At 70.8% G+C, this 46,052-nt stretch carries 39 protein-coding genes and 3 pseudogenes; 19 read left to right on the forward strand and 23 right to left on the reverse strand.

The features are described 5' to 3' along the window. The 4 genes and pseudogenes from ABZZ74_RS41885 to ABZZ74_RS41900 all read left to right on the forward strand — a co-directional run. A partial coding sequence (locus ABZZ74_RS41885) for a non-reducing end alpha-L-arabinofuranosidase family hydrolase (RefSeq protein WP_356949389.1) occupies positions 1–1,383 on the forward strand: 1,383 nt, incomplete at its 5' end. A gap of 47 nt (positions 1,384–1,430) precedes the next feature. Next, a pseudogene (locus tag ABZZ74_RS41890) lies at positions 1,431–2,483 on the forward strand (arabinofuranosidase catalytic domain-containing protein); the annotation flags it as partial. A gap of 140 nt (positions 2,484–2,623) precedes the next feature. Then, positions 2,624–3,454, forward strand: a complete 831-nt coding sequence (locus tag ABZZ74_RS41895) for an aldo/keto reductase (protein ID WP_356949390.1) — start codon at positions 2,624–2,626, stop codon at positions 3,452–3,454. A gap of 59 nt (positions 3,455–3,513) precedes the next feature. Further along, positions 3,514–4,131 carry a DNA polymerase ligase N-terminal domain-containing protein gene (locus ABZZ74_RS41900; protein ID WP_356949391.1) on the forward strand — a complete coding sequence of 206 codons (618 nt, stop codon included), beginning with the start codon at positions 3,514–3,516 and terminating at the stop codon, positions 4,129–4,131. 7 nt (positions 4,132–4,138) lie between these two features. Here the strand turns inward: ABZZ74_RS41900 and ABZZ74_RS41905 are convergent, their stop codons facing one another. Further along, positions 4,139–5,374, reverse strand: a complete 1,236-nt coding sequence (locus ABZZ74_RS41905; RefSeq protein ID WP_356949392.1) for an AI-2E family transporter — start codon at positions 5,372–5,374, stop codon at positions 4,139–4,141. Positions 5,375–5,598: 224 nt separating this feature from the next. Between ABZZ74_RS41905 and ABZZ74_RS41910 the strand changes: the two genes are divergently transcribed. After that, positions 5,599–6,036, forward strand: a complete 438-nt coding sequence (locus ABZZ74_RS41910; RefSeq protein WP_356949393.1) for a cupin domain-containing protein — start codon at positions 5,599–5,601, stop codon at positions 6,034–6,036. Here the strand turns inward: ABZZ74_RS41910 and ABZZ74_RS41915 are convergent, their stop codons facing one another. The 4 genes and pseudogenes from ABZZ74_RS41915 to ABZZ74_RS41930 form a co-directional block, all read right to left on the reverse strand. Continuing rightward, positions 6,037–8,382, reverse strand: a complete 2,346-nt coding sequence (locus ABZZ74_RS41915) for a SpoIIE family protein phosphatase (protein WP_356949394.1) — start codon at positions 8,380–8,382, stop codon at positions 6,037–6,039. A gap of 77 nt (positions 8,383–8,459) precedes the next feature. Then, a complete protein-coding gene (locus ABZZ74_RS41920; protein WP_356949395.1) occupies positions 8,460–8,927 on the reverse strand; it encodes a peroxiredoxin in 468 nt (155 codons plus the stop codon). Further along, complete coding sequence (locus ABZZ74_RS41925) at positions 8,924–9,304, reverse strand: MauE/DoxX family redox-associated membrane protein (RefSeq protein ID WP_208779725.1); 381 nt, start codon at positions 9,302–9,304, stop codon at positions 8,924–8,926. Before ABZZ74_RS41925 ends, ABZZ74_RS41920 begins: the two co-directional genes overlap by 4 nt. A gap of 32 nt (positions 9,305–9,336) precedes the next feature. Beyond that, a pseudogene (locus ABZZ74_RS41930) lies at positions 9,337–9,735 on the reverse strand (AraC family transcriptional regulator); the annotation flags it as partial. Here ABZZ74_RS41930 and ABZZ74_RS41935 point away from each other — a divergent pair. Continuing rightward, positions 9,667–9,912, forward strand: a complete 246-nt coding sequence (locus tag ABZZ74_RS41935) for a hypothetical protein (protein WP_356949424.1) — start codon at positions 9,667–9,669, stop codon at positions 9,910–9,912. The pseudogene ABZZ74_RS41930 and the gene ABZZ74_RS41935 sit on opposite strands and share 69 nt — an antisense overlap. 6 nt (positions 9,913–9,918) lie before the next feature. Here ABZZ74_RS41935 and ABZZ74_RS41940 read toward each other — a convergent pair whose 3' ends face one another. From ABZZ74_RS41940 to ABZZ74_RS41955, 4 genes are all read right to left on the reverse strand, one after another. Further along, positions 9,919–10,431, reverse strand: coding sequence for a MarR family transcriptional regulator (locus tag ABZZ74_RS41940; protein WP_356949396.1), 513 nt, complete (start codon positions 10,429–10,431; stop codon positions 9,919–9,921). A gap of 103 nt (positions 10,432–10,534) precedes the next feature. Then, positions 10,535–11,101, reverse strand: coding sequence for a hypothetical protein (locus ABZZ74_RS41945; protein WP_356949397.1), 567 nt, complete (start codon positions 11,099–11,101; stop codon positions 10,535–10,537). Beyond that, on the reverse strand, positions 11,098–12,534 hold the full coding sequence (locus ABZZ74_RS41950) for an ATP-binding protein (protein WP_356949425.1): 1,437 nt from the start codon (positions 12,532–12,534) through the stop codon (positions 11,098–11,100). Before ABZZ74_RS41950 ends, ABZZ74_RS41945 begins: the two co-directional genes overlap by 4 nt. Before the next feature lie 50 nt (positions 12,535–12,584). Next, positions 12,585–13,265 (reverse strand): response regulator transcription factor, encoded by a 681-nt coding sequence (locus tag ABZZ74_RS41955; protein WP_356949398.1) that lies wholly within the window; start codon positions 13,263–13,265, stop codon positions 12,585–12,587. Positions 13,266–13,405: 140 nt separating this feature from the next. Between ABZZ74_RS41955 and ABZZ74_RS41960 the strand changes: the two genes are divergently transcribed. Further along, positions 13,406–14,263 carry a DUF3152 domain-containing protein gene (locus ABZZ74_RS41960; protein ID WP_356949399.1) on the forward strand — a complete coding sequence of 286 codons (858 nt, stop codon included), beginning with the start codon at positions 13,406–13,408 and terminating at the stop codon, positions 14,261–14,263. A 26-nt stretch (positions 14,264–14,289) separates the two neighbouring features. Here ABZZ74_RS41960 and ABZZ74_RS41965 read toward each other — a convergent pair whose 3' ends face one another. From ABZZ74_RS41965 to ABZZ74_RS42010, 10 genes and pseudogenes are all read right to left on the reverse strand, one after another. Further along, positions 14,290–14,724 carry a hypothetical protein gene (locus ABZZ74_RS41965; protein WP_356949400.1) on the reverse strand — a complete coding sequence of 145 codons (435 nt, stop codon included), beginning with the start codon at positions 14,722–14,724 and terminating at the stop codon, positions 14,290–14,292. A 57-nt stretch (positions 14,725–14,781) separates the two neighbouring features. After that, positions 14,782–16,475 (reverse strand): annotated as a pseudogene (locus tag ABZZ74_RS41970) (cation:proton antiporter); the annotation flags it as partial. Between the two features lie 303 nt (positions 16,476–16,778). Beyond that, positions 16,779–17,615 carry an aldose 1-epimerase family protein gene (locus ABZZ74_RS41975; protein ID WP_356949401.1) on the reverse strand — a complete coding sequence of 279 codons (837 nt, stop codon included), beginning with the start codon at positions 17,613–17,615 and terminating at the stop codon, positions 16,779–16,781. 362 nt (positions 17,616–17,977) lie between these two features. Continuing rightward, complete coding sequence (gene araD / locus ABZZ74_RS41980) at positions 17,978–18,691, reverse strand: L-ribulose-5-phosphate 4-epimerase AraD (protein WP_356949402.1); 714 nt, start codon at positions 18,689–18,691, stop codon at positions 17,978–17,980. Beyond that, positions 18,691–20,208 carry an L-arabinose isomerase gene (gene araA, locus ABZZ74_RS41985; RefSeq protein WP_356949403.1) on the reverse strand — a complete coding sequence of 506 codons (1,518 nt, stop codon included), beginning with the start codon at positions 20,206–20,208 and terminating at the stop codon, positions 18,691–18,693. The genes araD and araA overlap by 1 nt, the downstream gene beginning before the upstream one ends. 24 nt (positions 20,209–20,232) lie before the next feature. After that, positions 20,233–21,912, reverse strand: coding sequence for a ribulokinase (gene araB / locus ABZZ74_RS41990; protein WP_356949426.1), 1,680 nt, complete (start codon positions 21,910–21,912; stop codon positions 20,233–20,235). A gap of 114 nt (positions 21,913–22,026) precedes the next feature. Further along, a complete protein-coding gene (locus ABZZ74_RS41995; protein ID WP_356949404.1) occupies positions 22,027–23,046 on the reverse strand; it encodes an ABC transporter permease in 1,020 nt (339 codons plus the stop codon). Next, positions 23,043–24,623 carry a sugar ABC transporter ATP-binding protein gene (locus tag ABZZ74_RS42000; RefSeq protein ID WP_356949405.1) on the reverse strand — a complete coding sequence of 527 codons (1,581 nt, stop codon included), beginning with the start codon at positions 24,621–24,623 and terminating at the stop codon, positions 23,043–23,045. The genes ABZZ74_RS41995 and ABZZ74_RS42000 overlap by 4 nt, the downstream gene beginning before the upstream one ends. Positions 24,624–24,625: 2 nt before the next feature. Continuing rightward, positions 24,626–25,747: a substrate-binding domain-containing protein gene (locus tag ABZZ74_RS42005; protein WP_356949406.1), complete on the reverse strand. Its 1,122-nt coding sequence runs from the start codon at positions 25,745–25,747 to the stop codon at positions 24,626–24,628. A gap of 333 nt (positions 25,748–26,080) precedes the next feature. After that, positions 26,081–27,112 carry a substrate-binding domain-containing protein gene (locus ABZZ74_RS42010; RefSeq protein WP_356949407.1) on the reverse strand — a complete coding sequence of 344 codons (1,032 nt, stop codon included), beginning with the start codon at positions 27,110–27,112 and terminating at the stop codon, positions 26,081–26,083. 484 nt (positions 27,113–27,596) lie between these two features. On the opposite strand from ABZZ74_RS42010, the gene ABZZ74_RS42015 reads away from it, so the two are divergent. From ABZZ74_RS42015 to ABZZ74_RS42025, 3 genes are all read left to right on the forward strand, one after another. Beyond that, positions 27,597–29,093, forward strand: coding sequence for an arabinofuranosidase catalytic domain-containing protein (locus ABZZ74_RS42015; RefSeq protein ID WP_356949408.1), 1,497 nt, complete (start codon positions 27,597–27,599; stop codon positions 29,091–29,093). Between the two features lie 127 nt (positions 29,094–29,220). Further along, positions 29,221–31,839 carry a LamG-like jellyroll fold domain-containing protein gene (locus ABZZ74_RS42020; RefSeq protein ID WP_356949409.1) on the forward strand — a complete coding sequence of 873 codons (2,619 nt, stop codon included), beginning with the start codon at positions 29,221–29,223 and terminating at the stop codon, positions 31,837–31,839. Positions 31,840–32,227: 388 nt separating this feature from the next. Beyond that, the gene (locus tag ABZZ74_RS42025; protein ID WP_356949410.1) at positions 32,228–33,154 is read left to right on the forward strand and encodes an SGNH/GDSL hydrolase family protein; all 927 of its coding nucleotides are present in this window, start codon (positions 32,228–32,230) and stop codon (positions 33,152–33,154) included. Between the two features lie 11 nt (positions 33,155–33,165). Here ABZZ74_RS42025 and ABZZ74_RS42030 read toward each other — a convergent pair whose 3' ends face one another. Beyond that, positions 33,166–33,816 carry a TetR family transcriptional regulator gene (locus ABZZ74_RS42030; RefSeq protein ID WP_356949411.1) on the reverse strand — a complete coding sequence of 217 codons (651 nt, stop codon included), beginning with the start codon at positions 33,814–33,816 and terminating at the stop codon, positions 33,166–33,168. A gap of 2 nt (positions 33,817–33,818) precedes the next feature. After that, complete coding sequence (locus ABZZ74_RS42035; protein WP_356949412.1) at positions 33,819–34,409, reverse strand: cytochrome P450; 591 nt, start codon at positions 34,407–34,409, stop codon at positions 33,819–33,821. A gap of 43 nt (positions 34,410–34,452) precedes the next feature. On the opposite strand from ABZZ74_RS42035, the gene ABZZ74_RS42040 reads away from it, so the two are divergent. After that, complete coding sequence (locus ABZZ74_RS42040; protein WP_356949413.1) at positions 34,453–34,902, forward strand: hypothetical protein; 450 nt, start codon at positions 34,453–34,455, stop codon at positions 34,900–34,902. Positions 34,903–35,013: 111 nt separating this feature from the next. Continuing rightward, on the forward strand, positions 35,014–36,504 hold the full coding sequence (locus tag ABZZ74_RS42045) for an MFS transporter (protein ID WP_356949414.1): 1,491 nt from the start codon (positions 35,014–35,016) through the stop codon (positions 36,502–36,504). A gap of 33 nt (positions 36,505–36,537) precedes the next feature. On the opposite strand, the gene ABZZ74_RS42050 is transcribed toward ABZZ74_RS42045, so the two are convergent. Beyond that, entirely contained in the window at positions 36,538–36,720 is a 183-nt protein-coding gene (locus ABZZ74_RS42050) for a hypothetical protein (protein WP_356949415.1), read from the reverse strand. Between the two features lie 361 nt (positions 36,721–37,081). Here ABZZ74_RS42050 and ABZZ74_RS42055 point away from each other — a divergent pair, with 361 nt between their 5' ends. Together ABZZ74_RS42055 and ABZZ74_RS42060 are read left to right on the forward strand one after the other, a co-directional pair. Further along, positions 37,082–38,263 carry a sensor histidine kinase gene (locus ABZZ74_RS42055; RefSeq protein ID WP_356949416.1) on the forward strand — a complete coding sequence of 394 codons (1,182 nt, stop codon included), beginning with the start codon at positions 37,082–37,084 and terminating at the stop codon, positions 38,261–38,263. A 35-nt stretch (positions 38,264–38,298) separates the two neighbouring features. Beyond that, complete coding sequence (locus ABZZ74_RS42060; RefSeq protein WP_356949417.1) at positions 38,299–38,982, forward strand: response regulator transcription factor; 684 nt, start codon at positions 38,299–38,301, stop codon at positions 38,980–38,982. Between the two features lie 352 nt (positions 38,983–39,334). Here the strand turns inward: ABZZ74_RS42060 and ABZZ74_RS42065 are convergent, their stop codons facing one another. Further along, entirely contained in the window at positions 39,335–40,036 is a 702-nt protein-coding gene (locus ABZZ74_RS42065) for a TetR/AcrR family transcriptional regulator (protein ID WP_356949418.1), read from the reverse strand. 113 nt (positions 40,037–40,149) lie between these two features. On the opposite strand from ABZZ74_RS42065, the gene ABZZ74_RS42070 reads away from it, so the two are divergent. The 5 genes from ABZZ74_RS42070 (at position 40,150) to ABZZ74_RS42090 (ending at position 45,910) form a co-directional block, all read left to right on the forward strand. After that, complete coding sequence (locus ABZZ74_RS42070) at positions 40,150–40,905, forward strand: SDR family oxidoreductase (RefSeq protein WP_356949419.1); 756 nt, start codon at positions 40,150–40,152, stop codon at positions 40,903–40,905. Positions 40,906–40,935: 30 nt separating this feature from the next. Next, the gene (locus ABZZ74_RS42075; protein WP_356949420.1) at positions 40,936–41,838 is read left to right on the forward strand and encodes an SDR family oxidoreductase; all 903 of its coding nucleotides are present in this window, start codon (positions 40,936–40,938) and stop codon (positions 41,836–41,838) included. Between the two features lie 273 nt (positions 41,839–42,111). Then, complete coding sequence (gene ligD, locus ABZZ74_RS42080; protein ID WP_356949421.1) at positions 42,112–43,092, forward strand: non-homologous end-joining DNA ligase; 981 nt, start codon at positions 42,112–42,114, stop codon at positions 43,090–43,092. A gap of 408 nt (positions 43,093–43,500) precedes the next feature. Beyond that, positions 43,501–44,277, forward strand: a complete 777-nt coding sequence (locus ABZZ74_RS42085; RefSeq protein ID WP_356949422.1) for an NPP1 family protein — start codon at positions 43,501–43,503, stop codon at positions 44,275–44,277. 79 nt (positions 44,278–44,356) lie between these two features. Then, on the forward strand, positions 44,357–45,910 hold the full coding sequence (locus tag ABZZ74_RS42090) for a glycosyl hydrolase family 65 protein (RefSeq protein ID WP_356949423.1): 1,554 nt from the start codon (positions 44,357–44,359) through the stop codon (positions 45,908–45,910). Positions 45,911–46,052 lie beyond the last annotated feature (142 nt).

Below are 46,052 nucleotides of genomic sequence, written 5' to 3' on the forward strand. Positions count from 1 at the left end.
TACAACATCGAGAACTGGACCGACGCCAAGACGCAGGGCGTCTACAACATGGTCCGCGACTTCAAGTCCCGCGGCGTGCCCATCGACTGCGTCGGCTTCCAGTCCCACTTCGGCACCGGCGGCCCGCCCGCCAGCTTCCAGACCACCCTCTCGAACTTCGCCGCGCTCGGCGTCGACGTACAGATCACCGAACTCGACATCGCCCAGGCACCCGCCACGGCCTACGCCAACACCGTCAAAGCGTGCATGAACGTGGCCCGCTGCAAGGGCATCACCGTGTGGGGCATCCGGGACAGCGACTCCTGGCGCACCGGCCAGAACCCACTGCTGTTCGACAACGGCGGCAACAAGAAGGCGGCGTACAACGCGGTACTGACCGCGCTCGGCGGCACACCCGCGACCACCGCCCGAGCCTCCTCCGCCGCCGCCCTCCCGTCGAGCTTCAGCTGGAGTTCGAGCGGCGCGATGATCGCGCCCAAGCCCGACTCGACACACAACATCGCAGGGATCAAGGACCCCTCGGTCGTGTACTACAACGGCAAGTACCACGTCTTCGCGAGCGTCGCGAGCTCCTCCGGCTACAGCCTGGTGTACCTCAGCTTCAGCGACTGGTCGCAGGCCGGCTCGGCCACGCACCACTACCTGGACCGCGGCGCGATCGGCAGCGGCTACCGGGCCGCCCCGCAGATCTTCTACTTCGCGCCGCAGAATCTCTGGTACCTCGTCTACCAGACCGGCAACGCCTCGTACTCCACCAACGCCGACATCAGCAACCCCAACGGCTGGAGCGCGCCCCGCAACTTCTACGCCTCGATGCCGGACATCATCAAGCAGAACATCGGCGGCGGCTACTGGGTCGACATGTGGGTGATCTGCGACAGCGCCACCTGTTACCTGTTCTCCTCCGACGACAACGGCCACCTGTACCGCTCGCAGACCAGCCTGTCCCAGTTCCCGAACGGCTTCACCAACACCGTCATCGCGGCCCAGGACTCCAACAAGTACGCCCTGTTCGAGGCGAGCAACGTCTACAAGGTGCAGGGCAGCAACCAGTACCTGCTGATCGTCGAGGCCATCGGCTCCGACGGGCGGCGCTACTTCCGCTCCTGGACCTCCGGCAGTATCGCGGGCTCGTGGACCCCGCTGGCCGCCACCGAGAGCAATCCCCTCGCCCGCGCCACGAACGTCAGCTTCCCGGCGGGCGCCTGGACGAAGGACATCAGCCACGGCGAGATGATCCGCGCCGGCTACGACCAGACGCTGACGATCCCCTCCTGCAGGCTCCAGTACCTCTACCAGGGCCTCAACCCCAACGCGAGCGGTGACTACAACAGCCTGCCCTGGCGCCTGGGCCTGCTCACCCAGACGAACTCCGCCTGCTGACCGCCGACCGCCCTCATCTCTCACCCGCACGAGCAGAGGAGCTTCCCGTGATCGTCCGACAGTCGTTACGTCCCTCCCGGCGCGCCCTTCTCGCCACCGGAGCGGCCGTCGCCCTCGGCGCCGGCATCCTCACCGGCACCGCCCCGTCCTCCCATGCCGCGGGATCACTGCCCTGCGACCTGTACGCCTCCGGCGGCACACCCTGTGTGGCCGCCCACAGCACGACCCGCGCCCTGTACTCCTCCTACAACGGCCCGCTGTACCAGGTGCGCCGCGCCTCCGACAACGCCACCCGCGACATCGGCGTCCTCAGCGCGGGAGGCGTCGCCAACGCGGCCGCCCAGGACTCCTTCTGCTCCGGCACGTCCTGCGTCATCACCGTCATCTACGACCAGTCCGGCCGGGGCAACCGCCTCACCCAGGCGCCCGGCGGCGGTGCCGCCGGCGGTCCGGACAACCTGGCCAACGCCACCGCCGCCCCCACCACGGTCGCCGGCCACAAGGCCTACGGCGTCTACGTCGCCCCCGGCACCGGCTACCGCAACAACAACACCAGCGGCGTGGCCAAGGGCGACCAGCCGGAGGGCCTGTACGCCGTCCTCGACGGCACCCACTACAACGGTGGCTGCTGCTTCGACTACGGCAACGCCGAGACCAACAGCCGCGACAACGGCAACGGCACCATGGAGGCCATCTGCTTCGGCAACATCAAGGTCTGGGGATACGGCAGCGGCAACGGCCCCTGGATCATGGCCGACCTCGAGAACGGCCTGTTCTCCGGCGTCAACCAGCACTACAACGCGAACGACCCCACCATCAACTACCGCTACACGACCGCCGTCATCAAGGGCGGGCCCAACAAATGGGCCATCCGCGGCGGCAACGCCCAGTCCGGCGCCCTGTCCACCTTCTACAACGGGGCCCGCCCCAACGTCGCCGGCTACAACCCGATGAAGAAGGAGGGAGCCATCATCCTCGGCATCGGCGGCGACAACAGCAAGGGCGCCCAAGGCACCTTCTACGAAGGCGTCATGACCACCGGCTATCCCTCGGACGCCACCGAGAACGCCGTACAGGCCAACATCACCGCCGCCGGCTACGGCAGGTGACAGCCCGGGCGGCCCGGGCCGACGCCCATCGGCCTCGGGTCGCCCTCCCACGTCCCCGACCACCGCGTTTGATCAGACCGCACCTCATCCGTGAGGCTGGAGGTCCGGCGCAGTCGAGGAAAGGTCCCGACGTGGTCAGCATCCCGACCTACACGCTCAACGACGGCACGACGATCCCCGCCATCGGCCTGGGCACCTGGCCGATGAGCGACGCGGAGGCGGAACGCGCCGTGGCCGGGGCTCTGGAGACGGGTTACCGCCTGGTCGACACGGCGACCAACTACCGCAACGAGTCGGGAGTCGGCCGCGGCATCGCCCGCAGCGGCATCCCGCGCGAGGAGGTCGTCGTCACGACGAAGGTGCCGGGCCGCCACCACGGCCTCGCGGAGACGCTGGCCTCCTTCGAGGAGTCCCGCAGTCGGCTGGGCCTCGAGTACGTGGACCTGTACCTGATCCACTGGCCGCTCCCCCGCGTCGACAAGTACGTCGACTCCTGGCGCGCCATGATCAAGCTCCGCGAGGACGGACTCGTCCGCTCCATCGGCGTCTCCAACTTCACCGCCGAACACATCGAACGGCTGGAGAAGGAGACCGGTGTGCTGCCCTCGGTGAACCAGATCGAGCTGCACCCGCTCTTCCCGCAGGAACAGCTGCGCGCCTTCCACAGCGCCAGGGGCATCGTCACCGAGAGCTGGAGCCCGCTCGGCCGTGGCAGCAGCCTCCTCGAGGACCCGGCCCTCGTCGCCATCGCCGAGGCCCACGGCGTGACACCCGGGCAGGTCGTCCTGCGGTGGCACACCCAGCTCGGCGCGCTGCCCATCCCGAAGTCCTCCGACCCCGAGCGGCAACGGCAGAACCTCGACATCTTCGGCTTCGAGCTCGACGCCACCCAGCTGGCAGCCGTCTCCGACCGCGCCCACCGCCGCCTGGGCGGCGACCCGACGGTGCACGAGGAGTTCTGAGCCACCGCGCGGGGTACTCGGGCGGCCGCGAGGAACAGGGCGGGCGGAAGGAGCCCAAGGTGGGTGAGCGGGACCGGCTGCGGGACTACCACGACAAGCGCGACTTCCAGCGGACCGGGGAGCCACGGGGGCAGTCGGCTGCCTCGGGGGACGAGCCGCGGTTCGTCGTGCAGATCCACGACGCCAGCACCCTGCACTTCGACTTCCGGCTGCAGGTCGGCGACGTACTCAAATCATGGTCCATCCCCAAGGGCCCCTCCGACGATCCGCACGACAAGCGGCTCGCCGTGCCCACCGAGGACCATCCCCTGGAGTACGAGGACTTCGAGGGCGTGATCCCGCGGGGCGAGTACGGCGGGGGCACGGTGATCGTGTGGGACCACGGCACCTACGAACCGCTCAGCCACGACCGCAAGGGGCGGCCCGTCGACTTCGAGGAGTCCCTGGAGGGCGGGCACGCCCGCTTCCGTCTCAAGGGCTCCAAACTGCAGGGCGAGTACGCCCTCACCCGGTTTCGCGGCGGCAAGGACGGCGACCGGGAAGAGGCCTGGCTGCTCGTGAGGACCGGTAGTGCGAAGGCCCCCGGGCACGGCACGCCGGATCCGCGCCGGGCGCGCTCGGTCAGCAGCGGCCGTACGCTCGCGCAGGTCGCCGCCGACGACGGCGGCCAGGAGTAGCGGGTCGCTAGGTGTCCGCTCGTCTCTGCCTCGGGTCGGCGGGGGCGCGCAGTTCGCGGTGGACCGCCCAGGCCACCGACACCATCGGCACGGCGACGACCGCGCCGATCACCCCGGCCAGGATGCTGCCGGCGATCACCGAGACCGCCACCACGACCGGATGCAGCCGCACCGCCCAGCTCATCACCAGCGGATGCAGTACATGGCCCTCGATCTGGCCGACGACGACGATCAGCGCGAGGACCACGATCGCGATGACCGGCCCGCGCGACGCCAGCGCGACCACCGTGGCCACGCCCAGCGCGATGGGCGATCCGACCAGGGGAATGAACGCGGCGAAGAACTCCAGCAACGTCAGCGGCAGGGCCAACGGCACCCGCAGCACGAACAGGGCGATGCCGACCAGCACCGCGTTGGTGGCCGCCACGATCACGATGCCCCGCGTGTACCCGGCGAAGGTCCGCCACGCCGCGCGACCCGCACGGTTCCAGGGGGCCCGGGCCGACTGCGGCAGCAACTCCTGGAACCAGCGCCAGAACCGGTCGCCGGAATGGATGAAGAACAAGGAGCAGAACAGCGCCAGCACCCCCGCGGTCAGCACCTCCACGAGCCGCCCGGCACCGCTCACCGCGCTGGTGATCAACGTGGAGCGGTGCTCCGACACGAAGGTGTTGACCTTGCCCTGAAGATCTGACGTCACCGTGGGACTCACATGGAACGGTGCTCCCTGCAGCCACCGCTCGATGCGTCCGATGCCTCCGCTGAACTCCCGCCCGAGCTGGTCCCACTCGCTCGCCACCAGCTCACCGACCAGCGCCAGCAGTCCCAGGAACAGCACCAGGCTTCCCACGACGCTCACCACCACCGCGAGCGACCTCGGCAGCCATCGTGCCAGCAGATCGGCGAGGGGACGCAGTACGGAGGTCACGACCAGGGCGAGGAACAACGCGACAGCGACCAGCTGCAGCCGTCCCAGAATCACGAAGCCCGCGTACACGGCCGCCCCGAGCACCAGCAGCCGCCAGGCATAGGCGGCACTGACCTTCAGCCCGTGGTGCACGTCCACGCCGTTCCCGTCCCCCGGCGCGGACGCCGACGCCCTGCGCGCACGGGCCACCGTCCCGTATCCGCGGGCCGGCCGGCTGCCCAGCACGACGTACCGCATCCGGCGCGGGCCGCGGCTGCCGCCGGGTCCGGTGTCGGGATGTCGGCGCGACCGACGCAGGGCGTCGCTCACCTGCACGTCACCGCCTCACGTCGCCGCAGGTCGTCGAATTACGCAGCTACGTGTTCCCAAAGCGGCAATTTTCTAAATCCGGGGTGCACGCACGGACCAGTCGGCACGGAATCGGGCCCACCAGCCCACGTCCCCGCCGGATTGATCCGTTCCGGCCCCAACCACCCTCCCGGGGCTCTATGTTCACGGCGGTACTCGATCTTCCCCCCATGTCCAGAGAGGCCCCTCGCATGCGCACCGCGCTCCGCTCCGCCCTCGTCGGCGCGATCGTCACCGGCACCACCCTCTCCGTCTGCGGCACGGCAGGCGCCACACCGCCCGGCCCGGGGGTGACCGCCAAGCTCATCAGCAAGACCACCGTCGGCGACACCGACTACGTCCTGCGCGAGATCACGGTCCCGCCCGGCCAGGCCACCGGCTGGCACTACCACGACGGCACCGTCTACGGCTTCGTCCGCCAGGGCACCCTCAGCCACTACCACTCCGACTGTGCCGAGGACGGCGTCTACCCGACGGGCAGCACCGTCCGCGAACCCGGCGGCCCCGGCGACGTCCACCTCGGCCGCAACGAGGGCGCCACCCCACTCGTCCTCGACGTCCTCTACGTCCTCCCGCACGGCGCCCCCTACTCGGAGGACGTGCCCAACCCCGGCTGCTCCTTCCAGTGATCAGCCCGGAGGCAGCGGCTGCTCCGCCCAGATCGTCTTGCCCCGGCCGGTCTGCCGACTGCCCCAGCGGCGGGTGAGCTGGGCGACCAGCAGCAGTCCGCGGCCGCCCTCGTCGAAGGCATGGGCCCGGCGCAGATGCGGTGAGGTGGAACTGCCGTCGGAGACCTCGCAGATCAGCGTGCGGTCGCGGATCAACCGCAACTGGACGGGCGGGGCGCCGTAGCGGATGGCGTTCGTGACCAGCTCGCTGACCACCAGCTCCGTCACGAACGCCGCCTCGTCCAGACCCCACGCCGACAACTGCTCAGTGGCGGCTTGTCGGGCCGCGGCCACCCGCTCCGGGTCCGGCGTGATGTCCCAGGTGGCCACCTGGTCCGCGCCCAGGGCCCGGGTGCGGGCCAGCAGGAGCGCCACGTCGTCACTGGGATCCTCCGGCAGCACCGCCTTCAGCACCGTGTCGCACAGCGCCTCCAATGTGTCGACGCGGGCGGTCAGCGCACGGCACAGCTCGGCGGTGGCATGGTCGACATCCCGGTCGCGGTCCTCGATCAGACCGTCGGTGTAGAGGGCCACCACCGCGCCCTCGGGCACTTCCAGCTCCATCGCCTCGAACGGCAGACCGCCGACGCCCAGAGGGGGGCCGGCCGTCATCTCGATCAGGCTCGCCGTACCGTCCGGCAACAACAGCGCCGGCCCCGGATGGCCGGCGGCCGCGACGTTCAGCCGCCGCGAGACGGGGTCGTAGACCGCGTACAGGCAGGTGGCCCCCAGCTCCGCGACCTCGTCACCGCTGTCGCCCGAGGCCAGATGGGTGACGAGGTCGTCGAGGTGGGTGAGCAGCTCGTCCGGCGGCAGATCCACGTCCGCCAGTGTGCGTACGGCCGTACACAGCCGGCCCATCGTCGCCGTCGACGGAATGCCGTGCCCCACGACATCCCCGACGACCAGAGCGACACGACTGCCGGACAACGGGATCACGTCGAACCAGTCGCCGCCGATCCCGACCAGCGCCCCCGAGGGCAGATATCGGTGCGCCACCTCCACCGCCGCCTGTCCGGGCAGCCCCTTCGGCAGCAGACTGTTCTGCAGCGCCAACGCCGTGCTGCGCTCGCGCGCGAACCGACGGGCGTTGTCGATACAGACGGCCGCCCGGCTGGCCAGCTCCTCCGCCAGTACGACGTCGTCGCCCCCGAAGTCGTCCGGATTCGCGATCCGTACGCCCACCGCCACACCCAGCGTGGTGCCGCGCGCCCGCAACGGCACCGCCAGCATCGAGTGCACACCCCTGCGCTGGGGGCGACCCGCCGGAGCGCGGGCATTGCGCTCGGCGACCCACCGCGTGAACTCCGGCTCCCCCGCCTGGCTGACGACGGCCCGCCCCGCACGCAGAGCCATCGCCGGCGGCGAGAACGACGGGTAGAAGTCCGCGTCCCCGATACGCACCGCCGCCTCCGGCGTCCCCTCCGTCACCGAGCCGTGCGCGACGCGGCGGAGAATGATGTCGATGTCCGGCAGTGCGGGCCGCTCCTCCGAGGCCAGCACCCAGTCGAGGAGATCCACGCTTGCGAAGTCCGCGTACCGCGGCACCAGCAGCTCCACGAGCTCTTCCGCGGTACGGACCACGTCCAGCGTGGTCCCGATCGATGCCGCCGCCTCGTTCAGCAGCGCCAGACGCTCACGCGCCCAGTACTGCTCGGTACTGTCGAAGGCCGCCAGCGCGACCGCGCAGACTGCGCCCGAGGCGTCCCGCAGCGGCCACATGTCCGTGGTCCAGGCGTGATCACGGTTGAGTGCGGGGGCGCCGGTGTAGCTCTCGTACCGGGTGGGCCGGCCCGTCTCGGCGACCTGCCGCAGATGGGCCAGGAAGCCACGGCTGTGCTCGGCGTCCTCCACGGTCTCCGAGAAATGCCGGCCCCGCAGGACGTCCTCCGACACTCCCATGACCCGGCAGGCCACGTCATTGAGCCGCAGATAGCGCTGGCGCGTGTCGAACACCGACATCGACATCGAGGCCTGCTGAAAGGCGCGGGCGGCCAGCAGCTCCGACTCCCGCGGCCCGCCGGCCGCCTCGACCGTGATCACATGCCCCGCCGCCGCACCGCCCTCACCGGTGACCGGACAGGCCCGCGCATCGAGGCTGACGCTGGAGCCGTCCCGATGCCGCACCACCACCCTTCCGGCGAGCGTCGCCAGGGCCTCGGCCGACGGCGCCTCGACGAGCAACTCCCGCACAGCCCGCCCCACGGTTTCGTCGGCGGTGTATCCGGTCAGTCGCCGGGCACCCTCGCTCCACCCCGTCACCATGCCCCCGGCATCGACGATCACCGCAGCAGAGCCGTGCTCCATATAGTTCAGGATGGTTCTTTTGTCGCACCGCTTCAACCGAAACGCGCGACCCCGGGGGGTCGCGCGTTGCGCGGGTGTCACTTCTGGTGGGTCCGCAGGGCTGCAAGGGCGCGGTCCGCGTGGGTGTTCATGCGGAGTTCGCTGCGGATGATGTCCAGGACGGTGCGGTCCTGGGCTATGACGAAGGTGGCGCGTTTGGTGGGGGCGAGGTTGAAGCCTCGTTTGACGCCGAAGCGCTCGCGGATGGTGCCGTCGGCGTCGGAGAGGAGAGGCATGCCGAGGGTGTGGCGGCCGGAGAACTCCTGCTGGCGTTCGACGGTGTCGCCGCTGATGCCGACGGGGTGGGCGCCGACGGCGGCGAACTCGGCGGCGAGGTCGCGGAAGTGGCAGGCCTCGGCGGTGCAGCCGGCGCTCAGGGCCGCGGGGTAGAAGAAGAGGACGACGGGTCCGCCGGCGAGGAGTGCGGAGAGGGTGCGGGGGGTGCCGGTCTCGTCGGGCAGTTCGAAGTCGTCGACCTTGTCGCCGATGGTGATGCGCTCGCTCATGCCTGGCTCTCCCCACTCCTGGCGATGCTGCGGGCCCACAGGACGAGGGGCAGTTGCAGGGGCAGTCGTCCGATGGCGGCGGCCTTGTGGGGGGTGGGGCGGTGGCGCCAGTCGATGGCCATCTTGACGTTGGCGGGGAAGACACCGACGAAGAACGCGGCCGCGGCGAGGGCGGCGGTCTTGCGGGTGCGGGGCAGGGCGAGGCCGGCGGCCAGGGCGAGTTCGGCGGCGCCGCTCGCATAGGTCCAGGTCCTCGGGGTGCCGGGCAGGGCGTCGGGGATGGTGGCGTCGAAGGGGCGTGGTGAGGCGAAGTGGGCGACTCCGGCGGTGGCCAAGAGGCCGGCGAGCAGCAGGGGTGAGCGTTCGGACCGTGGCACGGTTCCTCCTCTGGGGGGCCTGCCGCGGCATACTAGCCGGACGGTAATTGTCGCCTCTGCGCGGGCCCATGGTTATACGGGCGGCGGTGGTGGGTGCCCGGGGTGTAGCCGAGATGGCGACGGAAGGGGATGTCGTCGGCGAGCAGGCGCAAGGCGTGGTAGAGGCGGGACTGGGTGCGCCACTCGGTTGCCGCGCTGAGGGCGGCGAGGGTGCGGGGGTTGGCGTGGACGAGGGCGCAGACGGCGGTCAGAGGGGGGTCGGTGGGGGTGGGCAGGCGCATGGGCTGCTGGATTGAGACGCGCAATTGGTCTCGGAGGACGGCGAGCAGGCGGTGGCGTTCGGGGGTGTCGTCGTCGGGGTCGTGGGTGTAGGCGACGATCAGTTCGCGCAGGAGGAGGCTGACGGCGAGGGCGGCGGGGGCGTCGAGGCCATGAGTGTGGGTGAGCTGGCCGCGCCGGCGCTGGGGGCGTTGGCCGACGTGACGTCGCTGCGGACGGCGTTGCTTCCGCTGGTCGCGCTGCCGGCGCTGGGCCGGCTGCTGCTGTGCGGTCTGCGGGAACCGTCGGCGGGGGCGCGGCCGGCCGGTCGGCGTGCGCTGTCGGTGTGACGGGCGTCAGACGGTGGTGTGCTCGGTTTCCTCGTCGATGGCGTAGGTGAGGAAGTCGTCGACCATGCGGTGGAAGAGCGTGGCCAGCTGGCGCAGCTCCTCCGGTGACCAGTCGGACAGGGCGAACTGCATGCCGCGGGCGCCGGCGTCGCGGACGCGGTCGATGGCCTGCTGTCCCCTGTCGGTGAGCTGGATCCGCTGGGCGCGGCGGTCGTCGGGGTCGGGGACGCGGGTGACGTAACCGGACTTCTGCAGTTGCTGCACGGTGCGGGTGACGTGCGAGGCCTCCACGCCGAGGCGGGTCGCGAGTTCGCCGGGGCGCAGTGGCTCGGAGTCGGCGACCTGTCGCAGCAGCGCCACGGCAGCGCGGTCGAGGGGCACGCCGGCCAGTGCCATCAGCCGCTCGTGCTGGCGGGCGCGGGTGCTCAGGTAGGTGATGCGGGTGAGCGCGCGCTCGATCTCGATGACCTCCTCGGACGCGGGGGTGTCGGGGAGTTCGGGGAGCGGTGGAGTGGCCATGCGATCCACTTTACCATCTTGTTGCGTAACTCAAGTAACCTACTGCGTACGTTCGCTTCGTGTACTACGGACGCATGATGCCGACCGTACGGCGGCCCTTCGTTCAGTCCGGGCATTCGGTGTCGGAGGACCGGATCTCGCGGCCCTCCGCGGCCGTGACCGTGACGGGCAGGGGCCTGGTTCCGGGGGCGCCGACGCGCTCGGCCGCGAGGGCCGTGCAGATGAGCTGTGCCGCGGCGAGGTCGGTCTTGCCGCCCATGGCGACGGTGAGCCGGATGTCCACGCGGTCCCTGCGGGAGGTGACCTGCACCCACTTCGATGTCTGGGCAGCCGCTCTCTGGTCCAGGGTGGGCGCCGCGGTGGGGAAGAGAGCCGTGGGAGGGGACGCCACGGAGGGCAGCAGCGACATCAGGCCCGCCGATTGTTCGACCGGGCTGGGACCTTTGAGCAGCACCTGGATCGCCGACTCGACGTCGGGGGGTGCCGCGGTCCGGCGGGAGACGCCGTAGAGGACGTCGCCGGTGACGTAGTACACCCGGATGGTCGGCACGAGCCCGCTCGCGGGGACGCCGGACTGCACCACTCCGGTGGTGGGGATGCCACAGGAGGCGAGCAGGCCCAGGGCCGGTATCAGCATCACGGACGCCCAGCGGCGTACGGGCTTGGTCACCGGTTCTCCTCGCTCCGCAGGGGGAGTTCGACGGTGAAGACCGCGCCGCCCTCCGGCCGGTTGGCGACGCGCACGGTCCCGCCGTGGACGCGGACGTTCTCGGCGGTGATCGCGAGGCCGAGTCCACTGCCCTCGGTGCGGGTGCGGGCGGCGTCGGACTTGTAGAACCGTTCGAAGACGTGGGGCAGGACGTGGGCGGGGATGCCGGGGCCGCTGTCCAGCACCTCGATGACGGCACGGGGCTCTGTTCCGGTCGAGCCGGTCAGGCGCAGTCGGACCGGGCGGGCGCCGTGCCGGAGGGCGTTGCCGACGAGGTTCGCCACGACCACGTCGAGGCGGCGCGGGTCGACGCGTCCGCGCAGGGTGTCGGGCGGCGGCAGTTCGGTGTCCACCAGGTCGGTCCAGGCGCGGGCGGCGAGCGTGCGGCGCAGTGACTCGGCGAGGTCGATCTCGTCGAGGTGCAGGACCGCGGCGCCCGCGTCGAAGCGGGAGATCTCCATCAGGTCGTCCACCAGGCGGGCCAGTTTCACGGTCTCCTCGCTGATCAGGCGGACCGCGGTGGCGGTGTCCGGGTCGAGGCGGGCGGCATCCTCGTCGAGGACGTCGGTGACCGCCGACATGGCGGCCAGCGGGGTGCGCAGTTCGTGCGAGACGTCCGCGGCGAACCGGCGGGCTCGGGCTTCCATGCCGCGCAGTTCGGCCACCGACGCCTCCAGGGCGGCGGCCGTCTCGTTGAACGTGTGCGACAGGTCGGCCAGTTCGTCGGAGCCGTTGACGGCGAGGCGGGTGTCGAGACGTCCCTCGGCGATGCTGCGGGTGGCGCTGCGCAACGCGCGCACCGGGCGCAGCACCCCTCGGGCGGCGAGGAGCGCGAGGAGCACGGCCAGTACCAGGGCGGGCACGGTGGCCCGTTCGACGGCCGTGACCAGGGCGTCGACATAGGCCTGTTCCGTGGCCTGGGGGACGGTCAGGAAGATCCGCAGGCCCGACGCGGCGCCAGTGGTGAACGCCACGGACATGCCGACGACGAGGGAGGTGTGGTCGCCGGTGCGGACCCGCTGGAAGACGGTCGCCACGCTGGACCGCACGGCCTCGCGCAGCGCGGGCGTCAGTTCCGCGAACCGATCGCCTGCGGCGGACGTCGCGCTCAACTCGCCGTAGGTCACCATGACCCGCCAGGCACCGGACGGTTCGGAGGCCGCGACGGCGGACGCGAACCGCCGCAGCCCGTCCTGGGTGGGCGGTATGTCGAGGTCGGGGGCGAGCCGGTTCGCCTGGGCGCGCAGCTGTGAGATCACCGCGTCCTGGCTCTGCTGGAGCACACCGGTGCGCGCCTCGCGGAAGGTCAGGGCGCCGGTCGTGGTCGCGGTGAGCGCCGCCACGAGCGCGAACGCGAGAACCAACCGGGTGCGCAGGCCGAGCAGTTGGGGCACTCTGGAGCGCCGGGCGGACAGCCCGCGGACGCGGGCCCTGCGAGCGCGGGTCACCGTGCGGCGAACCGGTAGCCGAAGCCGCGCACGGTCTCGATGTAACGAGGCTCGCCCATCTTGGCGCGCAGCCGCTTGACGCAGGCGTCCACCAGACGTGCGTCGCCGTGGTAGCTGTGTTCCCAGACCGCCTCCAGCAGTTGCTGCCGGCTGAAGACCTGCCCGGGCGAGGCGGACAAGGTCAGCAGCAGGCGCAGTTCGGAGGCGGCGAGCGCCACGGGCACACCGCGCAGGGCGACCGAGAAGCCGGCCCGGTCGATGGTCAGGTCCCCGTACGTGTCGAGTTTCGGTATGCCGCCGTCGCCGGACGCCTGGGCCGCCCGGCGCAGCACGGCGCGGATGCGGGCGTCCAGGACCCGCGCCTGCACGGGCTTGACCACGTAGTCGTCGGCTCCGGCCTCCAGCCCCACGACGATGTCCTCGTCGTCGCCCCGCGCGGTGGCCATGATGATCGGCAGCGTCTGGTCGAGGTCACGCAGCGCACGGCAGACGTCCAGGCCGGGCATGCCGGGCAGCATCAGGTCCAGCACCGCGACGTCCGGCCGGAAGGAACGGGCCTGTTGGAGCCCCTCCTCCCCCGTCACGGCGGTACCGACCTCGTGACCCTGCCGACGCAGGGCCAGGGCGACACCCTCCCGCACGGCGCGGTCGTCTTCGATCAGCAGTACACGTGGCATGGGCTCAGTATCAGCACGTCCCGCGCCCGGCCGGGGTGCTGTTACCGGATGATCACATGAGCACCCAACCAGACGGGCGTTATCTGTTCGTTATCTCTCGGGCCAGGTTCGATCACAAAGCGGTCACAACCTAAGCCCCCATGACCGCGCACAAAGCAACTCGATCCAGCAGCCGCCGCCGTCCCAGTGGCCCCGCCCACGCCGTGGCGAGCGGACGGAAGGGACGGTTGTGGGGAGGTGTCGCCGCGATCGCCGTGCTGGGCGCAGCGGGCTTCGCGGCCGTGGGCTGGACCGCCCCCGGCCACGGTGACGACCAGGCAGACGCCCGGCCCCGCGAACGCACCCAGGCCGGGTCCAAGTCCCCAACGCAGTCCCACAGTGGCGAGCCCTCCCCCAGCCACAGCCCCTCGGCATCTCCCTCCCCGCAGGCGATCCCGGCCACGGGCCCGGGCACGTTCACCACGGCACCCGGCACCAGCCCCAAGGTCGGCACCGGAAAGGTATGGCGTTACCGGGTCGAGGTGGAGGACGGCCTCGACGTGTCTCCCCGGGCCGCCGCCGAGGAAGTCGAGCGCGTCCTCGCCGACCGGCGCGGCTGGACGGCCGACGGCCACTCGGCGTTCCAGCGCGTCTCCGGCGGCACCGCCGACTTCGCCGTGAAGATCGCGACACCCGGGACCGTGGACAAGATCTGCGGTGCGTACGGACTGCAGACCGAGGGCGAGGTCAACTGCCGTGTGTCCAATGACGTGATGGTCAACCTCAAACGCTGGCTGCTGGCCACCCCCGTCTACGCCAAGGACGTCACCGCCTACCGCGCGCTGATCATCAACCACGAGGTCGGCCACTTCCTCGGCCACGGCCACGCCGGCTGCCCGGGCCCCGGAAAGCCGGCGCCCGCGATGATGCAGCAGATCAAGGGCATGCACGGCTGCGTGCCCAACGTGTGGCCGTACGACGAGCACGGCCGGTACATCACCGGCCCCGCCGTCTCCTGAACCCCGACCCGTCCGGGGGAAGTCGGCTAGACCCGCATCGACGGCACGTGCCGTGGTTCCGCCAGCAGCCCGAAGATCACCAGGACGGAGATGGCCATGGTGGCCAGTGACCACCAGGGGAAGGTGGGCAGGAACATCATCTGGCCGACCAGACACAGCGAGGCCAGCACGATCCCCGTGCGCCGCGCCGCCCGGGAGCCCACCAGGACCCCGACGCTCGCGAGGATCTGCGCGATGCCGACGAGGATCCAGATCCATCCCCAGGCGGTGTAGTTGAAGATGAGCAGGCGGTTCCCGTGGTCCGCCACCGTCTCGTAGTAGCCGTGGTCCAGGATGGCGACAAAACCGTTCAGGAGATCGAAGAACCCCGCGATCATCAGCAGGGTCCCGGCGAAGGCCACCCAGTGCGAACGCTCCATGGGCGGCACGGCCTCATCCTGCGAAGGGATGTCTCTCTGCATGAGATCCATTCAGGGAGGGTGGCGGCGCGCACCGCAAACAGTGTTGGCCCGTTGGTGTCAGGGGCTTGGGAGGTCCCGGGGCCGACCGCCCGCCGTCAGCAGGACGACCGTGTCGCCCGGGAGTGACGGCGGCTTCCTGTCCTCCAGGGCCGGAACCAGACGGCCGTCACGACGTACCAGGAACAGCACATCGCTGCCCGGCGGTAGATCACCTTCGGCGGGCCGAGCCAGGACGGCCGCTCCGTCGTCGTACCTGCGGGTCAGGGCCGGCCATGTCAGCCCCCGGGCGAACAGGACTTCCCCGCCGATGAACGGCCCCACGGCTCCCTGGCTGTCGGGCGGTGCGCCGAGTCGATGGACCGCCTCCTCCACGCTGCCGCGCAGAATCGTTGCCGCCAGAGCGTTGAAGTCGTCCTCCGCCGTGAGGAAGTACACCGCCGTGACACCCTCCAGCTCGGCGGCTCCGCCCGTGGCGGCCGCCAGCATCTCACCGGACGCGAGTTCGATCCCGGCCTGCTCGATCCGTTCACGCTGCTCATGCTCCCCCGCCCACATCAGCACCTCCAGCCCCGCCGCTCGCAGTGCCACCCCCAGGTCGACCACCCAAGGGTCCCCGCCCACCAGCAGCGGACGCGAACGGGCGGGGCGTACGACGCCCAGACGCCGGGCCACGGGCGCGGCGGTCAGACCGTAGAGCGTGACGGTGGCCACGATGACCACGAACGTGGCCGGAAGGATCTTCGAAGCGCCGCCGATCCCTTTGGCCACCAAGGCGGCCGAGAAGGTCGACGCGGTCGCCGCCGCCACGATGCCACGTGGCGCCATCCAGCCGATGAAACCGCGCTCACCGCCCGTCAGGTCGGTGCCGAACGCGGACACGACGGCGACCAGCGGCCTGACGTCAGCACCAGAACGGCCGCGAGTCCCAGCGCGGGCAACAGCACATGGTCCAGCGACCGCGGAGTCACGGTGGCCGAGATCGTGATGAAGAGCAGGCCGATGACCAGGCTCACCAGGGTCTCGAAGAACGGCCGTCGCACCGGTGTGTCGATACCGCCGAGGTTGGCGACGGCCAGGCCCATCACCACCGCGGCGATCAGGCCGGTGTCGTCGCGCAGGACATCGCAGAACGCCGCCACACCGATCACCGCGGCGAGCTGCGCTGTGGTGCCGAGGACCTCACCCGGCCGCAACGTCCGGAACAGCACCCACAGCGCGGCCGCCCCCACGACTCCCCCGGCCGCGCCGATGCCCAGGCTCCCCAGGAAGTGCTCCGTCGCGGTGCCGAGGTGATGGGCGGTACTCGAGACGACCCCGTGGAAAACCAGGGCTCCCAGAATGCCGCCGACCGGGTCGATGAGGGAGCCTTCCCAGATCAGGATGCGTTGGAGCCGGTCCTTCCGCCGTACGGCGTTGAGCAGCGGTCCGACGACCGTCGGCCCCGAGACGACGAGAATCGCGCCGGTCATGACCGCCGCCCGCTGGGACATCCCCAGGAGCGGCGCGGCGAGAAGCGTGCCGAGCAGCCAGGTGATCAACACGCCGATCCAGATCAGCCGGACGACGACACGGCGGGTGTGCCCCTTCAGCTTCGCCAGGTCGAGCCCGAGGCCCGCGTCGTAGAGGATCACGGCAACGGCCAGGGACACCAGCGGTGAGAAGGCCGCTCCCAGGAGCCGCCCCGGGTCGACGTCGTCGGTCAGCGCGCCGGCGGCGAAACCCACCGGCAGCAGGACGACGAGCGCGGGGATGGAGCACCTGGTCGGTCGTCATGAAGGCTCTTTCGGGGCGTAGGGATGAACAAGCCGGGGCCGGGACGGGCGACCGCGGGAAAGCCGGGAAACGGCGGCTGCCCCAAACGCAGCGCCGTGCGCCGCGCCCGAAGCGCGGGACGACACCTGCGGCCGGGGGCTCGGGCCCCGTGCTGCGCGGCGACCCGAGCACCGCTCCTGGCGCCGCGGCCCGCGCCTCCTCGGCTGTGTCAAGCGCGGGCTGCGACTGCGGCGAAACCCGTCGGAGAGCGGCTCGCTGGGTGGATCCGGCGCCGTCGAACATCACTCCGGGGGAATCGTGACCCCGTGGGCGGCTTCCCACGGCGTGATCCCCCAGCGGACGGTGTGCCGCTCGCCGGGGCCGAGGCTGATGAGTCCGGTGCCGCTGCGGAAGGCGTCCGGCGGGCAGGTCATCGGCTCGATCGCGACGGCGCGACGGCGCTCCTCCGACGGAAGGGTGTCGCCGGTGTAGAGCTGTACGTAGTCGGCGCCCTCCCCGAGCCACACGTCCGTACCGAACTCACCCGACGGGTGGGCCAGACGGACGACGGCTCGCCCGTCCGCATCCCGGTCGAGGTCACCGAACGGTGTGTCCAGCCGGAGGTCTCCGACCACCTTCTGCGCACGCAGGTCGTACACCGTCCCGGCCACCGCCTCGGCGGCGACCGGCAGCCCGCGCTCGTCGGTGCGCAGCCACGTCCGTGCCGGGACGGTCAGCATCGCCTCGTCGACGACTGCCGTGCCGACGGTGACGTAGGGGTGCTGGCCAAAGCCGTACGGCGCGGCCCGAACATCGAGGTTGCGCGCTGTGACGGCGACCTCGAGACCGGTCTCGCCCAGGATGTACGCGGCGCGGACGGCCAGGTGGAACGGATAGCCCGGCTGGGGCCACAGCGTGACTTCGAGAACGGCCCGGCTGTCGGTCGCCTCCACGACACGCCACGCGACCCAGCGGAGCAGTCCGTGGATGGCGTTCCCGGCAGTCGGTTCGTTGAGCGGCAGTTGCAGGTCCTCGCCGTGCCAGGAGTACCGGCCGTCACCGATCCGGTTGGGCCACGGCACCAGGATCTGGCCGTGCCCGCCGGTGATCAGGGCCTGCTCGGCGAATCCGGCGATCACGGCGCGTTCACCTACGGCATACGACCGCAGAGCCCAGCGCTTTCTGGCCCTTGAGAAGCTGCGCGGACACTGGTTCGCGATCGTCGGCATTCATCGCCGCCACGGTCACTCCCTCGGCGTTTCGGACGTCATGGCCACCAGAACGGGCGGAGCGCGTGAGGACGAACGAGTGCCGGCGGTCCACCAGGACGGACACACACGTGCCATGCGGTGCCCAGCCCTCCCAGACGAAACCATCCGGTGCGGCGGACGGGAGAAACCGGCACGCCTGGGAGAGGTGTTCCGCCCCGGGATGTACACGATCGAACTACGAGCCCCTGCGGGCAGGCGTCGGCCGGGCCGCTACGTACGCCCGCGCCGGCTCAGCCGGAGGTCGGCGTCTTGTCCGGGTTTCCGTAGTAGGCGTTGGGGCCGTGTTTGCGGGTGTAGTGGCGTTGGAGGAGGTGGGGTGGGGGTGGGTCGGTGGGGTTGAGGGAGAGGGTGTGCAGGGCGATGTCGGCGACGGCCTCGCAGATGATGGCGTGTTCCAGGGACTTGCGGGCGTTGGTGCCCCAGGTGAAGGGGCCGTGCCCGGCGACCAGCGCGGCGGGGACCTCGAGGGCCCGCTGGTCGTCGCCGTGGAGGAGGTCGACGATGACGCGGCCGGTGTTGTACTCGTAGTCCGTCGCGCACTCGTCGGGGGTGAGGTCGCGGGTGACGGGGATGGGGCCGTTGAAGGTGTCGGCGTGGGTGGTGCCCAGGACGGGGATGTCCCGATGGGCCTGGGCGAAGGCGACGGCGTGGGTGGAGTGGGTGTGGGTGACGCCGCCGATGGAGGGGAAGGCGAGGTAGAGGCTGCGGTGGGTCTCGGTGTCGGTGGAGGGACGCAGGTGACCTGCGACCACGGCGCCGTCCGACAGCCGCACGGTCACCAGGTCCTCGAGGGTCAGGCTCTCGTACGGCACACCCGAGGGCTTGATGACGAACACCCCGGCCTCACGGTCGACGCCGCTGACGTTGCCCCAGGTCAGAGTGGCGAGGCCCACTTGGGGGATGGCGAGGTTGGCCTCCAGCACCTCTTCGTGCAAGCTCGCCATCACAGGGCCTGGGCCAGTCGGTGGTAGGCGGCGTTCCAGCGGATTTCCTTGGCGAACTGTTCGGTGCTGGTGTTCTCGTCGATGGTCAGCAGCTCGACACCGGTCATGATGGCGAAGTCGCTCAGCGTCTCCAGGTCGACGGCGGAGCTGAGCACCGTGTGGTGCGGCGCCCCGGCCAGCAGCCAGCTCTCGGCCGACTCCGCCAGTGACGGACGCGGCTTCCACACGGCCCGGGCGACCGGGAGCCGGGGCAGCGGCTGGCTCGGGGCGACCACGTCCACGGCGTTGGCGGTGAGGCGGAAGCGGTCGCCCACGTCCGACAGGCCGACGACCACGGCGGGTCCGGGCGCGGCGTCGAAGACCAGCCGGACGGGGTCCTCACGGCCGCCGATGGACAGCGGGTGGATCTCCAGGCTGGGCCGGCCGGCCGCGATGGAGGGGCAGACCTCCAGCATGTGGGCGCCCAGGATGCGGGGCTCTCCGGGGCCGAGGTGGTAGGTGTAGTCCTCCATGAAGGAGGTGCCGCCGGGCTGTCCGTGGCCCATGACCTTCAGGGTGCGCAGCAGCGCGGAGGTCTTCCAGTCGCCCTCGCCGCCGAAGCCGTAGCCGTCGGCCATCAGCCGCTGTACCGCCAGCCCCGGGAGTTGGCGCAGGCCGCCGAGGTCCTCGAAGTTGGTGGTGAAGGCGGTGAAGCCGCCCTCGGTGAGGAAGGCGCGCAGGCCCAGCTCCTGGCGCGCCGCGTACAGCAGGGAGTCGTGACGGATGCCGCCCGGACGCAGCGCGGGGACCACGTCGTACGACTCCACGTACTCCTCGGCCAGTTCGGCCGCCGCCTTGGGCTCGACGGCGTCGACCACCGCCACCAGGTCGTTGACGCCGTAGGTGTTGACGGAGTAGCCGAAACGCAGCTGGGCCTCGACCTTGTCGCCCTCGGTGACCGCGACCTCGCGCATGTTGTCCCCGAACCGCGCCAGCCGCAGGGAGCGGGCCGCGTGCCGGCCGGCGGCGGCCCGGGACCACGCCGCGACCCGTCTGACGACCCGGGGATCGGTGGCATGCCCGGCGACGACCTTGCGGTTGACACCCACCCGCGCCTCGATGTGGGCGAACTCGCGGTCGCCGTGGGCGGCCTGGTTGAGGTTCATGAAGTCCATGTCGATGCTCGACCAGGGCAGCGACAGGTTGTACTGGGTGTGCAGGTGCAGCACCGGCCGGTCCAGCGCGCTCAGGCCGGCGATCCACATCTTGGCCGGGGAGAAGGTGTGCATCCACACGATCACGCCGACACAGGTGTCGGAGACCGTGGCCTCCTGGCACATCCGCCGGATCGACTCCGCGTCGGTCAGGACGGGCTTCGACACGATCCGCAGCGGGATCTCCGCGGCCGCGTCGAGGCGTTCGGCGATCTGCCGGGACTGATGGGCGACCTGTGCCAGGGTCTCCTCGCCGTACAGGTGCTGGCTGCCGGTCAGAAACCACACCTCGTGGCTGTCATAGGGCTGAGCATGTGTTGTCATGACGCTTCCTTTCACAAGGGTGGTTCAGGCGGAGGCCTCGGCGCGCAGACCGCGCAGACGGTGCATCACGTCGTTGGCGCCGCGCCCGAAGTAGTCGTGCAGCAGGCGGTATTCGTCGTAGAGGCGGTCGTAGGCCAGGGCGCGTTCCGGGTCGGGCTGGTACACGCCCCGGTCGGCCTTGCCCATCGCCGCTGCGGCGGCCTGGATGTCGCCGTAGGCCCCGGCGGCGACCGCCGCGTGCATGGCGGCACCGAGGGCGGGGCCCTGGGTGGAGCCGATGATGCTCAGCGGGCGGCGGGTGACGTCGGCGTAGATCTGCATGAGGAGTGCGTTCTTCGTCAGACCGCCCGCGATGATCAGCTCGTCGACCGGCACCCCGGACTTCTCGAACGCCTCGATGATCGTCCGGGTGCCGAATGCGGTGGCCTCCAGCAACGCCCGGTAGATGTCCTCCGGTCGGGTCGACAGGGTCTGGCCCACGATGACACCGCTGAGTTCGTGGTCGACCAGGACGGAGCGGTTGCCGCTGTGCCAGTCGAGGGCCACCAGGCCGTGTTCGCCGACCTTCTGCCCGGCCGCGAGGTCGGTCAGGTACTCGTGCGGACTCTGGCCGGCCGCAGCGGCCCGCTCGGCGTACCCGGCGGGGAAGCCGGTGCGCACGAACCAGGCGAAGATGTCACCGACTCCGCTCTGTCCCGCCTCATACCCCCACAGGCCCGGCAGGATCCCGCCGTCCACCACCCCGCACATGCCCGGCACCACGCCGTGCTGGTCGGAGCTCATCACGTGGCAGGTCGAGGTGCCCATGATGGCGACCATCTGGCCTGGTTCCACCGCTCCGGCGGCGGGGGCTGTCACATGGGCGTCGACGTTGCCGACACACACCGCGATGCCCTCCGCCAGCCCCGTCCAGGCCGCCGCCTCGGCCGTCAACACGCCTGCCGCATCGCCGAGTTGGCCGATGGGGTGCTCCAGTTTGTCGGTGACGAAGTCCGCGAAGTCGGGGTTGAGTGCTTCCAGGTAGGCCCGGGACGGGTACGTGCCGTCCTGGTACTGGCCCTTGTACCCGGCTGTGCAGGCGTTGCGGACGTAACTCCCGCACAGCCGCCACACGATCCAGTCCGCCGCCTCCACCCAGCGTTGCGTGCGCCGGTAGATCTCCGGGTCCTCCTCCAGCACCTGCAGCGCCTTGGCGAACTCCCACTCCGAGGAGATCTTGCCGCCATAGCGCTCCAGCCACGGCTCCTTGCGCTCCGCGGCCAGCGCGTTGATCCGGTCGGCCTGGCCCTGCGCGGCATGATGGCGCCACAGCTTCACGTAGGCGTGCGGGCGGGCGCTGTACTCGGGGAGTTCACACAGCGGCGTGCCGTCCGCCAGCACCGGCAGGACCGTGCACGCCGTGAAATCCGTGCCGATGCCGATCACCTGCGCCGGCCGCACACCGGCAGCCGCCAGCGCCTCCGGCACCGCATTGCGCAGCACGTCCAGGTAGTCCGACGGCACCTGCAACGCCCAGTCCGGGGGCAGCCGCGTCCCGTCCGGCAACTCACGGTCCAGGACCGCGTGCCGGTACGCGTGCTCCGCCGTTCCCAACTCCGCCCCGTCACGCACCCGGACCACCACGGCGCGGCCCGACAGGGTTCCGAAGTCAACACCCACGACACAGGGTTCCGAGTTCGCGGATTCCTCGTCTCCGGTGTTCATCATCAGCCTCCTCCTCACAGACGTATTCGATATGCCGACCATCGTTCGAGTTTCCGAAGACGCCGAGAGGGTGGCAGGATCCTCGGCGGGCGACTCGACCGGCGCGTCGGGCGCTCAGGTCCGGCTTCTGCCGAAGTAGCGGGCGCGCACCCGGTCGAGCAGGATGGCGACGCCGAGCACCGCTCCCTGGACGACCTGCTGGTCGTACGGGCTGACCTTGAGCGCGAGCAGTCCGTTGGTGATGAACTCCAGCAGGATCGCGCCGGCCGCGATGCCGGCGATGCGGCCCTCGCCGCCGGAGAGGGACATCCCGCCGACCACCGCGGCGGCGATCGCGGTCAGTTCCCAGCCCGCCCCGACCGAGGGGTCGGCCACGTTCATACGGCCGATCACCAGGATGCCGACCACACCGGCGAGCACGGCGCTGGCGATGTAGGTGGAGGTGATTCGGCGGGCGGTCGGGATGCCCGCGAGACGGGCGGCTTCCTTGTTGCCGCCGACCGCGTAGATCTGGCGGCCCACGTAGGTGCGTTCGAGGACGAACCAGGCGATGGCGGCGGCGCCGACGAAGAACAGGGCGGGTACCGGGATCTGGCCGATGTAGTACTGGCTGAGGTTGCTGAACATGGGGTCGAGGTTGTTGATGGGCGAGCCGCTGGTGATGGCGAGCGCCATGCCCTGTGCGACGGTGTAGGTGACCAGGGTGATCACGAACGGCGGCACGTTGAGGCGGGTGACCATGATGCCGTGCCACAGGCCGACGCAGGCCGTGATCACCAGCGTGAGAAGGATCGCGAGGGGCGCGGGCATGCCCGCGTTGACATTCATCCAGGCGGCGAGGATGCCGGCCAGGCCGGCCAGTGCGCCCACCGACAGGTCGATGCCGCCGGTGAGGATGACCAGCGACTCGCCGATGGCGAGGATGCCGACCTGCGCCAGGTCGCGCCCCATCACCTGGAGGTTGCCCACCGCGGTGTAGGTGTCGGCGTTGGCCGCGATCCCGACGAACACCAGCACGCAGGCGATGATGACTCCGGCCTCCGGAGAGGCGGCGAGCTTACGGGCGAGACTCGCTGCGGCCGGACGCGACTTGGGCGCGGCCTCCTCGGGTGCGAGCGTGCTCTGCGCGCTCATGCTGTGGCTCCGTTCGTCAGTTCTTCCTGGTCGGGGGTTTTCCGGTGGAGCGCGGACGTGCCGGCCGCGGCCGTCATGATCCGTTCCTTGGTGGCGTCGGCCCGGTCGATGACCGTGACGACCCGGCCGTGGTTCATCACCGCGATGCGGTGGCAGATCCACAGCAGTTCCTCCAGTTCGGAGGAGGCTGCCACCACCGCCAGGCCCTGTTCGGCCGCCCGGTCGATCAGCTTGTAGATCTCGGCCTTCGCGCCCACGTCCACGCCGCGGGTGGGCTCGTCGAGCAGCAGCAGACGTGGTTCGGCGGCGAAGGCGCGGCCGAAGATGGCACGCTGCTGGTTGCCTCCCGACAGGGAGCCGATCGGCTGCTCCACCGACTGCATCCGGACGTTGACGTTCTCGGCGATCTTCCGGGCCTCGGCGCGCTCGCGTCCCGGGCCGAGCAGGCCCCGGGTGCTGATCCGTTTGAGCACGGAGACGAGGACGTTGGAGCGGATCGACGCGAACAGGACGAGGGACTGTTCCTTGCGGTCCTCGGGAATCAGGGCGATCCCGGCCGCCACGCCGTCGCCCGCGCCGCGTGGGTGGTAGGGCTCGCCTCCCAGCAGCATCCGGCCGCCCGTGGAGGGCTGCGCGCCGGCGATGGTGTGGACGAGGCGGCTGCGGCCGGAGCCCATGAGCCCGGCCACGCCGAGGATCTCGCCCTCGCGCACCTCCAGGTCGACCGGTCCCAGACCGTCCGCGGTCAGGCCCTCGACCCGCAGCAGGACGGGGCTGGTCGCGGGCGGTGCCTTCGGCTCGCCCTGGGCGACCTCACCGCCCACCATCTCCCGGATCAGCCGTTCCTCGGTGGCCTCCGCCGGTTCGAGGTCGGCCACCAGCCTGCCGTTGCGCAGCACCAGGACGCGGTCGCTGATGTCGCGGACCTCGTCCAGGCGGTGCCCGATGAAGAGCACCGTGCCGCCGCGCTCGGCGAGTTGCCGGGCCAGGCCCAGGACCATCTCGGCCTCGACCGGGCCCAGGGAGGAAGTCGGTTCGTCCAGGATCAGCAGCTTGGGTTCGCGGCCCCAGGCCTTGGCGATCTCGATCATCTGGCGGGTCGGCACCGGAAGGGTGCGCACCTCCCGGCTGACCGGGATCGTCCTGGCGGACAGGCCGATCTCCGTCAGCATCGCCTCCGCCTCGGCCCGTTGTGCCGCACGGTCCACCAGCAGCCGCCGCTTCGACTTGCGCGGCCGGCGGCCCAGCAGCAGGTTCTCCGCCACGGACAGCTGTCCGACCAGTGGGAACTCCTGCGAGACCATGGCGATGCCGAGCTGCCCGGCCGCTTCGGTGGACCCCGCGACGAGGGGTTGGCCGTCGACCAGGATCTCGCCGCCGTCCCGGTGGACCGAGCCGGCCAACGTCCCCATCAGCGTGGACTTTCCGGCGCCGTTCTCGCCCACCACGCCGATCACCTGACCGGCGTACAGGTCGAGTTCGGGCAGGTCCAGGACGCGGACCGGTCCGTAGGACTTGTGGACTCCCCGCAGCCGCGCGGTGATCGCGCGGCCCGGGGCGTTCTGGGTGGCCGTCATGCTCAGCCGATCCCGAGCTGCGACTCGAGGGACTGGTAGGCGCTGAGGTCGGACTTGGTGACCAGGCCCACGCCGGAGCTCAGGGTCGAGCCGTCCTTCTCCAGGTACGGCTTGACGATCGCCATCGTCTTGGCCTTGCCCAGCACCTTCTCCGCGGCCAGGAGGTACGCCCCGGTGTAGCCCTGCTGGTACGGCATCTGCACGACGGTTCCGGAAATCACGCCGGACTGGATGAACTTCAGCGTCTGGGCGTCGGAGTCGTCGGAGACGATGTGCACGGACCCGGTCTTGCCCGCCGAGGTGACCGCCTGCGCGAGCGCGGGACCGTCGTAGGAGTACACGCCGTACAGGCCGTTCACATCAGGGTTGTTGGCCAGGATGGTCTCGGCGTCCGAAGTCGCCGTGCTGGCCTGCAGGTTGTCGTTGACCTTCTGCGCGACCGTGATCTGGGTGCCCTTGAGGGCGGCCTCGAAGCCCGCGATGCGCTGGGTGGCGTTCGACGCGGTGAGCGAGCCGACCAGGATCGCCACCTTGCCCTTGCCGCCGAGCACCTGCTTCATCGCGGTACCCGCCTGGAAGCCGGCGGTGTAGTTCGGGGTGCCCAGGTAGAGCGAGGCGGCGTCGGTGCCCGGCAGCGGCGAGTCGATCGCCAGGACGCCGATGCCCTTCTGCACGTCGGTGTGGATGGTCCCGGCGGCGGAGGTCGGGTCGATCGCGGAGATCGAGTAACCGGTGACGCCCTGCGAGCGCAGGGTCTCCAGCTCCGAGTTCTGCTCCGTCAACTTGCCGTTGGGCGGGGCGAAGTAGGTGCACTTGCTCTTCGCGATGCCGAGGTCGGAGCAGCCCTTGAGGAAGCCGACCTGGCCAGCCTTCCAGTAGTCGGCGGCCACGTTCACGACCATCGCGATGTCGACCTTGGACAGGTCCTTGCCGGCCAGGGCGGACTTCAGCTCCGCGTCGAGCTTGGCCAGGCTCGTCTGGTTGAAGGTGACGGACCCGGACAGGGCGACCGGGGCCGCGCTGGGGCTCGCCGAGCCGGCGCCGGCCTGGCTGGAGGAGCCGCCGGAGTTCTTGGAGCAGCCGGCGGCGGCGAGCGAGATGAGCACCGCTGTCGCGGCGATCACGGTGCGGGACCTTCTGCTACGGATCATCATTGATCTGCGCCCTTCTAGGCGTTTTCGGGGTGGCGGAGCCCACGGCCGGGAGCGGAGGTGGGCGGGGTGGGGATGACGGGGCCGCGAACGGGCATGCCGGAGCGTCCCGGCGAGGGGGATGGGTGGGTCCACGGCAGAGCGGTACGAGGCTCAGGAAGCGCACGTCGCGGCGGTGGGGCGGGGCCTACGGCGCGGTGACAGGTATCTGACGGTCAGTCAGGCATTTCACTCAACTGGCAATGGCAACAGCTGAGTTGACGTTCGGTCATGCTGATTGGCAGCAGTCCATACGGACTCCCTCATTCAGGGTCGGGGGCGGGTCGCCGAGGTGCGCACCACGAGGGTGGGCGGGATGACGATGTGGTGCATCTCGTCGGCCATCTCCAGCCCCGCGTCGGGGTCTCCGACGATCTCGATCAGTAGCCGCAGGGCGCGCCGGCCGAGTTCGTCGAAGTCCTGGCGGACGCTGGTCAGCGACGGGCCGAAGTACTCGGTCTCCGGCATGTCGTCGAAACCCACCACGCTGATGTCCTCGGGCACCCGCAGCCCGGCCTGCTGCAGGGCCCGCAGCAGGCCGAGTGCCATGTGGTCGTTGGCGCAGAACACCGCCGTGACATCGGGGTCGGCGGCGATCCGCCGGCCGAGCTCGTATCCGGTGCGGGCCGTCCAGTCGACACCCGCGAGCGGCTCGGGCACCGCGGCGCCCCGCTTTTCCAGGGTGCCGCGCCAACCAGCCTCGCGTTCCTGCGCGTCGAGCCAGGAACGCGGTCCGACCAGGTGGTGCACCGTGCGATGGCCGAGGTCCAGCAGGTAGTTGGTGGCGAGTTCGGCACCCGCCTCGTTGTCCACCGCCACCGAGGCCAGCGCGGCGTGGGTCCCGCAGCCCACCGCGACCAGGGGCACGTCCGAGGGGACGTTCGCCAGTGCGGCGATCGCGGAGGTCTGCGGCGCGATCACGATGATTCCTTCGACGCCCTGGTCGCGCAGCCGGTCCACGGCGTCCAGTACGGACCGCCGGTCGAGTGTGCCGACGGCGGCCACGGTGACGAAGTACTCGTGCTGTCGGGCCGCCTGCTCGATGCCGTAGAGCATGCAGGCGGGGCCGTACAGCGTGGTGTTGAAGCTGATCACACCCAGGGTGCGGGTGCGGCGGGTCGCCAGGGTGCGGGCGGCGGCGTTGGGGCGGTAGCCGAGCTCGCGGACCGCGGCCAGGACCCGGTCGCGGGTGGCGGCCCGTACGTTCGGGTGGTCGTGGAGGACCCGCGAGACCGTCTGGTGCGACACGCCCGCGAGCCGGGCCACGTCCGCCATCACCGGTGCGCGTTCCGTGTCCATGCTCCACCTCCTCACTGGCTGTCGTGGGAATTGTTAACGCACACAATCCGGAGGGGTCAAGACATGAGACAGACCTGTCGTCGAATGCTCCGACAGCGTTGCCATGGGCGGGGAACCCCTCACGAACTGCGGCTTTCCCCCGATGCGATCCGCCGCCGAGCCATCAATGCACGGCAGAGGAAGCAGAGTTCAAAGCTTTTGTTTCCACTCTCTTGACCGTTCAAGAGAGTTGACCGGCTATTCATCCCAGCGTAGAAAGACGGAGTCGCGAGACCGGGCGATCACCCCAATCGCCCGAGTACAGAGCCGCACGTGACCCGCCACAGCCGCACCCCGCACCCCCGCTTCCCCGACACTTCCGGATGAGTGACGGCGTCTGACGTGCTCGCTTGTTAACGCTCACAATCCGCTCGTCCGCAGACAGCGGACCTCCCCGTCCCTGCGCACGCCGCGGGGCCGGCACGCACGACGGAAGAGGTTCACAGTGACAGTCAGACACCTGAGAGGTCTCCGGCTCAGGGTGGTGGGCGCGGTCCTCGCCCTCCTCGCCGGCATCCTGGCCGCGGCCCTCGGTGCCGCGGGCACGGCCCAGGCCGCGTCGTCCTTCCCCTGTGACATCTACGCCTCCGCGGGCACGCCCTGCGTTGCCGCGCACAGCACCACGCGGGCGCTGTTCGCCTCGTACAGCGGCGCGCTCTACCAGGTCAAGCGTCTGTCCGACAACACCACCACGAACATCGGGACGCTCACCGCCGGCGGCTACGCCAACGCGGCGGCCCAGGACTCCTTCTGCTCCGGCACGGAGTGCGTCATCACCGAGATCTTCGACCAGAGCGGCAAGGGCAACAACCTCACCGTTGAGGGCCCGGGCGGCAACGGCGGGCAGGACGTCGGCGCCATCGCGAACGCCCTGCCCGTCACGGCGGGCGGCCACAAGGTGTACGGGGTCTCCGTGCAGGCCGGCGTCGGCTACCGCGACAACAGCACCACCGGGATCGCCACCGGCAGCCAGCCGGAGGGCACGTACATGGTCACCAGCGGCCACCACGTCGACGGCAACTGCTGCTTCGACTACGGCAACGCCGAGACCAACAGCAAGGACACCGGCAACGGCCACATGGACGCCGTCAACTTCGGCACGGAGTGCTGGTTCACGCCCTGCTCCGGCTCCGGCCCATGGGTCATGGCGGACCTGGAGAACGGCCTGTTCGCCGGCGGAAACGGAACCAACAGCAACAACACGGGCAACTCCAGCACGTTCGTCACGGCGCTGGAGAAGAACAACGGCACCACCACCTACGCCATCAAGGACGGCAACGCCCAGTCCGGCACCCTGAAGACCGACTACAGCGGCAGTCTGCCGACCACCACCGGCTACATGCCGATGCACAAGGAGGGCGCCATCGTCCTCGGCACCGGCGGCGACGACAGCAACTGGTCCGACGGCTCGTTCTTCGAGGGCGTCATGACCTCCGGCTACCCGACCGACACGGCCGACAACGCGGTGCAGGCCGACATCGTCTCCGTCGGCTACACCCAGGCCGCCCAGACCTTCCCGGTCACCGGCACCGCCTACCGGCTGACCAACCCCAACAGCGGCAAGGTGCTGGACGCCGTCAACTGCGGCACCGCCAACGGCACCGCCGTCGACCTGTGGTCCTCCCTCGGCAACACCTGCCAGCAGTGGAAGTTCACCAGTGCCGGAAACGGCCACTACACCATCACCAACGTCAATAGCGGCACGGTGCTGGACGACAAGAACTGCGGCATCGGCAACGGCACCGCGGCGCAGCTGTGGGCGTCACTGGGCAACACCTGCCAGCAGTGGGACGTCACCCCGGCCGGCAGCCACTACACGATCACCAACGTCAACAGCGGCATGACCCTCGACGTGGCGAACTGCGGCACCGCCAACGGCACGACCGTGCGCCAGTGGGCGCAGCTGGACAACGTCTGCCAGCAGTGGGACATCGCGCCCTGACCTCAACGACCGCTCACCGACGGCCGGTCGGTCCTCCCCGCCGACGGGCCTGTGCGCCTCCGTCCTTCCTCCCCGACCACCTCCCTCCCCGTTCTCCCGGCCGATTCGTCTCACAAAGGAACCCCACATGCCTTCGGAAGCCGGACTGCCCCGCAGAACCGTTCTGACCGCCCTCGGCGCCGCCTCCCTGGCCGGCACCTTCGTCGCCGCCGCTCCCGCCCGCGCCGCCGAGCGCTCCGCCACGGCAGCGGACGCAACCGCCACGGACCTGCCCGCCGCGGCCGCACACTGGACCTTCGACGAGGGCTCCGGCACCTCCGCCGCCGACGCGTCCGGCAACGCCCACACCGTGACCCTCCAGGGCGCGGCCGGCTGGGACACCGGCAAGGTCGGCGCCCACAGCCTGAGCCTCACGGCGGGCGGCAACGCCACCGCGTCCGGGCCCGTCCTCGACACCTCCAAGGCGTTCACGGTGGCCGCCTGGGTCAACCTCGGCCAGCTGGGCGGCTACCAGACCGCCCTCAGCATCGACGGCAAGGTCGTCAGCGCCTTCTACCTGGGGCTGCGCGACGACACCAGCACCTTCGCCTTCGCCCGGCTCGACTCCGACGCCGATCAGGGTGCCGCCGTGGCGGCCGCCGCCTCGGCTCCCACCACCGGCACCTGGACCCACCTCGTCGGCGTCAGCGACCCCTCGGCCGGCGTCACCCGCCTCTACGTCAACGGCGTGCTGGAGGGCCAGGCCGACTACACCTCCGGCTGGGCCGGCACCGGCGACACCGCCGTCGGCCGGGCGCTCTACAGCGGCGGTCACGTCGACCAGTGGCACGGTCTCATCGACGACGTATGGCTGTTCCCGACCGCCCTCACCTCCGACCAGGTCGCCACGCTGGCGGGGGTGCCGGTGGAGAGCACGACACCGCTGCTGAGCGTGGACGTCGCCCACCCGGCGCACGCCGTCTCCCCCATCCTGCCCGGCCTGATGTTCGAGGACATCAACCACTCCGGCGAGGGCGGCATCTATGCCGAGCTCGTGCAGAACCGCTCGATGATGGCCAGCGACACCTCCCCCGTGCACTGGTCCGCGGTGGGCGGGACGACTCTCGCGCTGGACACCTCCACGCCGCTCAACGACGTCCTCACACGGTCCCTCAAGGTCGTCCTGCCGACCACCACTGGAGCCGGCAACCGGGCCGGCGTGGCCAACGACGGCTTCTGGGGCATACCCGTGCGGCCCCGGACCACCTACACCGCCCGGCTGTTCGCCAAGGCGACCCGACGCCTCGGCCCGCTCAGGGTGGCCATCGAGTCCGCGGACGGCTCGACCGTGTACGCCTCAGCGCGCCTTCCCCACGTGGGCACCGCGTTCCGGGACCGGCCCTTCGAGCTGACCCTGCGCACCCCTTCGGGCGTTCCCGTGGTCGGTGACGCGCGGCTGACCGTGACCACCGACGACCCGTCCGCCGCCGGCCAGACGCTCTGGCTGCAGCACGTCTCCCTCTTCCCGCCCACCTACAACAACCGCCCGAACGGTCTGCGGGTCGACCTGATGGAGAAACTGGTCGCCCTCAAGCCGAAGTTCCTGCGCTTCCCCGGTGGCAACTTCCTCGAGGGCAACACCATCGCGACGCGGTTCAACTGGAAGAACACCATCGGCCCGGTCTGGCAGCGCCCCGGCCACATGGACGACGCCTGGGGCTACTGGTCCACCGACGGCCTCGGACTCCTCGAATACCTGGAGTGGGTCGAGGACATGCGTGCCCAGCCGGTGCTCGCCGTCTTCGCCGGCTACTCGCTCCGGGGCGAACACGTCACCGGCGACGCCCTCAAGCCGTACATCCAGGACGCCCTCGACGAGATCGAGTACGTCACCGGTCCCGCCACCAGCACCTGGGGCGCGAAGCGGGCCGCCGACGGCCACCCGAAGCCGTTCCCGCTGGAGTTCGTGGAGATCGGCAACGAGGACTGGTTCGACTCCTCGGGGTCCTACGACGAGCGGTTCGCCGCCTTCTACGACGCGATCAAGGCCAAGTACCCCCATCTGAAGCTGATCGCCTCGACGACGGTGACGAGCCGCACCCCGGATCTGATCGACGAGCACTACTACCTCGCGCCGTCCGCCGCCCAGGCCTCCACGCACAAGTACGACAACCGGGACCGCGGCTCGACGAAGGTGTTCGTCGGTGAGTGGGCCGCCCAGGAAGGCCGCCCCACCCCCGACCTCAACGCGGCGCTCGGCGACGCCGCCTGGCTGGCCGGACTGATCCGCAACTCCGACCAGGTCCTCATGGAGTGCTACGCACCCCTCTTCTCCAACGTCAACAACAACGTCTGGGCGACCAACCTGATCGCCTACGACAACCTGACCAGCTACGCCTCACCGAGTTACTGGGCGCAGCACATGCTGACGAGCCGGCTCGGCGACACCGTCCTGCCGGCCACCGCGCGTGCGCTGCCTGCCGTCGCCACGGTCGCAACCCGCGCCGGGAAGCGGCTCTACCTCGCGATCGTCAACTCCGGCACGCAGAAGGCGAGCGTGCCCATCGAGCTGACGGGGCTGCCCAAGGGGGTGAAGAAGACGGCGACGGCCACCGTGCTGAGCGGAGCGTCACGCACCACCACCAACACCCTGACCGACCCGCATGCCCTCGTGCCCACCACGAGCACGGTCACCGGTGCGGCAGCGGCGTTCACCAGTACGTTGCCACCGTTGTCCGTCACGGTCCTGGAGCTCACCCTGACCTGACGGAAGGCAGTGTCGCCGGTGCGGTACGCGGCGACGAACCGCTGCTCGGCCAAGTCGCCGTCGACGACGGCGACTTCGTCGTGTCCGAGCAGGCCGCCGTGGGGCAGGTCGGCCACCCTGTTGTTCTGCCTGCCTGACTCAAGTAAAACTTCTATTGCTTGACTCAAGTAATATATCCGTGCTTGCCTGACGCAAGCAACCCCTTGTCGGACGGGACCCGCGTCCCGTCCTCCGACCGGGGCCGCCTAAGCGGAGGCGACCCCGCGTGCCGTGCACCGCCCCCGCCCACTGCTCGGTTGTCCAGCCGCCCCTCCCCCGGCCGAGCGACGCTCCGGCCACGTCCGGACGCGCCTCACCGGACTCGAGAGAGATGAAGGACAGGACACCGATGAAGACCTCCGTACGGGCCCTGCTGGCCGGGCTGCTCGCCTTCGGGGCGCTGGGCATCACGCTCGGCGTCACCCACCACGGCGACAGCCCCGGCCAGGCCCCGCCCAAGGGGCCCTACGTCGCCCTGGGCGACTCCTACACCGCCGGCCCCGGAATCCCGGACCAGCACGGCAGCCCGGCCGGCTGCGACCGCTCGGACCGCAACTACCCCTCACTGGTGGCCCGCCGACTGGGCCTCGACGCGACCGACTTCCGCGACGTCAGCTGCAGCGGTGCCACCATCGGCGACCTCTCCCTGGCCCAGGGCACCGACGACGGGGCCAACCCGGCGCAGCTGGACGCCCTTTCCAGCCGCACACGTCTGGTGACCCTCGGCATCGGCGGCAACGACATCGGATTCAGCTCGATGATCAGGCAGTGCGTGGAGCGCGGAGTCGTCTACTACGCGCTCGGCGGCACCCGGGCCTCGAACGGCGCACCCTGCCGCGAACGCTATGGAGCCGGCGGCACCGACCAGACGGAGGAGAAGATCCGCGCGGCGGGCGAGCGGCTCACCGGCGCACTGAGCGAGGTCCGGCGCCGGGCACCGCGGGCCCGGGTGTACGTCGTCGGATATCCGGCGATCCTGCCGGCCGAAGGATCGAACTGCGGGCGGGCGATGGGGCTGGCGCCCGGAGACGTCGGCTATCTGCATGCCACGGAGCGGCAGCTGAATGCGATGCTGCGGGCGCGCGCCGAAGCGGCGGGGGCGGGCTATGTCGACACGTACACCCCCTCCGTGGGACACGATGCCTGCTCGGCCCGTGACACCCGCTGGATCGAGCCGCTCGTCCCGCTCGCCCCGGCCGTTGCCGTCCACCCCAACGAGCGCGGGGAACGGGGCATGGCCGGGGCGACACTGTCGGCCTTCGGCGTCACGGGGTGAACGGGCTCCCGTCAGGAACGGGACGAGATCGGGGCCAGCCACAGGCCGACGAGGGCGTCGGCGAGGCCACTGGCGGCACCGTCCCAGTTGGCGCGGGGCGTGGCCCGGTTCTCGGCGATCGCGCGCTCCCGCTCGGCAGGCATGTGCACGATGAGATGGCGCGCCATCTCGGCACGCTCGGCCCGTACTTCGGGGGGCAGTTCGGGCAGGCAGCGCGTCAGCCCGTCGATGATCTGGCGCAGGGTCGGGGAGGCGAGGGACTCCTCGACGAGGATCTCGTGCAACGCGGGGTCCGTGACGACCTGCGCGCAGAACCGTGCGTACCAGGTCGGTCCGCCCAGCGCGCCGAGGTGCTCGGGGATGGGCCGCACCAGGCAGTCCACCCAGTCGCGTACGTCCGTGGAGTCACCGATGCCGGCCAGCAGCCGGGCGCGGATCTCCTCGATGCGGGTGGCGTGCTTGCGGACGATCGCGCGGACCAGGTCGGCCTTGGTGCCGAAGTGGTAACCCACGGCCGTGTTGTTGCCCTGGCCGGCGGCCTCGCTGACCTGACGGTTGGAGACCGCGTTGACGCCCCGCTCGGCGAACAGCCGCTCCGCCGCGGTCAGGATCAGCTCACGGGTCGCGCTGACCTGTTCCGCCCGTGCCGTCCTGCTCGCCATGCTCACCACCGCACCGGGACTTCGCTCAGCCCTCCGACGGCCAGCCCCTCGAGCCGTCGCAGGTCCGCCGTCGGTGCGGCGAGTTCCAGCGACGGAAGCCTACGCAACAGCACATGGAGGACGGTCCGCAGCTCGGTACGGACGAGTTCCTGACCGAGGCAGGCGTGCGGGCCGGCGCCGAACGCCAGATGGGGGTTGGGGCTGCGATCGAGCCGCATCTCGCCGGGTGCGGGTACGCCGATGCCGGGCTCGGCGTCGAAGCGCAGCGCCTCCTCGACCGCGAGCGGCACCAGGGAGGGGTCGGCGAGCAGGCGCTCCCAGCGGCGGCGGTCGGCGAGCAGCAGGGCCACCATCTTGCCGATGACGTTGGTGGTGGTCTCGTGCCCGGCGATCAGCAGGGTCTGGCCGGTGAAGACCAGTTCCCGTTCGGACAGGGGCGGTTCGTCGTCGTCCCACGCGGTCGCCAGATCGCTGAGCAGGTCGACACGTCCTGGGCGTAGTGGGCGAGGTTGAGAATGACGTCGGACCAGTAGGCGGAGTCGCCGAGTCCGGGGACGGCCCCGCGAACCGGTCGTGGTCGGCGGCGGGGACAACGAGGAGATCGCAGATCACCCACACGGGCAGCGGGAAGGCCAGGTGCGCCCGCAGGTCCGCCGGGTGACCGTGGGACACCATGTCGTCCACCAGCTTCTCCGCCACGGCCTCGATGCCGGGCTGCCGCGCGGCCATGCGCTCGGCGGTGAACCACCGGCCCACGGTCCGCCGCCACCGCGCGTGCTCCCTGCCGTGCGCCGGGATGGCCATCGCCATGTCGCTGCCGAAGACCCCGCCCGCCTCCTCGTCGGCGAGGCGCGCGGCGCCGTCCGCGCGCAGCACATTGCCGAACCGGGTGTCGGACAGCAGCCGGCGGACGTCCTCGGGCCGGGTGAGCAGCGTCGCCTCGTCCCCGCTGGGCAGGCGTACGCGCGCGAGGGGGCACCGCTGCCCCAGCGCGGCCCACTCTCCGGGTGCCTCCAGTGCCGTATCGCCGTGGAAGGGATACCTCGGGAGCAGATCGTCCGCACGCGGGTGCATACGCCCTCCTGAGATCCGGCGGTCCCGGCGCGATCAGGCAAACCGAGCCCTTACAGTAAGTCAGGCGCCTGCCTTAAAACTGGCAAGCTGTTCGCCTGTCCCGTTGTGCCTGGAGGCTATTTCATGTCCGACGCCCTTCCCGGACCCGCGAACGCGGCCGATCCGGCCGCTCCCCGGCCGGGCGCCGTGGTCGCGGTGCTGGCCTTCGCCGGCATCGTCGTCTCGCTGATGCAGACGCTGGTCATCCCGATCGTCCCGGAGCTGCCCAAACTGCTGGACGCGCCCGCGTCGGACACCGCCTGGGCCGTGACCGCCACACTGCTGGCCGCCGCGGTGGCGACTCCGGTGGTGGGCCGGCTCGGCGACATGTTCGGCAAGCGGCGGATGTTGCTGGTCAGCGTGGTGCTGCTGGTGACCGGGTCCATCCTGTGCGCGCTCAGCGACTCGCTCGTACCGATGATCGTCGGCCGGGCGGTGCAGGGTCTGGCATCGGCCGTGGTGCCGCTGGGCATCAGCATCATGCGGGACGAACTGCCGACCGAGCGGCTGGCGGGTGCCACGGCGCTGATGAGTGCCTCGCTCGGGGTCGGCGGCGCGCTGGGCCTGCCGACGGCGGCCCTGATCGCAGACCACTTCGACTGGCACGTGCTGTTCTGGAGCTCGGCCGGCATGGGCGCGGTGGCCCTGGTCCTGGTTCTGCTGTTCGTGCCCGAGTCCAAGGTGCGGTCGGGCGGCCGCTTCGACGTCGTCGGCGGCCTCGGCATGGCCGCGGGGCTGGTCTCCCTGCTGCTCGCCATCTCCAAGGGCGCCGACTGGGGCTGGACCAGCGCCACGACCCTCGGCCTGTTCGCGGCGGCCGTCGTGGTGCTGCTCGCCTGGGGCTTCTTCGAACTGCGCACCACCGAGCCGCTGGTGGACCTGCGCACCACCGCCCGCCGTCAGGTGCTGGTGACCAACCTCGCCTCCATCGCGATCGGCTTCTCGATGTTCGCGATGTCCCTGGTCCTGCCCCAGCTGCTGCAGCTGCCCACCCAGACCGGCTTCGGTCTCGGCAAGTCGCTGCTGACCGCCGGCCTGGTGATGGCGCCGTCCGGCCTGGTGATGATGGCCTTCGCGCCGGTCTCGGCCGCCGTCTCCAAGGCCAAGGGACCGAAGGTGACCTTGATGATCGGCGCCCTCATCGTGGCCGCCGGGTACGGACTGAACATCGTGGCGATGTCACAGGTCTGGCACCTGGTGCTGGTGTCCTGCGTGATCGGCGCCGGCATCGGCTTCACGTACGGCGCCATGCCCGCCCTGATCATGGGCGCGGTGGACCCCACCGAGACCGCCGCCGCCAACAGCCTCAACACGCTGATGCGCTCGATCGGTACGTCCTGCGCCAGCGCCATCGCCGGCGTCATCCTGTCCCAGATGACGATCAGCCTGGGCGGTTACGCGCTGCCCTCGGAGAACGGCTTCAAGTCCGTCATGGCCCTCGGTGCGGGTGCCGCCCTGCTCGCCTTCGCCGTCGCGTCGTTCATCCCGCGCCGACGCCCCGTCACGGGGACCGCGCCGGTGCCGACCGCCGAATCGTCGGCCGAACCGTCGTCCGACGCGTCCCCGGTCAGCTGACCCCAGCCGCCTGAAGGCCGCCCCCGGCGGCCCTCAGGCCGGCCGTCTCCGCGTCCGCAGCAGGCTCACACCCGCGCCGAGCGCGACGGCACCCAGGCCGACGCAGGTCAAAACGCCCTGGGTGCCGTCGACGGCGAAAGGGGCCACCACGGCGACCGCCAGGTTGAACACGAACAGAAACCAGAGCACGGGCCGCGAGACCAGCGGGGAGTTCATCGGTTTTCCTTCCAAAACGGTGATGGTCGGACCAGAACGGTGACGGTGGGAACGCGTTCAACACTGCCGTCCGCGGTCCACTCCCCTCGATGGAGCGCACTCCCGGACCCGGGGTGTAGCCCGCTGCACCATCGCGACGCCGATCCCGCCTTCCTGCCCAGGGAGGAGAGCGCCCGACCTCGTACTGCGTTCTCAGTAGCGGCGATTGTCGGCAGCCGCACGACGACGTGGCGAGCCCGCTCGGGGAGTCTGAGGTATCCGTGTGCCCGGGCTTTTGATCTCCCCCTCCCCCAGAGGGTCTCCCGTCGTTTCCGGCGGGCATCGCCCACCATGACGTGAGGACCACGACCGGAGAGAACCGATGAGCATTCCCTGGCAGCGCTACGACGACGAGCACGTCCGCGTCGTCGACACCATGGCGGCGGCGCTGCTGTTCGCCGCGTTCCCCTTCGGCAGCGAGATCCAGGTGCCCGGCACCCACCACTCCGACCGCGTCATGCCCACCCTCGCGCTGGCGGCCGTCTCCTGCGGGGCCTTGTTCTGGCACCGCCGCCACCCCCGCACCGTCGTCGCGGTCACCGCGCTGGGGGCCGCCGGAGCGGGCGCCCTGGGGCATCTGCTCACCCCGCTGATGCTGGGCCCGGTCATGCTGGCGCTGTTCCGGCTGGCCGTCAGCACCGATCGCCGCACCACCCGGACCTTCTTCCTCGCCACGCTCGTGCTCGTGGTCGTCCCCGCCTTCGCCGTCGACCCCAACGACAACCCCTGGCCCCTCAAGACCCTGGGCCCTGCCGCCTGGCTGCTCCTGCCGGTCGCCACCGGCAGCACGGTCCGGATGAAGGGCGCGTATCTGCAGGCCGTGCAGGCGCGCGCCGAGTACGCCGAACGCAGCCGCGAGGAGGAGGCCCGGCACCGGGTGGCCGATGAGCGCATGCGCATCGCCCGTGAGCTGCACGACGTCGTCGCCCACCATCTGGCCCTGGCCAACGCCCAGGCGGGTACGGCGGCCCATCTGGCGCGCACCCATCCCGAACAGGTGCAGAAGATACTCACCGACCTCGCCGGTACGACGTCGTCGGCCCTGCGCGAGATGAAGGCCACCGTCGGCCTGCTGCGCCAGAAGGACGACCCCGACGCTCCTCTCGCCCCGACGCCGGGACTGGGCCAACTCGGCGAGCTGACGGAGGCGTTGCAGTCCACCGGCCTGACCGTGCAGGTGAGCACGGAAGGCGTACCCCGGCCGCTCACACCCGGCGTGGACCTCACCGCGTACCGCATCGTGCAGGAGGCGCTGACCAACGTCACCAAGCACGCCGCTGCCCGGGCCGCGTACGTCCGGCTGCGCTACGGCGACGACCACATGACCATCACCGTCACCGACGACGGCAACGCCACCGCCTCGCCCGCGCCGGGCAGCGGTTTCGGGCTGATCGGCATGCGCGAACGCGCCCACTCCGTCGGCGGCGCCCTGCAGGCCGGGCACCGCCTGGAGGGCGGCTTCGAGGTCACCACCCGACTGCCTCTGTACCCGGCAACGCCATGAGGCGGTATCACGATGAGACGACAGAAACGGGCCCGATGACCATCCGCGTGCTGCTCGCCGACGACCAGGCCCTGCTGCGGGCCACCTTCCGCATCTTGATCGAGTCCTGCGACGACATGGAGGTGGTCGCCGAGGCCGCCGACGGCCGTGAGGCGGTGGCGCTCACGCGCGAACACCGCCCCGGTCTCGTGCTGATGGACATCCGCATGCCGGGCACCGACGGGCTCGCCGCCACGTCCACGATCTGCGCCGACCCCGACCTGGCGGACACGCGCGTGCTGATCCTCACCACCTTCGAGATCGACGAGTACGTCGCCCAGGCACTGCGGGCCGGCGCGAGCGGCTTCCTCGGCAAGGACGTGACCGCCGACGCGCTTCTGGACGGCATCCGGACCGTGGCCCGCGGCGACTCCCTGCTCTCGCCACTCGCCACGCGTGCGCTGATCACCCGTTTCCTGACCACCCCGGCCCGCGGCCACCGGCTCCCCGGCTCCGACGACCTGACCGGCCTGACCGCCCGTGAACGGGAGGTCATGGCGTGGGTGGCCGAGGGGCACTCCAACGAGGAGATCGCCGAGAAGCTGTACGTCAGCCCGCTGACCGTACGCACGCACGTGCACCGGGCGATGACGAAACTGGGCGCCCGCGACCGCGCCCAACTGGTCGTCATGGCTTACCAGTCGGGTCTGGTGCAGGCTCCGCAGGGAGGGGAGCGGTAGGTCAGGTGGGGCGCGTGCCGATCGGGGTGGTGCGGGCTACTCAGGACGGGCAGCGGCAGGCCCGGTGGAGGCTGCCGATCGGGTGGTGCGGGCCCCGCAAGGTGGCTGGCTGTGGCCCCGGCTGGGCGGCTGCATCGGGGGTGGTGTGGGCCTGGCGCGCCGGGGAGCGGTAGCCGGGCCGAGGGTCTGACGGTCTGGACGATGCGGGCACGCCGGCAGGTGAGAGCCGGTTTCTACGCGGCCTGGCGGTCGGGGTGGCGCATGCCGGCCCGACCAGGGGACCCCCAACAGCGGCGGGTCGTCGGCCCACCCGGTCGGGCCGGTGCAGCCGCCGCAGGGCCGGGCGGGCCCCTCAGCCTGCCGACAGCTTGTCCAGCCACTGCTCCAGCAGGGCCGACTCGGCCGGGGTGAAGACCGTCGACTGTTCGGCACGCAGGCGCGCGGCGAGTGTGGCGGCGGCGACCGGGACCGCCCTGCCCTGATCGTCCCGTTCGGCGGGCTCGTCGGTGGCGGCCGGACGCGTCACCGAGTCGAGAACGGCGTCACGCAGCCGCTCGGAGAACTGCGGGTCCGGGTACTGCTCGGGCCGGGTCAGCATCGACAGGGCCGCGCCGACATTGGCCGACATGATCATCTGCGTGGCGAGCGCGGGCGGCACGGTAAGCCGGCCGGCGGCCGCGCAGCGCTCGAGGATCCCGTGCAGCAGGGCGTGCGCCTCCTGCGCCGCGGCCGGCGGAACCGTCAACTCGACTGAGTACATCAGGCGGTAGTGGTTGGGGTGCTCCAGCGCGAAGCGCATGTGGTTGTCCCAGCCGCTCCTGACGTCGGCGACCGGGTCGTCGCTCGGCCTGGCCGCCCGCTTGGAGGCGAGGTACGCCTCGAAACCCCGGTCGACGACGGCCGCCAGCAGCCCGGCCTTGTCGCCGAAGAGCCGGTAGAGCATCGGCGCACCCACCCCGGCCGCCTCGCAGACGGCCCGCGTGGAGACATCGGCGACCGAGGCCTTGGCCAGCAGGTCCGTGGCCGCTTCCAGGATCTTTTCCCTCGCATCCATGGGTCTACCGTACGCCATTCGTATCGTCGATACGAATAAGAGGTAGCGATGCTACGAAGCCGTGTTATCGTCGATACGAGCACAACGTAGCATCGCTAACAAAGGACGCAGTCATGACCACTCACACCTCCACCTCCGCGGACCGGCGCGTCGCGATCGTGACCGGCGGATCACGCGGCATCGGACGACAGGTCGCCGAGCGCCTCGCCGCGGACGGGTACGCAGTCGTCGTCGGATACGCGGGCAACAAGGAGGCGGCTGACGAGGCCGTCCGTGTCATAGAGGCCGCCGGCGGCACCGCACAGGCAGCGCGTGCGGACGTCGCCGACGAGCACGAGATCGCCGCCCTGTTCGACCTCGCGGAGACCACCTACGGCGGCGTCGACGCGGTCGTGCACGCCGCCGGCCGCATGCCGCTCTCCCCCGTCGCCGACCTCGACCTCGCCGAGCTCGACTCTCTGTACCGCACCAACATCCGCGGCACGTTCGTCGTCGACCAGCAGGCGGCGCGCCGGCTGCGCCCGGGCGGAGCGCTGGTCAACTTCTCCACCTCGGTGGTCGGGCTGGCCTTCCCCGGCTACGGCGCCTACGCCGCCACCAAGGGCGCGGTCGAGGCGCTGACGCTGATCCTCGCCCGCGAGATGCGGGGGCGTGACGTCACCGTCAACGCCGTCGCCCCCGGTCCCACCGCGACCGAGCTCTTCCTCGACGGCAAGGACGAGGAGACCGTCGCCCGCCTCGCCGCGCAGCCGCCGCTGGAGCGCCTGGGCACGCCCGAGGACATCGCCAGCGTCGTGTCCTTCCTGGTCGGCCCCGAGGGCCACTGGGTCAACGGCCAGGTACTGCGGGCCAACGGCGGAATCATCTGACGGCCGGCTCTGACAAAGGAACGGAATACCATGAACGACAGCAAGGTCATCCTCGTCACCGGCGCCTCCAGCGGTTTCGGCGCCCTCAGCGTCCGCGCGCTCGCCGCGCGCGGCCACACCGTCTACGCGGGGATGCGCGCCCTCGCCACCCGTAACGCGTCAGCCGCTTCGGACCTGGCCGCACACGCCGAGGAGCACGGCGTCGATCTGCGCGCCGTGGAGCTCGACGTGACCGCGCAGGACAGCGCGGACGCAGCAGTCGAGCGGATCGTCGCCGAGCAGGGACGGCTGGATGTCGTGGTGCACAACGCCGGGCACATGGTGCTGGGCCCCGCCGAGGCCTTCACCCCGGAGCAGCTGGCGGACGTCTACGACACCAACGTCCTGGGGACCCAGCGCGTCAACCGCGCGGCACTGCCACAGCTGCGCCGGCAGGGCCAGGGCCACCTCGTGTGGATCGGCTCCTCCAGCACCCGCGGCGGCTGCCCGCCCTTCCTCGCCCCCTACTTCGCGGCCAAGGCGGCGATGGACGCCCTCGCGGTGAGCTACGCCGCCGAGGTCATCCGGTTCGGGATCGACACCTCGATCGTCGTGCCGGGTGCCTTCACCTCCGGCACCAACCACTTCGCCCACGCCGGCACGCCCGCCGACGTGGAGCGGGCCGCCGCCTACGACGCCCGCTACAAGGCGCTGATGGACGACGTCAACGAGCGGCTGGCCGGGCTGATACCACCGGACGCCGATGTCTCCGAGGTGGCCGACGCGGTCGTGCGCGTGGTGGAACTCCCGGCCGGCACGCGGCCGTTCCGCGTCCATGTGGACCCCAGCCGGGACGGCAGCGCGGTCGTCTCGGCGGTGGCCGACCGCATCCGGGTGGAATTCTTCCGCCGAGTGGGCCTGGAAGACTTGCTGACGCCTGCGAGCAGTCTGTAGGGCGCGCCGTTGTGGGAGGGCGGGGGGTGGACGGGGGTGAGGGTAGTGGCGTCTGCCAAGCACAGGGCCCCGTCAGGTCGCCGGCGGAAGGCAGCGCTGTGGCGGGCCGACTGCGTGCAGGCAACATCGTTCAGGCGGAGCGGGGGGCGGCCCGAGAAGAGCACCCCGGCCGGCAGACGGACCGTCAGCTCGCCTGGCGGAAGGCAGCGCCGTTCAGGCGAAACCGGTCGGTTGGGCGCGTGGCGGGGCGCCGAGGTGTCGACAAGTGACCCCGTGACGCTCCCCCTGATCCCGCCCATGCTCGCCACGCCGGGCAAGCTGCCGCCGGTCGCCCAGGATGCCCGCTGGGCCTATGAGACCAAGCAGGACGGCCAGCGCGTGGTCGCCTATCTCGAAGGGGACGGCACTGTGCTGCTGCGCGCCCGGTCCGGTGAGGACATCACCGCCGCCTATCCCGAGCTCCGGCCACTCGGCGCGGCGCTGGGGAGGACGGCAGCGGTACTGGACGGGGAGGTGCTGGCGCTGGACGAACGGGGGCGTGCCGACTTCCAGTTGCTGCAGTCCCGGATGGGCCTGGCGCACGCGCCCGGCAAGGCGGCACGGCAGGCGACGAAGGTGCCCGTCCACCTCGTCCTGTTCGACGTGATGCACCTGGCCGGGCAGGACCTCACCGGGCTCCCCTACACCCGGCGGCGCGGGCTGCTGGAGGAGATCGGTCTCGGCGGGGCCCACTGGTCCACGCCCGCCGCGCTCGTCGGCCACGGCGAGGAGGCCCTGCGGGCCACCGTCGAGCACGGACTGGAAGGTCTGGTCTGCAAACGGCTGGACTCGGTTTACGAGGCCGGGGTGCGGTCGCGGGCCTGGATCAAGATCCGCAACATGCGCAGCGAGGACGTGTTGGTGGGCGGGTGGCTGCCGGGCAAGGGACGGTTGCAGGGGCTGCCGGGTGCCGTCCTCGTCGGACAGCGGGCGGCGGGGCGGCTGCGGTATGTGGGCGGTGTGGGGACCGGCTGGAGCGAGGCCGAGCGGGTGCGGCTGGCCGAGTTGTTGCGGGCCGCGGAGACCGACGTATGCCCGTTCGATCCGGTGCCGCATGTGGCGGGCGCGCACTGGGTGGTACCGCGGCTGGTCGGGGAGGTCCGGTTCAGCACCCGTACCCGGGCGGGCATGCTGCGCCAGCCGTCCTGGCTACGGCTGCGGCCCGACCTCGCGCCGGAGAATTCGGCGGCCGACCTGCCGGAAGACCTCACCTGACCGCGTGCCACCGCACACCGCCGGCCCTGACCACCCGGCACCGCCCTTCGACACGCCAGACCGCCCGTCACCGCGCGCCGCCACCCCGGACCGCACATCACTGTACGACAGCCCCCGGAAGCTCCCGCTGTCGCATGTCGCCGCCCCCTGACCGCCCCTGACCTCCTCGACCGCCTCCGATGCCCTCTCTGCTCCTCACCCGCACGCCTCCCACTGCCCCCTGCTCATCGCCCGCACGCCCCTGACCACCCTTCACCGCGTCTCGCCGCCCCTCCCCGATCAAGTATTGGGCTGCGCTTCACCACCGGTACGCCTGGGACGTCTTGGCCCGGAAGTGAAAACCCTGGATGCTGAACTCCCTTGCCCCCCACAGCCGTTGGGCTGCGCCCCCACCAGGAGGAGGACGCTGTGTCGTCACCGAAGCTGAAGGCACACCGCAGGAGATGGCTGACCGGCCTGGCCGGTTCGGCCGCGCTCGTTCTCGCCGTCCCCACCACCGCCTTCGCGGCACCGCCCAGTGCGCTGCCCGCCAACGCCGAGGCCACCGAGTTCACCTACCAGCCGGCCTTCGACTACGACACGGACGGCTGCTACCCGACGCCGGCCATCGGCCCGGACGGCACCATCAACGGCGGACTCAAGCCCACGGGTTCGCTCAGCGGGGAGTGCCACGACGCCTCCGACCTGGACAACACGAACAGCTACTCGCGCTACAAGTGCAACAACGGCTGGTGCGCCTATATGTACGGCCTGTACTTCGAGAAGGACCAGGCCCTCGCGAACAGCAGCATCGGCGGGCACCGCAACGACTGGGAGCACGTCGTGGTCTGGGTGCAGGACGGGCAGATCAAGTACGTGTCGACGTCGAACCACGGTTCGTTCACGGTGCACGCGGCGTCCGAGGTCCGTTTCGACGGCAGCCACGCCAAGATCGTCTATCACAAGGACGGCATCGGCACGCACGACTTCCGTCTCGCCAACACGAACGACGAGCCGCCGGAGAACGACAAGCACACCTGGCAGTACCCGCCGCTGGTGGGCTGGAACGGCTACCCCGCGGGCCTGCGTGACAAGCTGAGCGCGTACGACTTCGGCAGCGCCAACTTCGGTCTGAAGGACGCCAACTTCACCGCGCACCTGACCTCGGCCAAGCCGTCCGGAATCGCGTTCGACCCGAGCGCCTGATCCCGCGACCGCTGACCGGTTCGCTCGTTCCACAGCTCCCGGAGTCATCCTGGCTCAGGGAGTTCGGGAAGGGCGGAGCATGCCGGTGGGAAGACGGATCGACCGAGGGCGGCTGACGCGGCGGAGCTTTCTGGCCGCGGTGGCGGCCCTCGGCACGGCGAGTGCCCGGGCCACGGCCGAGGGGAACGGCTACCGCATGCCCTCCCTCACCTTCAGCGACCCCACCACCCAGCGCAGGCTCGGCGGTCTGTACGCCAGGGCTCTTTCGGCTCTCGCCGACACCCACACGATCGCCGCCGACCCTGCGGTCTACGACAAGGCGGGGCTGCTGACCTACCCGCCCGGCACGGTCGTACGGGCCGGGGGCGGGTATCCCGCGCCGCAGCGGTGGACCCGGGACGCCGCCGTCAACGCGTGGAACGCGGTGAGCCTGCTCGCGCCGGACGTCGGCCGCAACACGCTGTGGTCGGTGGTCGACCGCGGCCCGGACGGGCTCGTCGTGCAGCAGGACGACCAGTGGTGGGACCAGGTGGTGTGGATCCTTGCCGCCCGGCACCACTACCGGGTCACCGGCGACCGCGTCTTCCTGGCCCGCGCGTACCGGACGGCCGCCCGCACCCTCGCCGTGCGCACGGCCCTCGACTTCGACACCTCCTACGGACTCTTCCGCGGGGCCGGTTTCATGAACGACGGCATCTCCGGCTATCCCAGTCCGCCCGCCTCGGCCTGGGTGCGCTCGTCCTTCGTACTGGACCATCCCGGCACCGAGCGACTGATGTGCCTGTCGACGAACTGCCTCTACTTCGGCGCCCAGTCGGCGCTCGCGGACATGGCCGACAGTCTCGGCGAGCCGGCTCGGGCCAGGTCCCTGCGGGCGGACGCGCGACGTCTGCGCCAGGCGGTCGACCGGCATCTGTGGCGTGCGGACGCCGGGACATACGCCTACCTCCTCAAAGACGACGGCACGGTCGACGTCTCCCAGGAGGGAGCTGGTCTCGCCCTCGCGCTGCTGTGCGGGCCCGCCGATGGGCAGCGGGCGGAGCAGATCCTGGAGAACGCCCACTGGCAGCCGCACGGCGTCGTCAACGTCTGGCCGCACTTTCCGCGCTTCGACGACGCCAGGCCGGGGCGGCACAACGTCATGGTGTGGCCGATGGTGCACGGCCTGTTCGGCAACGCGGCCGCGAGCGCGGGCCGCAGCGATCTGTTCGCCCGGGCCGCCGAGCAGCTCGCCACGCTGGTCGCGTCGAGCGACGGCTTCTACGAGCTGTACGACTCCGTCAGCGGTGCCGTCGACGGCGGCTGGCAGGAGGGCGGCAGCGGGCGGGCCGAGCACTTCGAGTCACAGCCCGACCAGACGTGGTCCGTCACGGCGTACCTGCGCCTCATCCACGACGGCCTGTTCGGTCTGGACTTCGCCGAGGACGCCCTGCGACTGCGGCCGTGTCTGCCGCCCGAGTGGGGCGCGGTGAGCCTGCGCGGACTCCGCTACCGGCGCATGACGCTCGACATCGCGCTGAGCGGGGGCGGCGGCCGGGTGTTGGAGTGCGCGGTGGACGGGCGGCCGGCTGAAGCCGTCGTACCCGCCGAGGGGACGGGACACCACACCGTGGAGCTGGTCCTCGGGGTGTAGTGGGGTCTGCCGGGCCGGGTGGCCCGGCAGACCTGTTGTGCCACTGGCGGCTAGAGATCTTTAACGGCTGAGGTTACGGCGGTTGGAGATCGAGCCCGGTCTTGGCGATGAGGCCCTCGATGAGGCGGGGGCGGTACTGCAT

Origin of the sequence: Streptomyces sp. NPDC006476 (assembly GCF_040612015.1) — a bacterium.
Lineage (GTDB): Bacteria > Actinomycetota > Actinomycetes > Streptomycetales > Streptomycetaceae > Streptomyces > Streptomyces griseorubiginosus_B.

Bases quoted from the DNA above. Each gene is read 5' to 3' on its own strand.
- ABZZ74_RS41910 (WP_356949393.1), top strand. From the start codon at position 5,599: ATGCGCACCGCGCTCCGCTCCGCCCTCGTCGGCGCGATCGTCACCGGC.
- ABZZ74_RS41915 (WP_356949394.1), bottom strand. From the start codon at position 8,382: ATGGAGCACGGCTCTGCTGCGGTGATCGTCGATGCCGGGGGCATGGTG.
- ABZZ74_RS41920 (WP_356949395.1), bottom strand. From the start codon at position 8,927: ATGAGCGAGCGCATCACCATCGGCGACAAGGTCGACGACTTCGAACTG.
- ABZZ74_RS41940 (WP_356949396.1), bottom strand. From the start codon at position 10,431: ATGGCCACTCCACCGCTCCCCGAACTCCCCGACACCCCCGCGTCCGAG.
- ABZZ74_RS41955 (WP_356949398.1), bottom strand. From the start codon at position 13,265: ATGCCACGTGTACTGCTGATCGAAGACGACCGCGCCGTGCGGGAGGGT.
- ABZZ74_RS41960 (WP_356949399.1), top strand. From the start codon at position 13,406: ATGACCGCGCACAAAGCAACTCGATCCAGCAGCCGCCGCCGTCCCAGT.
- ABZZ74_RS41965 (WP_356949400.1), bottom strand. From the start codon at position 14,724: ATGCAGAGAGACATCCCTTCGCAGGATGAGGCCGTGCCGCCCATGGAG.
- araD (WP_356949402.1), bottom strand. From the start codon at position 18,691: ATGGCGAGCTTGCACGAAGAGGTGCTGGAGGCCAACCTCGCCATCCCC.
- araA (WP_356949403.1), bottom strand. From the start codon at position 20,208: ATGACAACACATGCTCAGCCCTATGACAGCCACGAGGTGTGGTTTCTG.
- araB (WP_356949426.1), bottom strand. From the start codon at position 21,912: ATGAACACCGGAGACGAGGAATCCGCGAACTCGGAACCCTGTGTCGTG.
- ABZZ74_RS41995 (WP_356949404.1), bottom strand. From the start codon at position 23,046: ATGAGCGCGCAGAGCACGCTCGCACCCGAGGAGGCCGCGCCCAAGTCG.
- ABZZ74_RS42000 (WP_356949405.1), bottom strand. From the start codon at position 24,623: ATGACGGCCACCCAGAACGCCCCGGGCCGCGCGATCACCGCGCGGCTG.
- ABZZ74_RS42010 (WP_356949407.1), bottom strand. From the start codon at position 27,112: ATGGACACGGAACGCGCACCGGTGATGGCGGACGTGGCCCGGCTCGCG.
- ABZZ74_RS42020 (WP_356949409.1), top strand. From the start codon at position 29,221: ATGCCTTCGGAAGCCGGACTGCCCCGCAGAACCGTTCTGACCGCCCTC.
- ABZZ74_RS42025 (WP_356949410.1), top strand. From the start codon at position 32,228: ATGAAGACCTCCGTACGGGCCCTGCTGGCCGGGCTGCTCGCCTTCGGG.
- ABZZ74_RS42030 (WP_356949411.1), bottom strand. From the start codon at position 33,816: ATGGCGAGCAGGACGGCACGGGCGGAACAGGTCAGCGCGACCCGTGAG.
- ABZZ74_RS42045 (WP_356949414.1), top strand. From the start codon at position 35,014: ATGTCCGACGCCCTTCCCGGACCCGCGAACGCGGCCGATCCGGCCGCT.
- ABZZ74_RS42050 (WP_356949415.1), bottom strand. From the start codon at position 36,720: ATGAACTCCCCGCTGGTCTCGCGGCCCGTGCTCTGGTTTCTGTTCGTG.
- ABZZ74_RS42055 (WP_356949416.1), top strand. From the start codon at position 37,082: ATGAGCATTCCCTGGCAGCGCTACGACGACGAGCACGTCCGCGTCGTC.
- ABZZ74_RS42060 (WP_356949417.1), top strand. From the start codon at position 38,299: ATGACCATCCGCGTGCTGCTCGCCGACGACCAGGCCCTGCTGCGGGCC.
- ABZZ74_RS42065 (WP_356949418.1), bottom strand. From the start codon at position 40,036: ATGGATGCGAGGGAAAAGATCCTGGAAGCGGCCACGGACCTGCTGGCC.
- ABZZ74_RS42070 (WP_356949419.1), top strand. From the start codon at position 40,150: ATGACCACTCACACCTCCACCTCCGCGGACCGGCGCGTCGCGATCGTG.
- ABZZ74_RS42075 (WP_356949420.1), top strand. From the start codon at position 40,936: ATGAACGACAGCAAGGTCATCCTCGTCACCGGCGCCTCCAGCGGTTTC.
- ABZZ74_RS42090 (WP_356949423.1), top strand. From the start codon at position 44,357: ATGCCGGTGGGAAGACGGATCGACCGAGGGCGGCTGACGCGGCGGAGC.